This is a genomic window from Xenorhabdus vietnamensis (genome assembly GCF_002127535.1).
Taxonomy (GTDB): domain Bacteria; phylum Pseudomonadota; class Gammaproteobacteria; order Enterobacterales; family Enterobacteriaceae; genus Xenorhabdus; species Xenorhabdus vietnamensis.
In genome coordinates, this window is the sequence record NZ_MUBJ01000005.1 from 1 (window position 1) to 57,671 (window position 57,671).

General features: G+C 40.6%; 46 protein-coding genes, 1 tRNA gene, 1 rRNA gene and 3 pseudogenes (1 of these 51 running past the window's edge). 30 read left to right on the forward strand and 21 right to left on the reverse strand.

The annotated features are described in order from the left end of the window. Positions 1 to 110, forward strand: a 5S ribosomal RNA gene (rrf, locus tag Xvie_RS06215); the annotation flags it as partial. A gap of 56 nt (positions 111 to 166) precedes the next feature. Then, a tRNA-Asp gene (locus Xvie_RS06220) sits at positions 167 to 243 on the forward strand. Between the two features lie 167 nt (positions 244 to 410). On the opposite strand, the gene Xvie_RS06225 is transcribed toward Xvie_RS06220, so the two are convergent. From Xvie_RS06225 to Xvie_RS06235, 3 genes are read right to left on the reverse strand one after another with little or no spacing between them, the layout of a single operon-like run. Next, complete coding sequence (locus tag Xvie_RS06225; RefSeq protein ID WP_086108479.1) at positions 411 to 596, reverse strand: hypothetical protein; 186 nt, start codon at positions 594 to 596, stop codon at positions 411 to 413. A 42-nt stretch (positions 597 to 638) separates the two neighbouring features. Next, entirely contained in the window at positions 639 to 1,586 is a 948-nt protein-coding gene (locus tag Xvie_RS06230) for a hypothetical protein (RefSeq protein WP_086108480.1), read from the reverse strand. Positions 1,587 to 1,619: 33 nt separating this feature from the next. Continuing rightward, positions 1,620 to 2,519 (reverse strand): HEAT repeat domain-containing protein, encoded by a 900-nt coding sequence (locus Xvie_RS06235; protein WP_167376239.1) that lies wholly within the window; start codon positions 2,517 to 2,519, stop codon positions 1,620 to 1,622. Between the two features lie 347 nt (positions 2,520 to 2,866). Here Xvie_RS06235 and Xvie_RS06240 point away from each other — a divergent pair, with 347 nt between their 5' ends. Beyond that, the gene (locus Xvie_RS06240; RefSeq protein ID WP_244175503.1) at positions 2,867 to 3,667 is read left to right on the forward strand and encodes an endonuclease/exonuclease/phosphatase family protein; all 801 of its coding nucleotides are present in this window, start codon (positions 2,867 to 2,869) and stop codon (positions 3,665 to 3,667) included. A gap of 89 nt (positions 3,668 to 3,756) precedes the next feature. Here Xvie_RS06240 and Xvie_RS06245 read toward each other — a convergent pair whose 3' ends face one another. Continuing rightward, complete coding sequence (locus Xvie_RS06245; RefSeq protein WP_086108482.1) at positions 3,757 to 5,142, reverse strand: amino acid permease; 1,386 nt, start codon at positions 5,140 to 5,142, stop codon at positions 3,757 to 3,759. 169 nt (positions 5,143 to 5,311) lie between these two features. Here Xvie_RS06245 and queE point away from each other — a divergent pair, with 169 nt between their 5' ends. Then, complete coding sequence (gene queE, locus Xvie_RS06250; RefSeq protein WP_086108483.1) at positions 5,312 to 5,983, forward strand: 7-carboxy-7-deazaguanine synthase QueE; 672 nt, start codon at positions 5,312 to 5,314, stop codon at positions 5,981 to 5,983. A gap of 34 nt (positions 5,984 to 6,017) precedes the next feature. Here the strand turns inward: queE and queD are convergent, their stop codons facing one another. After that, the gene (gene queD, locus Xvie_RS06255) at positions 6,018 to 6,380 is read right to left on the reverse strand and encodes a 6-carboxytetrahydropterin synthase QueD (protein WP_086108644.1); all 363 of its coding nucleotides are present in this window, start codon (positions 6,378 to 6,380) and stop codon (positions 6,018 to 6,020) included. Between the two features lie 276 nt (positions 6,381 to 6,656). Between queD and cysJ the strand changes: the two genes are divergently transcribed. From cysJ to rpoS, 16 genes are all read left to right on the forward strand, one after another. Further along, positions 6,657 to 8,468, forward strand: coding sequence for an NADPH-dependent assimilatory sulfite reductase flavoprotein subunit (gene cysJ / locus Xvie_RS06260; RefSeq protein WP_086108484.1), 1,812 nt, complete (start codon positions 6,657 to 6,659; stop codon positions 8,466 to 8,468). A gap of 14 nt (positions 8,469 to 8,482) precedes the next feature. Then, complete coding sequence (gene cysI, locus Xvie_RS06265) at positions 8,483 to 10,222, forward strand: assimilatory sulfite reductase (NADPH) hemoprotein subunit (protein WP_086108485.1); 1,740 nt, start codon at positions 8,483 to 8,485, stop codon at positions 10,220 to 10,222. Further along, positions 10,219 to 10,953 carry a phosphoadenylyl-sulfate reductase gene (locus Xvie_RS06270; RefSeq protein WP_086108486.1) on the forward strand — a complete coding sequence of 245 codons (735 nt, stop codon included), beginning with the start codon at positions 10,219 to 10,221 and terminating at the stop codon, positions 10,951 to 10,953. The genes cysI and Xvie_RS06270 overlap by 4 nt, the downstream gene beginning before the upstream one ends. Before the next feature lie 323 nt (positions 10,954 to 11,276). Continuing rightward, positions 11,277 to 12,731 carry a siroheme synthase CysG gene (cysG, locus tag Xvie_RS06275; protein WP_086108487.1) on the forward strand — a complete coding sequence of 485 codons (1,455 nt, stop codon included), beginning with the start codon at positions 11,277 to 11,279 and terminating at the stop codon, positions 12,729 to 12,731. A 10-nt stretch (positions 12,732 to 12,741) separates the two neighbouring features. Further along, a complete protein-coding gene (gene cysD, locus Xvie_RS06280) occupies positions 12,742 to 13,650 on the forward strand; it encodes a sulfate adenylyltransferase subunit CysD (protein ID WP_086108488.1) in 909 nt (302 codons plus the stop codon). 11 nt (positions 13,651 to 13,661) lie between these two features. Next, positions 13,662 to 15,104 carry a sulfate adenylyltransferase subunit CysN gene (gene cysN, locus Xvie_RS06285; protein WP_086108489.1) on the forward strand — a complete coding sequence of 481 codons (1,443 nt, stop codon included), beginning with the start codon at positions 13,662 to 13,664 and terminating at the stop codon, positions 15,102 to 15,104. Then, positions 15,105 to 15,701 (forward strand): adenylyl-sulfate kinase, encoded by a 597-nt coding sequence (cysC, locus tag Xvie_RS06290; RefSeq protein WP_086108490.1) that lies wholly within the window; start codon positions 15,105 to 15,107, stop codon positions 15,699 to 15,701. A gap of 256 nt (positions 15,702 to 15,957) precedes the next feature. Further along, positions 15,958 to 16,275 (forward strand): cell division protein FtsB, encoded by a 318-nt coding sequence (gene ftsB, locus Xvie_RS06295; RefSeq protein ID WP_086108491.1) that lies wholly within the window; start codon positions 15,958 to 15,960, stop codon positions 16,273 to 16,275. Between the two features lie 49 nt (positions 16,276 to 16,324). Next, on the forward strand, positions 16,325 to 17,182 hold the full coding sequence (gene ispD, locus Xvie_RS06300; protein WP_086108492.1) for a 2-C-methyl-D-erythritol 4-phosphate cytidylyltransferase: 858 nt from the start codon (positions 16,325 to 16,327) through the stop codon (positions 17,180 to 17,182). Further along, on the forward strand, positions 17,179 to 17,652 hold the full coding sequence (gene ispF, locus Xvie_RS06305; protein WP_086108493.1) for a 2-C-methyl-D-erythritol 2,4-cyclodiphosphate synthase: 474 nt from the start codon (positions 17,179 to 17,181) through the stop codon (positions 17,650 to 17,652). The genes ispD and ispF overlap by 4 nt, the downstream gene beginning before the upstream one ends. A gap of 2 nt (positions 17,653 to 17,654) precedes the next feature. Then, on the forward strand, positions 17,655 to 18,704 hold the full coding sequence (truD, locus tag Xvie_RS06310) for a tRNA pseudouridine(13) synthase TruD (RefSeq protein ID WP_086108494.1): 1,050 nt from the start codon (positions 17,655 to 17,657) through the stop codon (positions 18,702 to 18,704). A 1,230-nt stretch (positions 18,705 to 19,934) separates the two neighbouring features. Beyond that, a complete protein-coding gene (locus tag Xvie_RS06320; RefSeq protein WP_086108496.1) occupies positions 19,935 to 21,182 on the forward strand; it encodes an amino acid permease in 1,248 nt (415 codons plus the stop codon). Between the two features lie 477 nt (positions 21,183 to 21,659). Beyond that, complete coding sequence (gene surE, locus Xvie_RS06325) at positions 21,660 to 22,424, forward strand: 5'/3'-nucleotidase SurE (RefSeq protein WP_086108497.1); 765 nt, start codon at positions 21,660 to 21,662, stop codon at positions 22,422 to 22,424. Beyond that, positions 22,418 to 23,044: a protein-L-isoaspartate(D-aspartate) O-methyltransferase gene (locus Xvie_RS06330; RefSeq protein WP_086108498.1), complete on the forward strand. Its 627-nt coding sequence runs from the start codon at positions 22,418 to 22,420 to the stop codon at positions 23,042 to 23,044. Before surE ends, Xvie_RS06330 begins: the two co-directional genes overlap by 7 nt. A gap of 151 nt (positions 23,045 to 23,195) precedes the next feature. Continuing rightward, positions 23,196 to 24,266: a murein hydrolase activator NlpD gene (nlpD, locus tag Xvie_RS06335; RefSeq protein WP_086108499.1), complete on the forward strand. Its 1,071-nt coding sequence runs from the start codon at positions 23,196 to 23,198 to the stop codon at positions 24,264 to 24,266. A gap of 53 nt (positions 24,267 to 24,319) precedes the next feature. Beyond that, a complete protein-coding gene (gene rpoS, locus Xvie_RS06340) occupies positions 24,320 to 25,315 on the forward strand; it encodes an RNA polymerase sigma factor RpoS (RefSeq protein ID WP_086108500.1) in 996 nt (331 codons plus the stop codon). Between the two features lie 214 nt (positions 25,316 to 25,529). Here the strand turns inward: rpoS and miaE are convergent, their stop codons facing one another. The 3 genes from miaE to Xvie_RS06355 form a co-directional block, all read right to left on the reverse strand. Further along, on the reverse strand, positions 25,530 to 26,294 hold the full coding sequence (gene miaE / locus Xvie_RS06345) for a tRNA isopentenyl-2-thiomethyl-A-37 hydroxylase MiaE (protein ID WP_086108645.1): 765 nt from the start codon (positions 26,292 to 26,294) through the stop codon (positions 25,530 to 25,532). Positions 26,295 to 26,356: 62 nt separating this feature from the next. After that, positions 26,357 to 28,918, reverse strand: coding sequence for a DNA mismatch repair protein MutS (gene mutS, locus Xvie_RS06350; protein ID WP_086108646.1), 2,562 nt, complete (start codon positions 28,916 to 28,918; stop codon positions 26,357 to 26,359). Between the two features lie 473 nt (positions 28,919 to 29,391). After that, positions 29,392 to 29,997 (reverse strand): plasmid pRiA4b ORF-3 family protein, encoded by a 606-nt coding sequence (locus tag Xvie_RS06355; RefSeq protein WP_086108501.1) that lies wholly within the window; start codon positions 29,995 to 29,997, stop codon positions 29,392 to 29,394. Between the two features lie 197 nt (positions 29,998 to 30,194). Here Xvie_RS06355 and map point away from each other — a divergent pair, with 197 nt between their 5' ends. The 5 genes from map to yjiA all read left to right on the forward strand — a co-directional run bounded on the left by map (position 30,195) and on the right by yjiA (position 36,840). Continuing rightward, a complete protein-coding gene (map, locus tag Xvie_RS06360) occupies positions 30,195 to 31,004 on the forward strand; it encodes a type I methionyl aminopeptidase (RefSeq protein WP_086108502.1) in 810 nt (269 codons plus the stop codon). Positions 31,005 to 31,336: 332 nt separating this feature from the next. Beyond that, the gene (locus Xvie_RS06365) at positions 31,337 to 32,950 is read left to right on the forward strand and encodes a phosphoethanolamine transferase (protein ID WP_086108503.1); all 1,614 of its coding nucleotides are present in this window, start codon (positions 31,337 to 31,339) and stop codon (positions 32,948 to 32,950) included. 337 nt (positions 32,951 to 33,287) lie between these two features. Then, entirely contained in the window at positions 33,288 to 35,441 is a 2,154-nt protein-coding gene (locus Xvie_RS06370) for a carbon starvation CstA family protein (protein WP_086108504.1), read from the forward strand. A gap of 166 nt (positions 35,442 to 35,607) precedes the next feature. Beyond that, entirely contained in the window at positions 35,608 to 35,811 is a 204-nt protein-coding gene (locus tag Xvie_RS06375; RefSeq protein WP_047962587.1) for a YbdD/YjiX family protein, read from the forward strand. A gap of 57 nt (positions 35,812 to 35,868) precedes the next feature. Continuing rightward, positions 35,869 to 36,840 (forward strand): GTPase, encoded by a 972-nt coding sequence (yjiA, locus tag Xvie_RS06380; RefSeq protein ID WP_086108505.1) that lies wholly within the window; start codon positions 35,869 to 35,871, stop codon positions 36,838 to 36,840. Between the two features lie 344 nt (positions 36,841 to 37,184). Here the strand turns inward: yjiA and Xvie_RS06385 are convergent. The 3 genes and pseudogenes from Xvie_RS06385 to Xvie_RS06395 all read right to left on the reverse strand — a co-directional run. Then, positions 37,185 to 37,754, reverse strand: a pseudogene (locus Xvie_RS06385) (tyrosine-type DNA invertase); the annotation flags it as partial. A gap of 828 nt (positions 37,755 to 38,582) precedes the next feature. Then, the gene (locus Xvie_RS06390; RefSeq protein WP_086108507.1) at positions 38,583 to 39,911 is read right to left on the reverse strand and encodes an L-cysteine desulfidase family protein; all 1,329 of its coding nucleotides are present in this window, start codon (positions 39,909 to 39,911) and stop codon (positions 38,583 to 38,585) included. Between the two features lie 167 nt (positions 39,912 to 40,078). Then, a complete protein-coding gene (locus Xvie_RS06395) occupies positions 40,079 to 41,428 on the reverse strand; it encodes an SLC5/6 family protein (RefSeq protein ID WP_086108508.1) in 1,350 nt (449 codons plus the stop codon). A 912-nt stretch (positions 41,429 to 42,340) separates the two neighbouring features. Between Xvie_RS06395 and Xvie_RS06405 the strand changes: the two genes are divergently transcribed. The 3 genes from Xvie_RS06405 to Xvie_RS06415 are packed head-to-tail and all read left to right on the forward strand — an operon-like array spanning position 42,341 to position 44,077. Next, positions 42,341 to 43,012: a CsgG/HfaB family protein gene (locus tag Xvie_RS06405; protein WP_086108510.1), complete on the forward strand. Its 672-nt coding sequence runs from the start codon at positions 42,341 to 42,343 to the stop codon at positions 43,010 to 43,012. A 49-nt stretch (positions 43,013 to 43,061) separates the two neighbouring features. Further along, entirely contained in the window at positions 43,062 to 43,418 is a 357-nt protein-coding gene (locus tag Xvie_RS06410; protein ID WP_086108511.1) for a DUF4810 domain-containing protein, read from the forward strand. Further along, positions 43,418 to 44,077 (forward strand): DUF799 domain-containing protein, encoded by a 660-nt coding sequence (locus Xvie_RS06415; protein ID WP_086108512.1) that lies wholly within the window; start codon positions 43,418 to 43,420, stop codon positions 44,075 to 44,077. Before Xvie_RS06410 ends, Xvie_RS06415 begins: the two co-directional genes overlap by 1 nt. Before the next feature lie 87 nt (positions 44,078 to 44,164). Here the strand turns inward: Xvie_RS06415 and Xvie_RS06420 are convergent, their stop codons facing one another. The 7 genes from Xvie_RS06420 to Xvie_RS06455 form a co-directional block, all read right to left on the reverse strand. Further along, positions 44,165 to 45,505: an MATE family efflux transporter gene (locus tag Xvie_RS06420; protein WP_086108513.1), complete on the reverse strand. Its 1,341-nt coding sequence runs from the start codon at positions 45,503 to 45,505 to the stop codon at positions 44,165 to 44,167. A 255-nt stretch (positions 45,506 to 45,760) separates the two neighbouring features. Next, positions 45,761 to 46,816 (reverse strand): ferric ABC transporter ATP-binding protein, encoded by a 1,056-nt coding sequence (fbpC, locus tag Xvie_RS06425; RefSeq protein ID WP_086108514.1) that lies wholly within the window; start codon positions 46,814 to 46,816, stop codon positions 45,761 to 45,763. A gap of 18 nt (positions 46,817 to 46,834) precedes the next feature. Next, complete coding sequence (locus Xvie_RS06430; RefSeq protein ID WP_086108515.1) at positions 46,835 to 48,919, reverse strand: ABC transporter permease; 2,085 nt, start codon at positions 48,917 to 48,919, stop codon at positions 46,835 to 46,837. A 109-nt stretch (positions 48,920 to 49,028) separates the two neighbouring features. Further along, positions 49,029 to 50,060 (reverse strand): ABC transporter substrate-binding protein, encoded by a 1,032-nt coding sequence (locus tag Xvie_RS06435; protein WP_086108516.1) that lies wholly within the window; start codon positions 50,058 to 50,060, stop codon positions 49,029 to 49,031. Positions 50,061 to 51,031: 971 nt separating this feature from the next. After that, positions 51,032 to 52,327, reverse strand: coding sequence for an MFS transporter (locus Xvie_RS06445; RefSeq protein WP_086108518.1), 1,296 nt, complete (start codon positions 52,325 to 52,327; stop codon positions 51,032 to 51,034). Between the two features lie 45 nt (positions 52,328 to 52,372). After that, positions 52,373 to 53,953 carry an MASE1 domain-containing sensor histidine kinase gene (locus Xvie_RS06450; RefSeq protein WP_086108519.1) on the reverse strand — a complete coding sequence of 527 codons (1,581 nt, stop codon included), beginning with the start codon at positions 53,951 to 53,953 and terminating at the stop codon, positions 52,373 to 52,375. Between the two features lie 3 nt (positions 53,954 to 53,956). Beyond that, positions 53,957 to 54,583 carry a response regulator transcription factor gene (locus Xvie_RS06455; protein WP_086108647.1) on the reverse strand — a complete coding sequence of 209 codons (627 nt, stop codon included), beginning with the start codon at positions 54,581 to 54,583 and terminating at the stop codon, positions 53,957 to 53,959. 638 nt (positions 54,584 to 55,221) lie between these two features. Here Xvie_RS06455 and Xvie_RS06460 point away from each other — a divergent pair. Beyond that, a complete protein-coding gene (locus Xvie_RS06460) occupies positions 55,222 to 55,770 on the forward strand; it encodes a cysteine hydrolase family protein (RefSeq protein WP_086108520.1) in 549 nt (182 codons plus the stop codon). Between the two features lie 81 nt (positions 55,771 to 55,851). Here the strand turns inward: Xvie_RS06460 and Xvie_RS22680 are convergent. The 3 genes and pseudogenes from Xvie_RS22680 to Xvie_RS06475 form a co-directional block, all read right to left on the reverse strand. After that, positions 55,852 to 56,217, reverse strand: a pseudogene (locus Xvie_RS22680) (adenosylmethionine decarboxylase); the annotation flags it as partial. After that, positions 56,186 to 56,486 (reverse strand): annotated as a pseudogene (locus Xvie_RS06470) (spermine/spermidine synthase domain-containing protein); the annotation flags it as partial. The pseudogenes Xvie_RS22680 and Xvie_RS06470, both read right to left, overlap by 32 nt. 133 nt (positions 56,487 to 56,619) lie before the next feature. Next, complete coding sequence (locus tag Xvie_RS06475) at positions 56,620 to 56,967, reverse strand: YacC family pilotin-like protein (protein ID WP_086108522.1); 348 nt, start codon at positions 56,965 to 56,967, stop codon at positions 56,620 to 56,622. Positions 56,968 to 57,241: 274 nt separating this feature from the next. On the opposite strand from Xvie_RS06475, the gene hpt reads away from it, so the two are divergent. After that, a protein-coding gene (hpt, locus tag Xvie_RS06480; protein WP_086108523.1) for a hypoxanthine phosphoribosyltransferase crosses the window boundary here: on the forward strand, positions 57,242 to 57,671 show its 5' portion. Its footprint extends 110 nt past the window's final position; the window shows 430 of its 540 coding nt (coding positions 1–430); its start codon is at positions 57,242 to 57,244; the stop codon falls past the right edge of the window.

Consider the following 57,671-nt stretch of genomic DNA (forward strand, 5'->3'; position numbering starts at 1 on the left):
GGCAATAGCGCGGTGGTCCCACCTGACCCCATGCCGAACTCAGCAGTGAAACGCCGTAGCGCCGATGGTAGTGTGGGGTCTCCCCATGTGAGAGTAGGGCACTGCCAGACATTCAATTCAGCAGTTGTGGCCGGCACAAAAGGTCACGAAGATAAAGAAATTCGGTGGTGCGGTAGTTCAGTTGGTTAGAATACCGGCCTGTCACGCCGGGGGTCGCGGGTTCGAGTCCCGTCCGCACCGCCACCTTATTTCGAGAAAAACCCTGAGAGAGATCTCAGGGTTTTTTCTTATCTACAATAAAAATAAAGTTGCTTTGATTGTTAAACGTTTTCAATGGTTATATCTATATTCTGATAAATCTTATGTATGAATTACTGGACTGGTTTCACTAACCTGAATCAGCAACCTCATTATTGTTTTTCTGGATATAAATAGCCTCGTTCAGACCCGCCAGCGTCTATTTCGCGGCCAGCTTTGTTGCCGGATAGAGTGTGAGGTACTGCACCGGCCAGTAAGATTTCAGTACCGAAAGAAGTAAGAGAAATTTCTGCAATTACTCCTGATTTTTTGTTTTTAATTTGTTCAATATGATTCATTTTATTTCCCCTTTGATCAATAGGATCGTAAAGACTTCTCTTTTATTTGGATAAGATAGTCTTGATTTTTTCTTTTACTCTTGCTTTGACATAACTACTTTTATCATTATTTACTAAGCCAATAAGATCACTAATGTCGTCCTTGTTATATGAATGTTCAGCAGCGTCTAATATAGCCTCAAAGGCAATAGCACGTATTTCATCTCTACTGTGATTACGGGCTACTTGTAAAACGAGCTGACGACTTTTCTCGTTACCTAATTTTAATAATCCGTGGAATAGTGACTCTTGGGCGTGATAGTTTTCTTTCCTCCCTTTTTTTATAAGTGCAGTAACTTGTTGGTTTTCTGTTGGTTTTTTTTCACTATCTAAAATTAGTTTATTTTGGCTCATTTTTGTTTCTGGTTGCACTATCAAATTTAACGATACGCAAAAATCTTTTGGTGGGTATTGGATGTGTACGTCTTTGTTTCGTCTATAAAACATGACATTGCCTGCAGAAGATAACATTCGATCACCGGAAAAATTCAATGTCACTGATTCACCCTCTATGCCGTTTATGTCATTGTCGTTGTAGTCATATAGGCTAGTTTTATAGCCATTACCAAAGAAATTAACAGTCCAGAAATCAAAATCATGATCATGTGCTTTTCCATAAGGAAGTGGTACAAAATCGAACTGATTTCTCAACGGTAGCCAAACAACCATCCTGATAGAGATTCTTTTATCTTTGTAAATCAAGTAAGTAGGTGCTTGCATATCATTTTCTTTCTGAAACTGTGTTGGATCTCTAAGATCTGAACAAATAAAAGAAATGATTTCCTCTTTATTGGCGGCATAAGAATGCAACCATTCAGCTACTTGATTAATTTCCTCTTCTATATAAATCCTTTTATTTATATGAGAAATGACATCTGAACTTTTTAACAATGTAAGAAATTCTTTAAGATCCAGTACATTTTTGACTGTTGGGGTGCTATCTATCGTCATAATCTATTTCTCCTGAACCAGCAATGACATTTTTTAACAATTTTTTGCCATTGTCATTTCTAGGCTATGCATAGCAGCTTGTTTAAGTATTGGATCTTGGTCATTTTCCGCTAGTATTTTAAGAATTTTTAGGCAATTGGCTGGCGCTATTTTGGAAAGACTCTGCACTGCTTCCCAGCGTACAAAGTTTGCGTAATTGGATGTTGCTAAATTTTCAATACATTGAATAGATTGGGATGCCTTCATCTCTCCTAATAGCCTGACATATAATAGAACTCTGGATGCCTGTAAATTTGTACAGATACTTTGTATTGGCTCTAATGTCTCTCTGTTATAAATCCATGTAATCCATCCTTTCGGATCAGAATGTACAATCAATACGAAATTATTGGGAGAAGATTCAAGATCAAAATCTAAGATATATTTATAAGCTTCAAAGTAATAAACTTTATTTGGTTTAAAATGACAATCCTCAACTCTTTTGATGGGTTTTGGTTTTTGGAATATATTTTGTTCTGAACAAAATTCATAGCAGGGGACTATTATTTCCGTATTTGTCGGATTGATGACAAAAATATCAAATTCATTTGTGTAAAGTGTATTTTGCTCACTATCACCAATAAACCTGATTAATAAATTAAAATTATTTTGTCTATGTAGATAAATATGATCTTCAGATACCCCTTCATAGTTTGAGGTAATTTCTCTTTTTTCCAGAATATCATTTAATATTTCTACAATATCTTCCTTTTTTAGTGATGATAGTATAGAAGCTACATTTAAAAAATCTGGATTATCTCCATTCATAACCTCATCGACGGCTTTTTGTAAGTCTGTTAATGCTTTAATTGAAGGTGGCATTGATGAAGTGAATTGGGAATGATATGCATCAATATTATTTAACTCATCTTGTTCGAAAATATTTTTTTGCATATTCAGTTCCTTCATACTTTGATTTCGATATATACCAGTGAGTTTTTGGTTGTATGATAGCCACTAAATGAAACAGTATTCTTGAGTTATTATTTTGTCAAGTATAATTATGTTATTGAATGCTTAGTTTTATATTTATTAGATCTTAATATTAATTCTTTATAAGAAACTGCAATAACTCATATTGTTAATCTATTCTCTCATCATTGAGCCATTTTTTGTGCATAGGAGATTGAAATCAATAAAGTGTATGTCATATTAAGTAGCGAATGGGGGAGTGTATGGCGGAGGTAAGCTTGGAAAGTAAAAGCTACGCGAGAAGGCTGTATGAAAGAAAGCTTGTAAATATGAAGATGAGGTATGCGAAAAAAAATTATGCTATGCGATATGTCGCGGGTCAGCCTGTAGAACAAGTTTTTCCTACTTCTAAACAACTATTAGAAGAAGCCGCGTTGCCACGTGGGGAACCAATTCTTACCAGCAATAACGAACTTTCTATCGCTATTTGGAATATCTATAAGCAGCAACGCCCATTATGGAAAAATGTTCTGACCTCTTTAGCCGAGAAGAGCGACCTTATCTTACTGCAAGAAGCGCAAACGACCCCGGATTTATTGAAATTCATTACAGCCAGTGGCTTGGTTGCAGATCAAGTTCCTGCATTTGTCATACCTCAGCATCCATCGGGTGTGATGACATTGGCATCTTCTCCACCTGTTTATTGCTGTCCACTTCGCGAAAAAGAACCGATACTTAGGCTGTCTAAATCATCATTAATCACGATTTACCCGTTGCCAGATAAACGTCAGTTGATGGTGATCAACGTACATGCCATTAACTTCAGTCTTGGTATAGATGTTTATAGCCGACAATTAAATAACATTGGTATCCACATAAGCTTACATAATGGCCCCGTAATTTTTGCTGGGGATTTTAATGCATGGAGTCGGCAGAGATTAAAAATACTGGAACGTTTCGCACGCCGTATGAGATTGAAAGAAGTACATTTTAATGATGATTATAGAACGATTGTTTTTGGTAAGCCGTTGGATTTTATTTTTTATCGTGAATTAAAAGTTTTGAGTGCAGCAGTTGTAATGACAGGCGCTTCTGATCATAACCCCTTGATGGTGAACTTCTCTTTGTGATGATAACTGACAAAAAGACTTGTTGCTTTGGCGGAAAAAGATAAAAAAGCGTCGGTAATTTCCGACGCTTTTTGGAACAAGATTGATTATCACTTATCAGAGGAGCGCGTTGTTGATAGTTTCTTCTTCACACCAAAGAAATAGGCTAAAGTCAGAATGAATACCCAACCTATACCAACATATAGCGCGTTTCTTGTTTGCTCAAAATAGCCCAGCAATAAAATAATGCTGACCATAAAGACGATTGTAATTGCAGGGGCAATTGGCCACATCGGGATTGGGAATTTCAGCGTTTTGATTTCTTCTGCACTCATCTGGCGACGCATGGCAACGTGTGAGACTAAAATCATCAGCCATACCCAGACGGTTGCAAATGTAGCGACAGAAGCGATCAGAATGAAGATTTCTTTAGGGATCAGATAATTTAGAACCACGCCAAATAACAAAACCGCAATCATGACAAGAACAGTCATCCATGGAACACCATTGCGAGTCAGTTTCTTGAATGACTTGGGAGCTTGTCTTTCCTGCGCCATACCATACATCATCCTGCCTGCACCAAAAATATCACTATTGATAGCGGAAATAGCAGCAGTAATCACGACCGCGTTTAGAATATTCGCGGCTGAACTAATTCCCAAATTGGAAAAAATCTGTACGAATGGGCTGGTATTCGGAGTAATTTGATTCCATGGATAGATGCTCATCAGGATACACAGGGTCAAAACATAGAAGATCAAGATACGGAATGGAACAGCGTTGATTGCTTTAGGGATCGTTTTTTCTGGATTTTTTGCTTCACTGGCAGTGATGCCAATGACTTCTATGCCACCAAAAGCAAACATAACAATAGCGAATGAAGCTATCACCCCACTGATGCCATTTGGCATAAAGCCGCCATGCTCCCATAAATTGGACAGGCCGGTTACATGCTCAGTTTCTTGTCCGAATCCGTAAAACATAATGGCAAGACCACCGACAATCATGGCAATAATAGCAGTGACTTTAATGATCGAAAGCCAGAACTCCATTTCACCAAAGATCTTTACGTGACACAGATTCAAGGCACCAATAAAACATACAATTCCAAGCACCCAAATCCACTGATCGACATGCGGGAACCAAAGTCCCATATATGCGCCGAATGCGGTAATGTCAGCCAGACAAACAAACAGCATTTCGAGGACATAGATCCAGCCAGTTAAAAAACCAGCCAAAGGCCCCAGATAATGGCTGGCATATTGTGAAAAAGAACCAGAAACGGGATGGTGAACGGCCATTTCGCCTAGTGCTCTCATCACGATAAATACGGCAGCACCGCCGACTAAATAGGCCAGCAACACAGCGGGACCAGCTTGCTGTATTGCTGTTGCTGAGCCATAAAACAGCCCCGTGCCTATTGCAGAGCCTAAAGCCATGAAGCGGATATGCCGCACGCTCAGACCCTGTTTAAGCTGATTTTCATTATTTTGCATTCGTTATTCCCATCTATCCTTTCATGCCTGAGAGTATTTTAGGCATACGATGCTCTGTCTGGCTTTAGGTACCAGTAAAAGCAACCTAGTACGATACCATAAAGATGGATGTTCGCGGGATAGATATCTGTAATAATAACGGGCAGTTTATTAAAACCAGAGTTTTTTTATGATCTACCCAATAAATGAAATCTTCCAAACTTTACAGGGAGAAGGAGTGTTTACCGGTGTGCCTTCGGTTTTCATTCGATTACAAGGATGTCCGGTAGGGTGCAGTTGGTGCGATACCAAATATACGTGGGAAAAAGTGGCTGATAAACAGCAGCCGATTGAAAATATCTTACTGAAATCGCAGGACAGTGATTTGTGGGGCGTTGCTACCGCAAGACAGTTGCTGAGTATATTCACTCGTCAAGGCTACAGTGCAAAACATATTGTCATTACTGGGGGAGAACCGTGCTTATATGACTTGCGCCCTTTGACTGAAACACTAGAAAGCGAAGGCTATCAATGCCAGATAGAAACAAGTGGTACACATGTGATTCAGTGCACTGACAAAACTTGGGTGACAGTTTCTCCGAAAGTGAAAATGCGCGGAGGATATAAGGTTTTGCCTGAGGCGATGAAGCGTGCTGATGAAATCAAGCATCCTGTCGGGCGGCAGCGCGATATTGAAGCATTGGATGAATTATTGACTATGCTTGATGGAAATCCTATTCCGGTTATTGCCTTACAGCCGATTAGTCAGAAAGAAGACGCAACCCGCCTATGCATCGAAACGTGTATTTCCCGTAATTGGCGCTTTTCGATGCAAACCCATAAGTACTTGAATATCGCCTAAATCTCATTCAGCACCAGGTTCTGGTGCTGAATTCTTATTCGCCTCGATAGATACAACCTGCGCTACAGGTCTCTTTGACCATGACAGCACTGAGTTGAGGCAATGTTGGTTTTAACTTCTCCCAGATCCACATAGCCAAGACTTCGCTGGTTGGATTTTCAAGCCCGGGAATTTCATTGAGATAGTGGTGATCGAGCTGCTCCCAGATAGGTTTAAAGGCTGCTTTTACATCGGAAAAATCCATTAACCAGCCACTGAGAGGATCTATTTCTCCAGTGATTTCCAGTCGTACCATAAATGAATGTCCGTGCAGGCGCCCACATTTGTGTCCTTCAGGCACATTTGGAAGGTGGTGTGCTGCTTCGAATTGAAAATCTTTAAAGATGGTTGTACTCATACTCATTATTCTTTCCCCTGATTTCAAAAAGGCCGGCTATTCTACCTGAACTTTACAAGCTTAACGTGATTTTTCTGGAGATAAAAAGCACAACCTTTAACGACTTTATCGATATATTAAATCTGTAAATAAAGTTAGGCGTTTTGGTTATGAGATATTGCGATCCTTTCTTTAAATACCTCTCCTGTTTTGGGATAACCTGATAATTAATCCATGTTTATGATTTCGATATCCTTTACAGCATGGATATTGGCTATAGCAAAGGGCACTGGGACAATGACCACAAAACCACCTTCAATTGCATTATTACCTGTTTCTCCAGAACAATTATCACGCTTGCAATCTGCAATTAATGATTTTTCACCACATCAATTAGCTTGGTTGTCTGGCTATTTTTGGGGAATGGTAAATCACCAACCACAAGCTGAGACGGAGACATCTGAAGTTTCCGTACAGGAAACAGTGACTTTGCTTTCTGCATCGCAAACAGGCAACGCCCGTCGTTTAGCTGAACAACTGAGAGATTCACTATCAACTGAAAATCTCAAAGTAAATTTGATTAATGTGGGTGACTATAAATTTAAACAAATTTCCCAAGAGCGTGTATTGATTATTATTGCTTCGACACAAGGTGAAGGTGAACCTGCTGAGGAAGCTGTAGCACTGCATAAATATCTCTATTCCAAAAAGGCTCCATCAATGAAAGAGACGGAGTATGCCGTATTTGGTCTTGGGGATACGTCGTATGAACATTTCTGTCAGGCAGGGAAAGATTTCGACAGTCGTTTGCATGAGCTTGGGGCACAGCGTTTACTGGATCGTGTTGACGCTGATGTGGAATACCAAGACCAAGCTGATCAATGGCGTCAGCAAATTACAGGTATTTTGAAACAGCGTTTTTCAGTGCAGGTAAAACCTGCTACTTCATCAACCACTTTTTCATCGACTATTCCAGTACCTACCAAAGAAGCCACTACGTACACCAAAGAAACACCTTTGACAGCTTCTTTGTTGGCTAACCAGAAAATAACAGGACGTGGATCTGACAAAGATGTTCGCCATATTGAAATTGACTTGGGGGATTCCGGATTGAGTTATCAGCCAGGGGATGCCCTTGGGGTCTGGTTTGAAAATGATCCGGCTTTAGTGGATGAATTAATCACATTGCTTTGGCTGGAAGGTTCAGAACAAGTCAATGTGTATGGAAAGTCACTTCCACTGCGTGAGGCTCTGATCAGCCATGTAGAACTAACTCAAAATACCGGCGTGATTGTTGAGAAATATGCAGCATTGGCGAAAGATGAAAAACTGTTGACGTTAGTTGCGAACAAACAAGCATTGCAACAATACGCCCAGACAACACCGATTGTAGATATGGTCAGGGCAGTAGCTTCACACCCAGAAGCCCAACAATTTATTGATTTATTGCGTCCACTGACACCGCGGCTCTATTCCATTTCCTCTGCACAATCTGAAGTGGAAAACGAAGTCCACATTACCGTTGGGGTAGTTCGTTATGACATTGAAGAGCGTGCCCGTACTGGTGGAGCTTCAGGTTATTTGGCAGATCGTTTGCAGGAAGATGACAACATCCGGGTTTTCATCGAACAGAACAAAAATTTCCGTTTACCGACCGATTCTAATACACCAGTCATCATGATTGGGCCGGGAACGGGGGTTGCTCCGTTCAGGGCATTTTTGCAACATCGCAGCAGTCAGGGGGATGAAGGTAAAAACTGGTTGTTTTTTGGTAATCCGCATTTTGTTGAAGATTTTCTTTATCAGGTTGAATTCCAGCGTTACGTGAAAGATGGCTTATTGACTCGCATTGATCTGGCATGGTCAAGGGATCAGCAGCATAAAGTATACGTGCAAGACAAACTGCATGAGCAGGGAGAGGAAATCTGGCGCTGGATTCAGGATGGCGCTCATTTGTATGTTTGTGGCGATGCTAATCGCATGGCAAAAGACGTAGAACAAGCCTTATTGGACATCATTTCACAATATGGTGGCATGGATGCTGAACAGGCTGATGAATTCTTGAGTGAGTTGCGCCTTGAGCGCCGTTATCAGAGAGATGTTTACTAACGTGAGCAATTAACATGAGCAATGAGAGCAAAGAAAAACAAGGGCCTTTGATCGTTGAAGGCAAACTTGCAGACAGTGAACGCATGAAATTGGACAGCAATTACCTGCGAGGAACGATCAGCGAAGACTTAAAAAATGGGCTGACAGGTGGTTTTGAGGGAGATAATTTTCTCCTTATCCGCTTTCATGGAATGTATCAGCAAGATGACCGTGATATCCGGGCTGAACGCGCAGAACAAAAACTCGAATCGCGCCATGCCATGATGCTGCGTTGTCGTTTGCCGGGGGGGATAATTACCCCTAACCAGTGGTTGGGCATTGATCGGTTTGCGACAGAAAATACACTGTATGGCAGCGTTAGATTGACCAACCGACAAACATTCCAGTTTCATGGGATCTTAAAAAATAACCTGAAGCCAGCACATCAATTATTGGCACAGATAGGGTTGGATTCACTGGCTACAGCCAACGACGTCAACCGTAACGTGCTGTGCACATCCAACCCCGTGCAATCAGTTTTACATCAACAGGCTTACGAGTGGGCGAAAAAAATATCGGAACACCTATTACCTCGTACCAACGCGTATGCTGAAATCTGGTTGGATAAAGAAAAAGTCGCAACGACTGATGAAGAACCTATCCTTGGTGCCACTTATCTGCCACGTAAATTCAAAACAACCGTGGTTATTCCTCCACAAAATGATGTGGATTTGCATGCCAACGATATGAACTTTGTCGCTATTGCAGAAAATGATCAATTAATCGGCTTTAACGTGTTGGTAGGTGGGGGGTTAGCCATGACCCACGGCGACAAAAAAACCTTCCCGCGATTGGCGAGTGAATTTGGTTTCATTGCATTGGAACATACATTAGCAATTGCAGAGGCGATAGTTACAACACAGCGTGATTGGGGTAACCGAACCGAACGTAAAAATGCGAAAACCAAATATACCCTTGAACGCGTGGGTATCGAAGCCTTTAAACAAGAAGTTGAAAAACGGGCTGATGTGAAATTTGAAGCAATTCGTCCGTATGAATTTACTGGTCGGGGCGATCAGATAGGTTGGTTAAAAGGTATTGATGATCAATGGCATCTAACCTTATTTATTGAAAATGGCCGTTTGCTGGATTATCCCAATAAACCGTTAAAAACAGGGATAGCAGAAATTGCAAAAATCCACAAAGGAGACTTTCGTCTGACAGCCAATCAAAACCTGATTGTGGCAGGAATACCTGAGAGTGAAAAATCGCGGATCGAAGAAATTGCCCGTATTCATGGCTTAATTGATGATAGTGTGACAACTCTGCGCCATCACTCTATGGCCTGTGTTTCATTTCCCACTTGTCCTTTGGCGATGGCAGAAGCAGAACGTCTCCTGCCGACTTTTGTCGACTATATTGATGCAATGATGGAGAAGCATGGTGTTGGCGGTGAAGAGATCATACTTCGTGTCACAGGCTGCCCCAATGGATGTGGCAGGGCGATGCTGGCAGAAGTTGGGCTGGTGGGTAAAGCGCCTGATCGTTACAACCTGCATCTTGGTGGGAACCGTATTGGTGACCGAATTCCCCGTATGTACAGGGAAAATATCACCTCAGCAGAGATCCTTGAGATATTGGATGAGTTAATAGGTCGTTGGGCATCAGAACGCCATCTTCATGAATGCTTTGGTGATTTTCTGATCCGCGCTGATATTATCAAGCCAGTATTGAATTCAGCCGTCGATTTTTACGACTGGCAGGAGGCAATATGAGCCCGCTGAATTTATCGGAACTGGTGGTATTGACACCAGAGCAGCAAAACACATCATTGTCGGAGATCAATCAACAACTGGAATTGCTGGATGCTCATGAGCGCGTGAGATGGGCATTGGAAAATTTACCCGGCGAATTTGTGCTTTCCTCTAGTTTTGGTATTCAGGCGGCAGTTTGCCTGCATCTTGTGACACAGGAGTATCCTGATATTCCTGTGATTCTCACTGATACGGGATACTTATTCCCTGAAACCTACCAATTTATCGATAATCTGACTGAAAGACTCAATTTGAATTTGAATGTTTTCCGTGCAGATCACTCCCCGGCTTGGCAAGAAACACGCTATGGCAAATTATGGGAACAGGGAATCGAGGGGATTGAACGTTATAACCAAATCAACAAAGTTGAGCCTATGAGCCGGGCATTGAAAAAGCTACAAGCACAAAGTTGGTTTGCAGGTTTACGTCGCCAGCAATCAGAAAGTCGTACTCATTTACCTGTGCTGGCAATTCAACGGGGGATTTTCAAAATCCTGCCCATTATTGATTGGGATAACCGTCAAGTACATCAATACCTGACAAAACATGGTCTGGAATACCATCCATTATGGGAGCAGGGTTATCTTTCTGTAGGGGATATCCATACCACCCAAAAATGGGAGCCGGGAATGAGTGAAGAACAAACCCGTTTTTTTGGTTTGAAACGTGAATGCGGTTTACACGAAAGTTAATTTAACATTGTAGATCACAGCGATTTTATTGGGCAGCGACTCTTGTAAAAGAAGCGCTGCTTTCGTTCGTGCTGAATATTTTGCTTAATTGATTTTGTAACATTTGGTGTTTAACACAATAAAAATCAGCTTATGCGATTCAGGAACAAATAATTACTTTTTGTCATTTCATAACTTGATCACGGCCTCATATATTCATCCTTTAGTAATCATAATAATTAAGAGCTCATACCCTTTATTTTTTCAGGTTGCTGCTTGGTTATCTGCATAACTTGAAACCCTCTGGGTATATCATGAAATAGGCTCTAACACGGGATGATATCGTGGACTATTTACCTTTATTTATTGAGCTCAAAGCCCGAGCTGTACTGCTGGTGGGGGGCGGAGAAATCGCTTACCGCAAAGCAGACTTATTGCTTCGTACCGGAGCAGAGTTAACGATTGTTGCCCCTGAACTGCATGTAGAACTGCAACAGCGTCATCAAAAAGGAGAATTTAAGTGGTTACAGGAAACGTTTAAAACAGAATATCTTGATGGCGTATTTTTAGTCATTGCCGCGACGGACGATCACAATCTAAACCAACATATTTTTTCAGAAGCAGATAAGCGCGCCATATTGACCAATGTTGTGGATAATCAGCCACTTTGTTCAGCAATTTTCCCTTCAATTATTGATCGTTCGCCGATTATGGTGGCGATCTCATCGGCTGGAAAATCCCCGGTATTAACTAAATTATTGCGGGAAAAGTTGGAATCCTTGCTCCCATTTAGTCTCGGTACGATGGCAAATATTGCGGGGCGCTGGCGGGAACGAGTGAAACAACGATTTAGCTCCATACACCAGCGACGTCATTTTTGGGAAAAGGCATTTAATGGACGTTTTGCCACATTGATTGCCAATGGGCAATTACAGCAAGCAGAAGATCAACTTGAACAGAAATTAGCCAAATATGATTCTCATACCCAAGGTGAACTGGCGCTGGTAGGTGCAGGGCCGGGCGATCCGGGGCTATTGACATTAAAAGGTTTGCAGGTGATCCAGCAGGCTGACGTTGTTCTTTATGACCATTTGGTTAGTGCAGAAATTCTGGAGTTAGTTCGCCGTGATGCAGACAAAATCTGTGTTGGGAAAAGGGCAGGCAATCACTCAGTGGCCCAGGAAGAAACCAATTCTCTCATCGTCAAATTAGCAAATCAGGGGAAAAAAGTGGTTCGTCTAAAAGGTGGTGATCCATTTATTTTTGGCCGTGGTGGAGAAGAATTACAAATTGCAGCAGCAGAGGGGATTCCCTTCCAAGTTGTGCCTGGTATTACGGCGGCGGTGGGAGCTTCTGCTTACGCAGGTATCCCATTAACTCATAGAGAACACGCGCAAAGCGTCACCTTTATTACAGGACACTGCCGTGAAAATGGCAGTGAATTAGATTGGCCTGCGTTAGCGCGAGGCAATCAAACATTGGCAATTTATATGGGAACCGTGAAAGCAGCCTTGATCAGCCAGAAACTGATTTCTCATGGTAGAGATAGCAATACCCCTGTTGCTGTAATTGGTTGTGGTACTCGTCCAGAACAGCAGGTACTGACCGGAACCTTATCCGAATTGGAACGATTGTCTCAAAAGGCACCATCACCCGCCTTGCTGGTAGTCGGAGAGGTGGCTCAACTCCACCATCAGATAGCATGGTTTGAACAGCAGTCCGTTGATCAGACGCAATTCATTGAACCAGGAAATGCTGTCACTCAAGTACATCGCCCCGCTGTGATTGATTTAGTATAAGGAATGCTTAATGGACGAAAGAAGACTGACACACTTACAACAACTTGAAGCTGAAAGCATCCATATCATCCGGGAAGTGGCTGCTGAATTTGCTAATCCCGTTATGCTCTATTCGATTGGCAAAGATTCCTCTGTAATGCTGCACCTTGCACGTAAAGCGTTTTATCCGGGAAAACTGCCTTTCCCTTTATTGCACGTAGATACAGGCTGGAAATTTCAGGATATGTATGATTTCCGTGATCGCACAGCAGAAAGATATGGCTTTGAATTGCTGGTTTACCGCAATCCACAAGGAGAGGCTTTGGGAATTAATCCGTTTATTCATGGCAGTGCAAAACATACAGACATCATGAAAACAGAAGGATTGAAGCAGGCTCTGGATAAATATGGTTTTGATGCAGCATTTGGCGGGGCGCGGCGTGATGAAGAAAAATCGCGGGCCAAAGAACGCATCTACTCATTCCGAGATCGTTCCCATCGTTGGGATCCCAAGAATCAGCGTCCTGAACTTTGGCGCAACTATAACGGCCAGATAAACAAAGGGGAAAGTATCCGTGTTTTCCCGTTATCCAATTGGACAGAGCTGGATATCTGGCAATACATCTATCTGGAACAGATTGATATCGTTCCCCTTTATTTTGCTAAATCCCGTCCGGTTGTTCAGCGTGATAAGACATTTATTATGGTTGATGATGATCGAATTGACCTGAAAACCGGGGAAGTGATTAGCCAGCGCAAAGTGCGTTTCAGAACACTGGGATGCTGGCCGTTGACAGGAGCTGTGGAATCAGAAGCAGAAACGTTGCCGGAAATCATAGAAGAAATGTTGATATCAACCACTAGCGAACGGCAAGGGCGACTGATTGATAGTGATCAGTCAGGTTCTATGGAACTGAAAAAGCGTCAGGGTTATTTTTAAGGAGTCCAGATATGCCAGCACTTGCACATAATGAAACTATTGCTAGCCAGATTAAACAACAAGGTGGAGTTGAGGCCTATCTTCGGGCACAGCAGGAAAAAGGCTTACTGCGCTTTTTGACCTGCGGCAGCGTGGATGATGGTAAAAGTACCCTAATAGGCCGCTTGCTGCACGACACCCGCCAAATTTATGAGGATCAACTTGCAACCTTACAAAGCGATAGCAAGCGAATAGGGACTCAGGGCGAAAAACTCGATCTGGCTTTATTAGTTGATGGATTGGCTGCTGAGCGAGAACAAGGCATCACCATTGACGTGGCATACCGCTATTTTTCTACGGAAAAGCGTAAATTCATCATTGCGGACACTCCGGGACATGAACAATATACCCGCAATATGGCTACAGGTGCCTCAACCAGCGATCTCTCCATTTTATTGATAGATGCAAGAAAAGGTGTTCAGGAACAAACGCGTCGCCACAGTTTTATCAGTACCTTGCTGGGTATTCGTCACTTGGTAGTGGCGGTAAATAAAATGGATTTAATTGAATATCAACAAGATCCGTTTGAACAGATCAAGCAAGACTATTTAAATTTTGCAGCACAATTACCTGCTGACCTAAATATCTATTTCGTTCCAATCTCGGCATTGGAAGGGGATAACATTGTTACCCACAGCGAAAAAATGGTATGGCATACGGGGAAAACTCTACTGGAAGTTCTGGAGTCCGTGGATGTAAAAACGAAAGCGGCGGAGCAGGCTCTGCGTTTTCCGGTACAGTATGTGAATCGTCCGGATCTTGATTTTCGTGGATACAGCGGCACATTGTCGTCGGGAATTTTACGACAAGGCCAGCAAATTAAAGTTATGCCATCTGGTACTGTTTCTACGGTGGAAAGAATTGTTACTTTTAACGGTGATCTCACATTTGCAGTACCCGGAGAAGCTGTCACCATTGTATTAAAAGATGAAATAGATATCAGCCGTGGTGACTTGTTGGTTGCGGTTGAAGATCAAATGAAAGTGGCTCGTCATGCTTTAGTTAACGTTGTCTGGATGTCAGAAAAGCCTCTGATTCAAGGGCAAAGTCTGGATATCAAAGTTGCAGGCAAAAAAAGTCGGGGCAAAATTGATAACATCCAATATCAGGTAGATATTAACAACTTGACTCAGAAAGTTGCGGTTGAATTACCCCTTAATGCAATAGGGCTGGTGGAGTTTTCATTTGATGAGCCATTACTGCTCGATAGCTATGCACAAAACAAGGATACCGGCGGCATTATTCTGATTGATCGCCTAACTAATGTGACTGTAGGAGCGGGGTTGGTGCGTGAAATCCAAGTGGATGTCTACGAAGAGCCTCAAGAATACAGTGAGTTTGAACTGGAATTTAACCAATTAGTTCGCCGTCATTTTCCTCATTGGGGAGTACGTGATCTATTGGGAGGAAAATAAGTGACTCAGAATATCGTCTGGCACTCACATACTTTGGATAGGGCACAACGAGAAAGTGCAAATGGACATTCTGCACTGGTGATCTGGTTCACAGGGCTATCTGGCTCGGGAAAATCCACCCTTGCCGGGGCATTGGAGCAGGTACTGTTTTCACAGGGGATCAAAACTTACTTACTGGATGGTGATAATGTTCGTCATGGCCTGTGCAGTGATTTGGGTTTTTCTGAAATAGATCGGCAGGAAAATATCCGGCGGATCGGAGAAGTCTCAAAATTGATGATTGATGCTGGGTTGGTTGTATTGACGGCATTTATTTCTCCCCATAGAGAAGAACGGCAAAAAATACGCGAATTAATGGAAGAAGGCCAATTTATTGAAGTGTATGTTGATACGCCACTGGAAGTGTGTGAATCTCGTGATCCCAAAGGACTGTATAAAAAAGCGCGAGCGGGAGAGCTACACAATTTCACCGGAATCGATGCTGCTTATGAAGCCACTGAACGGCCTGATGTTCATTTGGATGGCTCACAGTCTGTAGAATCTTTGATTGAAAAATTACTTTTTGCACTGAAAGACCACGGTATCCTGCCTGCTTAACTACCACATCAGCCAAACGATCATGAAACACATTATTATTGTTAGTGGAATAATGTGTTTCTACACTCATTTAATTCAATGCATTTTTATTATGCCGTGAAATCATATTTTGAAATTATTTTTTGACTGGTTTTGTGGATGGCTTTGTGAGTGGTTTTATAAATGGCCTTATAAATGACCTTATAAATTGTTTTGTCAGAGTAAGTGGCGTCATGCTTTCAGTTGTGGGATGATTAGCGGGTTTTCAGGGGGGGAGATGGGCAAGTTAACGCTACTATTACTGGTTCTACTGGGTTGGTTGCAGTATGCACTGTGGTTCGGCAAAAATGGCATTCACGACTATATGCAGCTTAAGGCCGAAGTTAGTAAACAAGAGACGAATTACTCCAAGCTTAAGGCACGTAACAATCGGCTATTTACTGAAGTTGAGGATCTTAAGAATCTTGAAGGGAATCTGGAAGCGATTGAAGAACGTGCCCGGGATGAATTGGGCATGATTAAGCCGGGAGAATCTTTTTATCGTATGATGCTTGAGGTCTCAAAAAGTAATACTTCAAAAAATAATGAGCAATAGCTTGTGAGATGAAATAGCTTTTAAATTAAGACATTAAATAATAATTGAAATGAATAATTCACGACTTCATTCTACTGCTGATATTTTTCTTTCCGGCAATGCCTTTACTGAAGATTATGATACTGCTGAGATTATCGCCTTGATTCCAGCTGCGGGTATCGGCAGTCGGATGAAATCAGATTGCCCAAAACAGTACCTCGAAATTGCCGGAAAAACTATTCTTGAACATACTGTAACGGTGCTTCTTGAACATCCCCGCATACAACGCATTATTATTGCGCTGAATCCCGCTGATACGCAATTTGCACGACTGCCTATTGCTTCTGATCCAAGAATTACGACGGTCATTGGTGGTGAGGAGCGGGCTGATTCGGTACTGGCTGGACTGGATTATTTGGTTGGTTTGCCTACAGACAAGGCTATTTGGGTCTTGGTACACGATGCAGCCCGCCCCTGTCTTCATAGAAATGATCTCGATAGCCTGTTGCAGCTTATTGATCACCGTATAGAATCACCTGATGTATGTGGTGGCCTTTTGGCATCTCCGGTGAAGGATACGATGAAACGTATGGTATCGTTATCAGCGGAAAAACCATTGCTGAAAAAGCCATCAAAGAAAGAATCACCTACGATTCACTACACATTGATTGATCATACCGTTGACCGCAACGGACTTTGGCATGCCTTGACCCCACAGTTATTCCCTTTGCAGCTATTGCGTGATTGCTTGATCAAAGCGCTTGCAGAACAAGCCTGTATCACCGATGAATCTTCAGCGCTGGAGTATTGTGGTTATCGTCCTGTACTAATCAACGGACGGTCGGACAATATAAAAGTGACTCAACCCGAAGACTTGGCACTGGCTGAATTTTACCTATCCCGAAAATCTAAGGAATCTAGCGTATGAGAATTGGACACGGTTTTGATGTGCATAAATTTGGTGGAGAAGGGCCATTGATCATTGGTGGTGTCCGCATTCCTTATGAGCAAGGATTAATTGCCCATTCAGACGGCGATGTCGCTTTACATGCTGCCACAGATGCCTTATTGGGAGCCGCTGCACTGGGAGATATTGGCAAATTATTTCCTGATACCGATCCTGCCTTTAAAGGTGCAGATAGTCGTGAACTACTGAAAGAGGCTTATCGTCGCATCCGAGCAAAGGGCTACCGGATAGGCAATCTGGATATTACTATCATTGCACAGGCACCGAAAATGTTGCCGCATATCCCCCAGATGCGGGTTAATCTGGCGGAGGATCTTGAGTGCCATATGGATGATGTTAACGTTAAAGCGACAACAACAGAAAAACTGGGTTTTGTTGGTCGTAAAGAAGGTATTGCCTGCGAAGCAGTCGCTTTGTTGGTAAAGGAATAAGCATGACATTGAGTGAATTACATTGGCTTTATGGCCGACCGGAAGCGAGCGGTGTTGTTAAATCCACACCAGAAGATTTTATTGTACGCGAAGATTTGGGATTTTCTCCTGATGGAGAAGGCGAACATTTAATGGTACATATCCGTAAAACGGGATGTAATACCCAATTTGTGGCGGATAATCTTGCCCGTTTTGCCAAAATACCGGCTCGTTCTGTCAGTTATGCGGGTTTGAAAGATCGCAACGCAGTTACGGAACAGTGGTTCTGCCTACACTTGCCGGGAAAACAGGATCCGGATTTAACGGCATTTCAACTTGAAGGCTGTGAAGTCTTGGCAACCTCCCGTCAGAAACGCAAACTACGGATTGGTACATTAAAAGGTAATGATTTTACTCTAGTATTAAGAGAAATCTCTGATAGGCAATCTGTAGAAAAACGCTTGCAGCAGATAGCACAAACTGGCGTGCCGAATTATTTTGGTGAGCAACGTTTCGGACGAGATGGACAAAATTTGGTTCAGGCTCAGCGTTGGGCCGCTAATGAAATCCATGTTAAAGAGCGTAACCGCCGCAGTTTTTATCTTTCAGCCTGCCGTAGTGCTATGTTTAATACTATTGCCAGCATACGCATTGCACAGGATGAACATCAGCAGGTAAAAAATGGTGATGTATTACAATTGACAGGACGCGGTAGTTGGTTTGTGGCTGATGAAACGGAACTATCAGTATTGCAGCAACGGGTCATGGATGGGGAATTACAGATAACCGCACCGTTACCGGGTGACAAAGCATTGGGAACGCAGCACCAAGCTTTAGCTTTTGAACAACAATGCTTATTAGACTATGAGTCTTTTTGGGCATTGGTCAAACGTGAGCGAGTGGAAAGCAGCCGTCGGGCAATGTTAGTGAAACCACTTAATTTGCATTGGGAATGGCAAGATGACCAAACCGTCACCCTCCATTTTTCTCTGCCATCGGGTAGCTTTGCGACCAGTGTTGTCAGGGAACTGATCAATCAGGATCAAAATAACACTGCGGATATTGCGGAATAATGGTTCCAGCTAATCCGACAATATTTTCATAACAATATCTTCATAATAATGCCTTCATAATAGTCTTATACCAAGATACACAAGAGATAGGTGATTTAATCTATTTTACTGGGTATCTTGGTGCGTTCTATTACTTAAGTCACGTAGTTCCAATCAGATAGTTATAACTGTCTGGGAATCTATTGAATATATCTCATTGCAAGATATTTTTCTGAAGTCTGATATTGTGCTTGGTAAGCACTGAGTACATGCCATAATTTAAGTCATAAAGTAGATTGATACTTACTTAAAATCCGACCTATTAAGTCATAAAAATTGCACTAATCGATCGTCAAGATCAACTAAGACATGAACAGCTATTTTTCCCCACTATAAGTCTGATAATTTAACAAAACTTCCAGTATTGCTGATAATGAGTTATCCTTCCGAAAAGTGCAATAATGCAGAAGGCGCGCTTAGTGGGGTTTGAAGCCTTAATCTATTCACGTTTCCACCTTCGCAGACGGCGGGGAGCAGCCATACTGTCACCTGATGTTTTCTGTCCGCATCAATGATGCTATTCGCAGTGACTCTGAACAGTATTTCCGACTTTATAACCCCAAAAAGCCCGAACACAGGGGCTGTCAGAAAGCCTATTCTGGGCTGGTCATTGAAACCTGTAAAGCACGTCTGATGCAGCTTCGTGAGAACTGGCAGAATACCTGCAACCAGCACTTGAACGTGCACAGCGCCCGGAATGCATCGCGGAAGAAATCCAGAAAGCGACAAAAGCACTGATCGTCATCGGCAGTCAGAATTGCGATGAAGAGCTACGGCAACTCAGAGAAAGCACTCAACGATTGAATGACGCGGCAACGCAATACTTTCATGCACTGGAGAATGACAGCCGGACAGACTTGCTGCATAAACAGTCTCGGGAGATGGTGGCAGCATTGTAGAGCCTGAAAATAACCCTTTCAGACTCTCGCCATGCAGAGCAGCCTTGATAAGCTCAATGAAATGTTTGGCAAAAAATGACCACAATGGCAGGAGATAGTAGAAGCATCTTTTGATGCACTGGATAAAAGACTCAAGGCAGCTTGTGACAGACTGGAAAAGTTAACAACTGATTGTAGCATGGCTTGCAGTTGGTGTGGTGGCGGTGGTTGTCACACTGTTTTTCCTAAAAAGATTTATCTTTATCCTGGTTTAGGAAAACATGAAAAACTATAAACTTAGTAGGAGACGTACTTGAAGACGGAACAAAAATGGGTTCATGAATACAATATTTGGTTTTATGCACTATTCGGAACGGCAGTAGGCGCAGGAACCCTATTTCTCCCTATACAATTAGGACTATCCGGACCACTTGCTATGTTGGTTATGCTATTGATAGCATTCCCATTTACCTATTACCCTCACTTAGGTCTTGCACGTTATATCATTACCAGCGATTCCCATTCCCCCACATTACTCAGTGCAACCAAACAATATTATGGGGTCAGGATAGCTCGTATCATCAACTTTTTTTACGCACTAACTTTCCTGCTTATTATTTTTGTTTATGCAATATCTATCACCAATTCCGTTAACATTTTGTTGCAGCAATTTTGGCAGATTCAGCTTCCACGAACACTGATAGCGTTTATGGTAGTTCTAGGGTTACACCTAATTTTCTTATTGGGTAAAAAAATCACACTGAAATTCATGGGCGTGTTAATTCTTCCACTCATTCTTTACTTGCTGACATTATCTGTGACGCTTGTATTTCAATGGGATAGTGGAAACATTAAACATCTAATCAGCAATGTTCATATTGATCTGGATTCAGTGAGAGCACTTTGGTTACTAATGCCAGTTATGGTATTCTCTTTCAGCCACACCCCAATCATGTCTACTTTTTCTAACCACTGTAAGCAAACCTATACAACAGATGCGGAACACCACATTAAACAGATTGTGAAACCCACTTATGCGCTAATTTGCATAGTCATTTTGTTCTTTGTATTTAGTTGTGTTTTAACGTTATCACCTCAGGAAATACAGGCAGCCAAAGACAACAATATTACCATTCTCAGCGCGATCGCGCAGAAAGAAGGCTTGTATTGGATAGCAATAACAGCAACCCCTGTTGCTATCATTGCTATGACAAAATCATTCTTAGGAACTTATTTTGGGGCATTGGAGGGAGTCAAAGGATTAGTCGGAGCATTGGAGAGTAAAATTTTCCATCATAAAGAAAATAAAGTACGCGATAAGTTGATCGGCATGGCTATCGTTTTTTTCCTTACTTTAATGATTACTATTTGGAATCCGAATACTCTGAACGTTATCGCAGGCATCACTGGACCTATGATTGCGCTTATTTTGTTTATTTTACCGTCTCTATCAACTTACTTGGTTGAGCCACTACGACCCTATCGTTCTTTTTCTAATTTGATGGTTCTACTAGTCGGTCTTGGTAGTTTTGGCATTGCTGTTTTTAGCCTTTTTAGCTGACAGTCATTCTCAATGGGGTTTCTGAAAATAATCGAATCCCCATGCTTTCATTATGACCCCCCCTGAGAACTGAAAAATCTGGGATTCTGGTGCATACACTCTATAGAACGTATTCAGCTTCTCCCGGATGCTGAAATTTCAGACATCTATGATAATGCAATGATTAAAAGCAAGTGAACTTTTCGAGGGAATGGTTTTTATCTTATACCCGCATATCCCGCATATCGTATAGATATATTAAATAACATAGTTTATTTATTGAGCCTCTTGAAAAAAAGTGGAGTTGCTTGCTGGCATTTATATGACCTGAATGCAAAGCACTCTACAAAACTGTCAACGTCATGCTAAGATCAAACAATTTTCTAATAGCCTGAATATTGTCCAATCATAGGTTACACCAAACAAGATAGGGCAATATGCAGCGTAGGTTACAGTATAAATTCATGTTATTTTTAATTAAATCAATGAGATATATTAATGTTGCGGATATTGCTGAGTAACGATGATGGTGTCACTGCGCCGGGTATCCAAACCTTAGCGGCTACATTGCGAAAACACTATCATGTTCAGGTGGTTGCACCTGACCGTAACCGTAGTGGTGCGTCGAATGCCTTAACGTTAGATCGTCCTTTGCGTATCAACACATTAAAAAATGGTGATATTTCCGTTCAGGAAGGTACACCGACGGATTGTGTCTATTTGGGTGTGAATAATCTGGTTCGTCCTCTTCCTGACATTGTGGTTTCCGGTATCAACTGTGGCCCTAACCTTGGTGATGACATTATTTACTCTGGTACGGTCGCAGCTGCTATGGAAGGGCGCCATTTAGGGTTACCCGCACTGGCGATATCACTTAATGGCGATATACATTATGAGACGGCGGCAGAAGTGACTGTGCGCTTATTGACTTTGTTGCAAAAATCTCCATTGAGAGCGGGCAATATTCTGAATATTAATGTACCTGATATCCCCATTGAACAAATCAAGGGGTTTCGGGTAACGCGATGCGGTAGCCGCAGTGCGGCTGAACAAGTTTATGCCTTGGAAGATCCCAAAGGCAATATGCTTTACTGGATAGGCCCTCCGGGAGAAAAGAGTGATTTTGGGCCTGAAACAGATTTTGCTGCGGTAGAAGAAGGATTTGTTTCCATTACTCCCTTGCAAATAGATTTAACGGCCTATAAAGCCCAGGACCTGATAAGTGATTGGTTGGCAAAAGTCGGGGATATTGGGGAATGTTAAACCGAACAATGAAAAATCTGCTGGCGCAATTGCGTCAGCAAGGAATTCACAATGAGAACTTGTTGGAGGTTATTGCCAAAGTACCTCGGGAATGTTTTGTCGATGAAGCCCTTGCTCATAAGGCATATGAAAATACCGCATTACCCATTGGTCATGGTCAAACCATATCCCAACCTTATATTGTTGCCCGCATGACAGAGTTACTGAATCTAACCCCTGAATCTGATGTATTGGAAATTGGCACAGGATCAGGTTATCAAACAGCGATACTTGCCCATTTAGCCAGACATGTTTTCTCCGTGGAGCGGATTAAAGGATTGCAGTGGCAGGCTAAGCGCAGATTAAAGCAACTCGATCTCCACAATATCTCAACCCGCCATGGTGATGGCTGGGATGGATGGCCATCAAAAGGGCCGTTTGATGCCATAATTGTTACGGCCGCACCACCAGAAATTCCACAGGCGCTGCTCAACCAACTTGCCGATGGAGGAGTGATGGTTTTGCCTGTCGGTGAATGTACTCAGTTATTAAAAGTGGTACATCGTTATGGGAATGATTTTCATGGCGACGTTATCGAACCCGTCCGTTTTGTACCCCTAATTCAAGGCGAGCTAGCATAGTCAGCTGATTTATTTGATATATAGTTTCAAATTAGCTGTTATTTTTTCTGAATTTAAGCAAAATGTCTCGCTTTAAATCTTTTGTAATTCTAAATTTCTTTATAAATCATAATCATTTACGCTTATATTTGCCTTTATAGGGGAATAAGGTATGAATCTAGAGAGCCCAGTGAAAAAAATAAAGTGGATAATAGCCAGCACCGTTATGGGAGTCGTACTGGCAGGTTGTAGCAATACGCCAAATCGCCCAGCCCCGATAGTGAATATCGATAATAAGGAGAAAGACGGAGGATTATTCTCCAAACCGTCATCAGTTTCGACGCCAGTGCCATCTTATCCTCCTTTAATCTCAACGAATCGCATATCAGATAATCATGCTGTCAAAAACCGCCAGCCAGTGAATAATTCTACTAATAGTAGTTCTTCTCAAGGGAGAATTATCTATAACCGTAACTACGGGAATATCCCCAAAGGAAGCTATAACGGGAGTACTTATACTGTTAAACATGGGGATACCTTGTTTTATATAGCTTGGATTACAGGTGATGATTTTCGTGATATAGCGCACAAGAATAATATTTTAGAGCCTTATAGCTTAAATGTTGGTCAAGTCCTGAGAATGGGTAATGCAACCTCCAAAAATGGTGTATTAATAGCATCAAATAGTACCCAATCTAAAATTAAGCAGGTTGATTTTCAAAAAATTAATGCGTATCCTGCAAATATTGATAGACCAAGGTCAGAAAAAATGTTGCCAAGAGCAACTGTTTCTGTTAGCGACGATGCATCACCGAAAGTATCTACAGCAACAGATACGGGAATAAATAGCGCTATTAATGGTATTGATACGGTTAATAGTTGGAGATGGCCGGCAGAAGGAAAAGTTCTTGAAGGTTTCTCTGATTCTCAAGGAGGGAATAAAGGCATTGATATTGCGGGGAGTCGTGGTCAACCCGTATTTGCAACAGCCGGTGGGAAAGTGGTTTATGTCGGAAATGCATTACGTGGATATGGAAATCTATTAATTATAAAACATAACGATGACTACCTAAGTGCCTATGCGCACAACGACACAATGTTGGTTCGTGAGCAGCAGGATGTCCAAGCGGGGCAAAAGATTGCCACTATGGGTAGTACCGGAACAAATTCAGTAAGATTGCATTTTGAAATTCGCTATAAGGGAAAATCCGTAAATCCGCTGCGTTATCTTCAGCAGCGATAAACCGGGGCAGGATCTGAAATTCCTGCCCGCATTATCACGGGTAGGAGCAGCTGATGAGCCAAAGTACGCTTAAAGTTAATGAGTTGTATGATGATGCGGACTTAGACAAAAATAGCATGGAAGCTGATGACTTTGATGAAGCGTTGCTGAGAGATGAGGATGATGTAACTGGTCTTGATGAAGATCTGGGATTATTGCAAGGGATAAACCAACGTGTTCTTGATGCGACACAACTTTATCTAGGAGAGATTGGTTTCTCACCTTTGCTAACAGCAGAGGAAGAGGTTCTTTTCGCCAGACGTGCATTGCGGGGAGATATTGCTGCACGCCAACGCATGATTGAAAGTAATTTGCGGTTAGTTGTAAAAATATCCCGCCGATACAGCAATCGTGGATTGGCACTGCTAGATCTGATTGAAGAAGGTAACCTTGGGCTTATTCGTGCGGTGGAAAAATTTGATCCTGAAAGAGGTTTTCGTTTTTCTACTTATGCAACATGGTGGATTCGTCAAACAATTGAACGAGCCATCATGAATCAAACTCGCACAATTCGTCTGCCTATTCACATAGTCAAAGAGTTGAATGTCTATTTACGTACTGCAAGAGAGCTGGCACACAAATTGGATCATGAACCTAGTATCGAAGAAATTGCGGAAAAACTGGATAAACCCATTGAAGACGTGAGCCGTATGATGCGGCTTAACGAACGCATTACTTCTGTTGATACACCAATTAGTGGTGATTCAGATAAAGCATTATTGGATGTTTTATCTGATGAAAATGACTCAGGGCCAGAAACAACCATTCAAGATGATGATATGAAACAAAGCATTGTGAAATGGTTGTTTGAACTAAATGCAAAACAGCGCGAAGTATTGGCCCGTCGTTTCGGTTTACTTGGATACGAAGCTGAAACATTAGAAGATGTTGGGCGAGAAATTGGATTAACAAGGGAGAGAGTTCGCCAGATTCAGGTTGAGGGATTGCGTCGTCTTAGAGACATATTGCATACCCAAGGCTTGAATATAGAATCATTATTTCATACTTAATTCTTCATACCTGAGAAATTAAAATTGCAACATAGTGGAAAATAAACGAATTTCCAGAACATCACTGGATGTATGGGATGAGTGAAAATAATTCACGAAGTAGCAATTAAAAAGATAAAGTATATTATCTCGTACCCTAAGGTGGGCTTATTTAGCCCACCTTTTATTCACTTATTTATATTTTCATTACTACTGAGTATTTTATTAATCAATTTCAGGTAATGGGAATGCCGCTATGAAATTTGAAATCATAATCGGGTGCTTGAATAAGTTCCGCTTCAATCTGACCAAAATAATTCACCCTTGCAGTAATATCTTCTTTGGATATCGATTGAGCCAGTGTCAAATAATCTTGATAATGGCGAGCTTCTGAGCGGAGAAGAGAAATATAAAACTTACCTAAATCCTCATCCAGATGGGGAGCCAGTTTTGCGAAACGTTCACATGAACGCGCTTCAATATAGGCACCAATAATCAACTTATCGACTAATGTATAAGGCTCATGATTGGTAATATGCTGAAATAGAGATTTAGCATAGCGGCTGGCGCTGATACTATCGTAGCTTATTTCTCTGGCATCCATAATTTCCAATACTTGATAAAAATGATGCAACTCTTCTTTAATCAATAACACCATTTTATCAATGAGATCCTGACTATAAAGTGATTTTGCCCTAGCAATAATTTGCTTGGTGACCTGGTTTTTTCCTTTCAACGAATGGATGTCGCCAATTTTTTTATAGGCAAAATCTTCGTAGGGCTGAAACCAAGCCAGCAGCGTATCCGCACTCTCAGGATCAACCGCATATTTACGAATTAAGAACATGGCACTTTGTGCCGCTTTCAATTCACATAGCAGATGATCACGCAACAAAATCGGCAAACTTTCGGGTTGCCGAGCTTTTTCTACCCATTGGTCAGGAGTTACACACTGTAAAAATTGATAAATGGGTGCTAGCAGATTGCTATCAAACTTCATTGCTGCACCGTTCATCGTAGTTTCATCTGTTGCGATTCCATTCGTTGATATTTCATTCATTGTTAAACCATGTCTTTCAGACGATAAATCCATTCCAATGCCTGACGTGGTGTCAAGGTATCTGGATTAAGGTTTTCCAATGCTTCAACTGCCGGAGATGTTTCTTCTGTCAGCAAGGTTAATTGCGGTGTATCGACATGGCTTGCTGCCGCATTATTGGAGTGTGATTCTAACTCCTTCAACTTTTGACGGGCACGTTTAATCACTTCGCGCGGGACACCAGCCAACGAGGCGACAGCCAGCCCATAACTCTTGCTTGCTGCTCCTTCCTGCACATTGTGCATGAAAGCAATGGTATCGCCATGCTCGACAGCATCAAGGTGAATATTGACAACGCCTTCCAGTTTTTCTGGCAGTGTTGTCAGTTCGAAATAGTGAGTGGCGAACAATGTCATTGCTTTTATGCGGTTGGCTAAATTTTCCGCACAAGCCCACGCAAGTGATAAACCATCATAAGTTGATGTACCACGGCCGATCTCATCCATCAAAACCAGACTATATTCGGTCGCGTTATGCAAAATATTGGCAGTTTCCGTCATTTCCACCATAAAGGTAGAACGCCCTGATGCCAGATCATCAGATGCCCCGACACGAGTAAAGATGCGATCGACAGGACCAATAACTGCTTTTTCGGCAGGAACAAAGCTTCCAATATATGCCAGCAATGTAATCAAGGCTGCCTGACGCATATAGGTGCTTTTCCCCCCCATATTCGGCCCTGTGACAATCAGCAAACGGCGTTGTGATGAGAGTGTCAATGGGTTAGAAATAAACGGTTCACTCAATACTTGTTCGACAACCGGATGCCGACCGCCAGTGATCTGAATACCGACTTTATCCATCAGTGTCGGACAAGTGTAATTCAGGGTTTCAGCACGTTCAGCAAGGTTTGCCAGTACATCCAGTTCTGACAGCGCTTCGGCACAAGTCTGCAAATCGGCCAGATGAGGCAACAACAAATCGAACAGCTCTTCGTACAAGGCTTTTTCGATGGCAAGAGCCTTGCCTTTGGAGGTCAGTACCTTGTCTTCATATTCTTTTAATTCAGGAATGATATAGCGTTCTGCATTTTTCAGCGTTTGACGGCGAACATAATGGATTGGTACTAAATGGCTTTGTCCACGACTGACCTGAATATAGTAACCATGCACCGCATTGAACCCTACTTTCAGGGTATCAATACCGAGTTTTTCACGTTCGCGGATCTCCAGTTTATCCAGATAATCGCTGGCTCCATCGGCCAACGCTCGCCACTCATCCAGTTCGGCATTATAACCCGTGGCAATTACACCACCGTCACGCACCAAAACAGGAGGTGTTTCGACAACCGCATTCTCCAAGAGTGTCTGCAATTCCTCAAAATGTCCCACACGCTGCTGTAGCGCCAGAATATAAGGGGAATCAGAGGATGTCATGATCTGGTGAATATCGGGTAATTGCTGGAAAGCATGGCGCATTCTGGCCAGATCACGGGGACGGGCAGAACGGAGAGCTAGACGGCCAAGCACACGCTCTAAATCACCGACCTGACGCAAAAACGGCTGCAATTCATAACCAATTTCCTGTAACGCGGAAATGGCTTGCTGACGGTTTTCCAACACATCTTTATTGCGGATTGGCGTATGTAGCCAGCGTTTCAGCATACGACTGCCCATTGGTGTCACACACTGATCGAGAACTGAAGCCAATGTATTCTCAATACCGCCGGATAAGTTTTGCGTCAATTCCAGATTACGGCGGGTGGCGGCATCCATAATGACGGTTTCCTGCTGACGTTCCATCGTAAGGCTGCGGATATGGGGCAGGGCAGTGCGTTGAGTATCTTTGACATATTGCAGCAAACAGCCAGCTGCACGAAGGGCGAGCATCGCCTTTTCCACACCGAAGCCAATTAGGTCACGTGTGCCAAATTGCAAATTAAGTTGCTGTCTTGCCGTGTCCAGCTCAAATTCCCACATTGGGCGCCGACGCAGGCCATGACAACGTTCAATCAATGCCATATGGTCAAATGTTTCAGGATAGAGCAGTTCCGCAGGACGAGTTCGTTGCAATTCTGCGGCAATGGTATCTTCATCGGCCATTTCGGAAACGCGGAAACGACCAGAAGTGATATCCAATGTGGCGTAACCAAAACCCTGGATATCATGCCAGATAGCAGCCAGCAGATTATCCTGACGCTCCTGTAGCAAAGCCTCATCTGTCACTGTACCGGGGGTTACAATACGTACAACTTTGCGTTCAACAGGGCCTTTACTGGTTGCAGGGTCGCCAACTTGTTCGCAGATCGCCGCAGATTCACCGAGTTGTACCAGTTTTGCCAGATAGTTTTCGATTGCGTGATAAGGAACGCCCGCCATGGGAATAGGTTGACCAGCCGATTGTCCGCGTTTGGTTAGTGAAATATCCAGTAACTTTGAGGCTTTTTTGGCATCGTCAAAGAACAACTCATAAAAGTCTCCCATCCGATAAAGCAGCAGGATATCCGGGTGCTGCGCTTTCAATCGCAGATACTGCTGCATCATGGGAGTATGGTTATCTAAATCCTTTGCTGGAGATTCTTTCATATTGACTTGATTCAATTCTATTATTCCTGTTGTCTCAGTTGGGCTATCGACGCTCAGTCAACCCATCTAAAATGACAAAACCTAAATATAATCAGCTAAGGATGGAACGCTAACAAACCTCATCCTGGGCGAAAACGCTATCTTATCACTGATAATCTGTGTGATTCACCTGTGGATTTGATTAGGAAGATTTTGTCGCTAGGTTAGCAGGAATACTCGCAGGAATGTATCAGATTTTTGTATAATTCAGCAGGATTGCGAAGCGGCTCGATTAAATCCCTACCATCATGACATTATGCTTTAATGAAAGATGATATACGTTCCATGAGTAAAATTGCTTATGAATAAATACGCTCACTGGCTGCATTGAGCAAAGAAAAGAGGCTATTGGTGGGTTGAATAATCAAAAGAATGGGCCATGTATTTTATAATTACTTGTTTTCAAATTATTAAATACATGACCAACAGAATAGTCATTCGAATAGTGGTAAATAACGATCCCTTGACCAACGATAATATAAAGCCAGTCTATTATTCACTTCTTCCATATTGAATTTTTCAGGGGAAAAAATTTTATCGGGGGAAACATCAGATTTGCCACTAATCCATTTAAATGTTTCGAGATAATCTTCATGGCTTGGATCGTTGATAATATTGATCAGATCAATATAGCCATATGCACCACCAGAATCTTCTGGAGGACAGGCTTGCTGACCATCAAGACAGAAAATAGGCATAGGAAGTTCGTCACGGGAATAGTTACTGTTTTCAAGAACAATTTCATGTTCCCAGCAGTCACCGAAATCGTAAATGTAAACGAATTTATTGCCTTTCCTTTTGATTAATGAATTAAGCCTAACTTTTCCTTCTTCTTTACCATCTTCAGGTTCTTCTGGCGTTTCAGTAAAGCATTTAACACCAAAAATAAACTCATGTAAGTGGCAATCATGCCAGCCCATCACTGTTTGTATCACATCGTGTAATCGATCCAATGAAATACTGGATGGAACAACAAAACGACGCCATATACTAGGTTCAGCTTCGATAAGTGTAATTTTCAGCAAATAGAACTTTTCCATTTATCATCCTTTTGAATTGATGAGTTGCAAGAAAAATAGAACGTTTTTTGTTCGCTAAATTATTAGTATGAAGGTGTTTACATTGGAATACGAACTTTTTTAGACAAATTTGAGATAAACATTGGCTTGAGTTGTTAACGAATGTAAGTGCATTATTAAAAAGGAACCTACATAAATAGAATTAAGAGAAAAACAATATGACAAGAAACAAAGGCATACTGATAAAAGATATAGATGAAATAAAGAAGATGGAAATAGCTGGTCGCTTGACTGGCCAAGTGCTTGAGGCTGTTCGTCAGATTATCGTGCCAGGTATTTCGACCCTTGAAATTGATTCATTTTGCCATGATTACGTTATCAATATCCTTGATGCGATACCGGGCAGTTTAGGGCAATATGGTTTTCCTTATACGGTCAATACATCAGTAAATCACGTTGTTTGTCATGGTTGGCCTTCAGAAAAGAGGCTGAAAAACGGAGATATCGTTAATGTGGATGTCACCGTCAAAAAAGAGGGATATTACGGCGACAGCAGTATTACATTTTGTGTCGGTGATGTGTCATCTCATGCCAAGCGTTTGGTCAATGTGACTCAAGAATGTCTATATAAAGCGATTAAGATCGTCAAGCCGGGGATTACTTTGGGGGATATTGGTCATACGATACAGCAGCATGCTGAAGCAAATAATTACACTGTAGTGCGTGAATATTGTGGCCATGGTATTGGTCGCAACATGCATGAGGAACCGCAAGTTTTGCATTACGGTAAGGCGGGAGAAGGTATTATCTTGGAGGAGGGGATGACTTTCACGATTGAGCCTATGATCAACCAAGGCAAAAAGGACGTTAAGCTGCATAAAGATGGCTGGACAGTAACGACTAAAGATCGTCGGTTATCGGCTCAGTTTGAGCATACTATTCTGGTAACCCGTGATGGTTTTCATGTACTGACTTTACGGGATGAAGAACGTGAGGATTTTGAACGCTACTTGTCAACCAGTCAATAATTCACTATTTATTGCATGATAAAGTTGTGTGATAACTAAACCTGATGCTGTGGTATTGGGTTTTGTTATTAAGTAGATTTTTTATCGTACAAAATCGGGAATAGTGAACAAAATGTTTTGCAAAAAGAAAAAATTTTCTTTGTGAAATCAATCGGCTTATTAATTTATGAAATCAGGTAGACTTAGGTTTTTCCTCAAGTTTAGATAAAATAGTATGTCGGATTTTTGAACAAAATCTGTAGGTAGAGTTTTGTCCAAACACTATGGATTTAACACAATGGATTTACTTAAACAGAAATTTAGCTACGGCTATTTGAAATGACAGGGTGATTATGTCTTTTTTTTATAAAAACAAGAAATTATCTTGTTTTGCTGTTCTTTTTTTTCTTATTTTTATGGTACATAAATGTTTGGGATATCAATTAAAACTGATATATGTCTTCAGTGCTTTTGCATTCTTTTTGTTTTTAGCTGCAACAAGTAAGCGAGTATATATCTTCTCAATCACTTTTTTTTCTTTAGTTGGAATACTCTATACCCCAATAGGACTCAATTACGGTTATCCGGATGTCAATGCGGTAGGATCATTAATCTATACAAATAGAAATGAAACGGTTGAATATATTAGCGGGCTTTCTATCTCAACTTATTTAACAGCCATAGCTATTTTTGTTCTGATGATATTTGCATTTAAGCTAAATGTTACTATATCAGGTAAAAGTAAAAAATGGTTATTTACCCTGTTCTTCATCTCGACTTTTTGGTCTCCGGCCAAAGGATATATAAAATCGGGTTTTGAAGATTATTCGGAACTTTTGAATATCAGTTTACCTGAGGTTCGCTTCTTCACTGATGCTTATCGAAGCTACAAGAAAGTCATGTCGGAAAATAATCGGTTTGCCAGGATTATTCAATACAGGGATGTCTGGCAGCCAGTGGTGAAAGATGAAAAATATGACACGTATATAATGGTGATTGGTGAAAGTGTCCGAAAAGATTTTATGGATGCCTATGGGTTTCCTGATAAAAATACCCCTTGGTTGGACAACACGAATGCTACAGTGTTAACCAACTATATTTCTGCGGCACCATCAACCCAGTTATCTCTGACTAACTCTCTGGCGGTTCGTGAAGCAAATGAAATTCAACTGAATAACAGTATTGTTTCACTGGCGAAAAAAGCGGGATTTAAAACTTATTGGTTGTCCAATCAGGGAATGAAAGGTGGTTTCGATTCTCCCGTAGCGCTGATTGGACAGCAGGCCAATCATTATACTTTTCTAAAAGAAGGCAATTCAGATGATCGCAGTTATATGCCGGATGATAATTTATTGCCTTATATTCGTAAGGCGTTAGTTAAGGATGAACAGAAGAAGTTGATTATTATTCATTTAATGGGTTCACATCCACAACCTTGCGCCAGAACTGATGAGAAGTACAACACCTATTTTCATTCCAAGAATATTTCATGTTATCTCCAGAGTATCCATAATACGGATAGTCTGCTGGCTGATATTGAAAATATTGCCAATAAAAATCAATTGCACTGGACAATGCTCTATTTTGCGGATCATGGTTTGTCATTTGTGAATAAGAGTACAGATAATGAGAATCTGACCCACAACGATGATAATCAGCAAAACTATCAAGTTCCTTTTATTATTACCGGTTACGACTATTTTACAAAAAACGCTTCTACAAAAGATTCTTCCATCAAAAATACAGACACGAAAAAAGCAGGCAAAAATATAATAGATGCTCCCCGCAGTGGTTTGAATCTATTACCTATGCTATCCACATGGCTTGGAATTGAGGAGCCTCGCTTGGTATCCAAATGTGATTGGTTTTCTAACCAAAGATGTCAGAACCAGCATACAGTGATTTCATTTACTAACGAATATAAAGACTTTAATCAACTGAAGGATGATGCCATTAACTTCAACTGATAAATATACCTTTGTATTTCCAGTTGTAGCTTTGTGGATGGTATTGCAATTGTGAAACACTCTTGGATAAGTGATTGATATCACAAAAATTGATTCATGATTTATGTGTGTAGACCATTGATTGGGGGATTTTGACCGCTTAATGTAGTATTCAACCGCTGACCTAGATCTTCTCAGTCTGATCAGAAAGAGTTGTATATCATAGTGCAGTGTGGCGAGGAGTACATACTTTTATATGGAGATCACTTCTTTCCGGCCATAGATGGTCGGTTTATGGAGAAGAGAGTAAAAATTAAATAATAGCTTGCTGTTCGTCTTACTGTGAAAAGGAAGTTTTATGAACAATAATAAATTTTTAAAGCATATCCCTTGGATGATAGTGGGGATAATTGGCGCATTCTGCCTTGGAGTTGTTGCGCTTCGTCGGGGAGAACACGTTAGCGCTTTGTGGATCATCGTCGCTTCCGTAGCGGTTTATTTGGTTGCTTATCGGTATTACAGCCTTTATATCGCCACTAAGGTGATGAAGCTGGACGCCACGCGAGCAACGCCAGCGGTCGTCAATAATGATGGCCTGAATTATGTTCCTACCAACAAAAATGTCCTGTTTGGTCACCATTTTGCGGCTATTGCTGGAGCAGGCCCGTTGGTAGGGCCTGTGTTGGCAGCACAGGTTGGTTATCTGCCGGGAACATTGTGGTTATTGGCTGGGGTTGTGCTTGCCGGGGCGGTGCAAGACTTTATGGTGCTATTTATCTCTTCGCGCCGCAATGGAGCATCATTGGGTGAGATCGTCAAAGAAGAAATGGGGCGCGTGCCAGGTACGATAGCCCTGTTTGGTTGCTTCTTAATCATGATCATCATTCTGGCGGTATTAGCCTTAATCGTCGTGAAAGCATTGGCGGAAAGCCCGTGGGGCGTATTTACTGTTTGCTCAACGGTGCCCATTGCGCTTTTCATGGGGATCTATATGCGATATATCCGTCCGGGTCGTGTGGGTGAAGTTTCCGTGATTGGTATTCTCATGCTGATTGCTGCCATTTGGTTTGGTGGTGTTGTCGCAGCAGACCCTTACTGGGGACCAGCGTTGACTTTCAAAGATACCACCATCACTTATGCGCTGATCGGTTATGCCTTTATCTCTGCATTATTGCCAGTCTGGCTTATTTTGGCTCCGCGTGACTATCTGGCAACTTTCCTGAAAATTGGGGTAATTGTTGGTCTTGCGATTGGGATTGTCATCCTGAACCCTGAGCTGAAAATGCCAGCCGTCACACAGTATATTGATGGCACAGGGCCGGTTTGGAAAGGAACGTTGTTCCCATTTTTGTTCATTACTATTGCTTGTGGTGCGGTATCTGGTTTCCATGCCCTGATTTCTTCAGGAACGACGCCTAAACTGCTGGCGAATGAAAAAGATGCGCGTTTCATTGGTTATGGTGCGATGTTGATGGAATCGTTTGTTGCAATCATGGCACTGGTTGCTGCATCCATCATTGAGCCGGGCTTGTATTTTGCTATGAATACCCCTCCGGCAGCGTTGGGCATTACTATGCCTGACTTACATAATTTGGGTACTGCCGAAGCGCCGATGATTATGGCTTCTTTGCAAGAAGTGACGACCCATGCGGCAGCAACAGTAAGCTCTTGGGGTTTTGTTATTTCGCCGGATCAAATTCTGCAAACAGCAAAAGATATTGGTGAACCATCCGTCTTAAATCGTGCAGGGGGAGCACCAACTTTAGCGGTGGGTATTGCCCACGTATTCCATCAGATCATACCCGCGGCAGATATGGGCTTCTGGTATCACTTCGGCATTTTGTTTGAAGCTCTGTTCATCTTGACTGCGCTGGACGCAGGTACACGCTCTGGCCGTTTCATGTTGCAGGATCTTTTGGGTAATTTTGTTCCATTCCTGAAAAAAACAGACTCCCTGATTGCGGGCATTATTGGTACAGCAGGTTGTGTAGGCTTATGGGGTTATTTGCTGTATCAAGGCGTGGTTGATCCACTGGGCGGCGTCAAGAGCCTGTGGCCGCTGTTTGGTATCTCTAACCAGATGCTGGCCGCTGTTGCGTTGGTATTAGGTACGGTTGTACTAATCAAAATGAAACGCACTCAATATATTTGGGTAACGGTTATTCCTGCGGTTTGGTTGTTGATTTGTACTACATGGGCGCTGGGGCTTAAATTATTCAGTGACAACCCACGGCTTGAAGGCTTTTTTTTCCTTGCGAAAGAGTATAAGCAGCGGATTGCAGAAGGTGGTGCAGAATTGACTGCTGAGCAAATCAGCAATATGAACCATATTGTTGTGAATAACTACACCAATGCAGGTTTAAGTATTCTGTTCCTAGTGGTGGTGTATAGCATCATTATCTATGGCATCAAAACGGCGATAAAAGCAAGCAAAAATCCGGAGCGTACCGATAATGAAACGCCTTATGTTCCGGTTCCAGAAGGTGGGGTGAAAGTATCTTCTACGCACTGATTTGATACTTAAACTGATACTATCTAAATCAGTCTGTATCAGTAATAACTATACTCAATGAGTTTATGATGCAGCTAACTAACAAAGTTGCTACCAGGAAAACAATGGGTATATACCCCACATAATACAAAGTCGATTATGTGGGGTATTTTTTGGAGAACAATTTATGTTTGGTAATCTTGGTCGGGCTGGAAAATATCTGGGGCAGGCTGCCCGTATGTTGGTGGGAGTTCCTGACTATGACACATATGTACAGCACATGAAGGAAAACCACCCAGATAAACCTTATATGACTTATGAAGAATTTTTTCGCGAACGCCAGAATGCTCGTTATGGTGGCGATGGAAAAGGCGGTATGCGCTGTTGTTAGAAAAGCGGCTAAATCAGTAGAAATTTTTTAGTAATCAATGAGCATTGGGAAATGAAAATGCAACCAATATCAGTCACTATCCTGACCGGTTTTTTGGGATCAGGTAAAACGACGCTGCTGCGTCATATCCTTAATGCCGATCACGGTTACAAAATAGCTGTTATCGAAAATGAATTTGGTGAAGTCCCCATTGATAATAAATTGATTGGTGATCGAGCAACTCAGATTAAAACATTAAGCAATGGATGTATCTGCTGTAGTCGTTCTAATGATCTGGAAGATGCATTATTGGACTTGCTGGATAGCATGGATAAAGGGAAGATCTACTTTGACCGGCTGATTATTGAGTGTACAGGTATGGCTGATCCCGGCCCGATTACACAGACTTTCTTTTCCCATGAGATTTTGTGCCAGCGTTTTTTACTTGATGGCATTATCACGCTGGTGGATGCTGTTCATGCAGAACAACAGTTAGATCGCTTTTCCATTGCACAGGCACAAGTGGGATATGCAGACAGAGTTATTTTAACAAAAACAGATGTTGCTCCAGTTAATGATGCCTTAGTTGAACGTTTGCAACGAATTAATGCCAGAGCACCTATTCATAAAGTCATTCAAGGCAAAGCAGATTTGGGCTTACTGTTCGATATCGAAGGTTTCATATTGAATGGCAAACTGACGGTTTCGACTCCTGTATTTCGATTTGCGCCAAAACAACAAAATACAATCCAGTCTATTGTCGTCAACTTATCGTGTTCTGTTGAACTATCAGAAGTTTCGAACCTAATGGAAGAACTATTGCTGAGTTTCGCGGATAACCTTCTGCGCTACAAAGGAATTCTTGCTATTAAAGAAGAACCACGGCGGTTGCTGTTTCAGGGAGTTCAGCGTCTGTACAGTGCGGACTGGGACAGGGAATGGCTTGATGATGAAGCACGTGAAAGTGTGCTGGTTTTTATTGGTATAGAGCTGCCAGAACAAAGAATTCGTGAAAAATTCGCTGAATTGCTCGAAGAAAGATGGCCTTAAGAATGATGATCTAAGTAATCATATTCTGTGGGATTTAATTGTTTGTTTTTTATTCTTTACTGAGCAGTGAAATTATTTATATAAATTCGCTGCTCATTATCATTAGAAATTTACTTTATCTATTTACTTATTATACTTAAGCTTTGATAAAGTATCCTCGGCGTGTTAACAAATATAAAACAAAATCCATTTACAAATTGAGTTAATCACACATATAAAATGGTAATTTATTTTATATGATGATGGAATTGTTTATCTTACCTACTGGTAATCTCCCTGATTAATTTATGGAGATTATTGTGACAACAGGCCATGTTAGTGAAAATAGCAGAAAAATAACACGGTTATTTAGAGGGAGACTCCCAAATATTGGAGAAGCGTTTCACATTACTGGCAGTATAAATTACGGTATGTGAAATATTACGGTGTCCGAGATAATCTTGAATCAAACGAGTATCACGGCCAAGATCGGCTAATGCATAACCACAGGCGTGTCTTAACATGTGTGGATGTGGAGAAACACTGACCGATGCCTGCTTCCCATAATATTTCAATAATCCGTAAACTTGTTGCCGTGAAACAGGGCCGGATTTTTGGGAAAGGAATACCCACGGCGCCTCGTCAGCTTCTTTCCAGTTTTCACGGATTTCCAGCCATTGTTTCAATGCTACAATTTCCTCTGGAACTAAAGGATGTATGGTTGAAAGTCCGCCCTTTAACCGTCTGATGTGAATGATCGATGAATGTAAATCGAGATCAGATAGACGTAGATTACATAGTTCACTTACCCTAAATCCGTGAATAAAACACATTAATAGCATGCAGTAATTCCGTTCTGCGTGGCGTCCTTGTTTTGTTGCTGCCAAAATTGCGTCTATTTCGTATCGGGTTAAAAATTTACGTTGCTTCATGAAATTATCATTCCTATGGAATCAGAGAGATTAATTGTGAATCGCAAGTTATTTAAGCCAATCGAATACAATAAACCGTTAGTATTTTTTGGATGCGATTGGAAAAATATCAAATTTATTTAATTGGAATGCTGCAAATAGGAAAAACTTTCTTCTTTTATTCGTCTTATTTTTAATGGAAATACTAATTGAAAACTTATAGATATGTGCTATGTGGCTCTGATACATAGAATGAGGCAATCATAAATAGAACTCCATATATAAAAACAGCTTTATTGAACTTTGCAACTAATCGTGCGGCTTGGTTTGTTTTCTGGTTTTTTATTCTTTAAAAAATCCTTTTAGTTGTTTTTACTATCTATATTTACTGCATTTAGTGAAAAAAGTAAATGATTTGTCTAAGCTGTTTGCATAATATCTTGCGCATTAAGGCGTATGATCCTGATTGGCATACTTATGAAGTAACACTTAAAATAACGGAGTTTAATTTTTTAAATAGTAATTTTTCTGGTTAAATAAATTTATTTTGTATTTTTATTTAATGTATTTGGAGTAAAATTCTAATTTGGTGAGTTGATTTAGTTCTATGAAGGGGAGTGAATTTAGTTCACTGGGTTATAATTTCAGATGTTTTTTTCTTGATGTTTGAATTTAAGAAATTAATCGTTTTTTAATCAGTTTGTGTAATTTAATTAAATAAATATTTCCTATGATTAATTAAATATCTTTCCATCATTAAAATGATTATTTAATGAGTGAATTATTATGGAATATGATTTCATTAAGGCCAAAAAAAACTACAAAAGAAATATTTTGGCCTTATCTACTTATTTAGGCAAATTTGGCTTTGTGCGCCATAATCTCAATGATTTGTATATCAGTTTGCTGCATGGCGTGGCGAGCAAGTGAACACAGATTGGCTATGGACTGATCTACATCACTTGAAACGATGCCATCACTGCCGCTGACACAGCTGTTGTCCAGCGCCATTAATACTGCTTTATACGCTGCGCTGGCACTGGTGGATACTTTCATGGCACAACTATTGGAAGCACCGTCACAAATCATGCCACTGATATCACCTATCATGCTGCAAATTGCCATAGCAACGGGTTGATATTGTTGTTCAATCAGCCATGCAATACCGGCAGCCGCCCCCATTGACGCAGTTGTTGCAGCACAAAGAGCAGAAAGTGTTGGCAATTTATTGTGAATATAAATCGCCATCAGATGTGACAGCATTAACGCCCGTGCCAATTGTTCTTCATTACATCCCAAGTGTTCTGCCACGACAACGACGGGCATCGTTGCTGCGATCCCTTGATTACCTGAACCTGAATTACTCATGGCAGGTAAAACAGCGCCCCCCATGCGGGCATCTGACGCAGCAGTAGTCCGGATCATAATATCGGAAAGTAAGTCCCGCGCCAGTAACCCCCGGTCACGCTGACGTTGTAGGGTCATACCGATGTGCAATCCATATTGAGTCGATAAACCTGCTTGGGACAGGGCGTCATTTAAGCGCGCGGCTTCCAATATAAAATGGATATCGTCATAAGGAACTTTCGTCGCAAATTCATAAACCTGAAAGGCTGTAGCGTGCTCAAGGCAATATTCAGCTTCATCATTGGCATGACAAATTTCTGTATCGTTGGATTGAGCCTGTTTATCGAATATGGCCTGACCGTTATACATAATCTTCACAATTTGGGTGTGATTGCCAGCGATAATGACTGTTGCTGATTCCTCTTGATAAAATACCGTGGCTTCAGAATACAAAACATCATCACATGGTTGTTGGATACTGACAGTGACAGCGCCTTGCTGTAATAAGGCCTTACTTTGGGCTATATCTGTGGATGTCACCCGTTGCAGAACTTCCAAACCCGCACTGGGATCTCCACCTAATGCGCCAAGTGCAGCAGCAATCGGCAATCCAACCATTCCCGTACCTGGTACAGTGACACCCATACCATTTTTCATCAAATTCGGTGAAACTCGCGCACTGATGCGTTGAACAGGGCCGGATAGATAAGATGCCGCAGTGGCGGCAGCTAAAGCCAGTGAAATTGGCTCAGTACATCCTATGGCTGGTTTAACTTCCTTTTTGACTACACGGATAAACGTATCCCACAACCTTGTGTTTTGTTTCTGACTCATATAAGCAAACCTTAATAACAAAACTGATCGTAATTAACCTTCTCAGGCATTGAACTTCTTAAACATAGATCTTAATAATTATTAATATTATTAATTATTTTATTTTGTAACTGTTCCCATCTTCTTAAATACAGACCTATTTAACCTTGGGCTTCAGATACACATCTTTAGGATACACTGATAATTCCTGTGTCGGAGAAGGCAAGGAAAGGGGAAATGCATAATAAGATCCCGGTAAAAATGATCAAAATGAACGATATTCCTTTGTAATGATGCAGACTGGGAACTTTGTAGACCAGATAGGCAGGAATGAGGCAGCCAACGATGCCAAATATTGGGCTACAGATAGATGTAAAGCTCAATACTGGCGCATTTAGGATAATGGCACTCCATGCCAATAAAATGGCGAAAACCATGATGCCTTTTTGCACCCACTTTTCATTGATTTTTTCGATAGGTATCAACCGGCCAAGAACATTCATGACAATTCCTTGGCTGGCTTCACGAAATCCGAGGTAAACACCAAAAAAAGCAGTCAACACGGCAAAAATATTGAGCATGATGCTGACGGTAATCACCCAACCACCGGGAAATAACTGTGCAACAATTGCCAGTGCTGAAATATTTTGTTTATGGGCTTCGACTGCTGCAGTGTGTTTCATTGCCAGTGTAAAAGAGATGACATAGAAAAATACCGTAAAAAACAGGACGCCAAAGGCAATATTCATGGTTCTCAGTGCCTTATGGCGAGCAACTTCACGATTTTGCTCCCGATTGCGGTAAGAAATCACCATTGGGCTGAGTGTTTGGATAAACAGAATAGACGTGAGCGTAAAAGGTAATGTGACAATAGCTTTTTCGATCAAAAAACCGAAGGGAGGAAATGCCCCGATATTGTAAATATGCCACATACCGATCATGGAAATTCCCAAGGCCGCGACAACAAATAACTTTGTCATGACCATCAGGCTGGATACTTTGAACAGCAGCTGTTCACCACGGGAAGAAATAGCGACCAGTATACAAATTAGCACCAACCCATAAAGTGGGTTTTTTGACATTAATTCATCGGTGATTTTAAATGTTTGCAGGTAAGAAGCGCTGTCATTGGTTATGGCGGTGGAATAAACAAACATCCAGATCACCAGCATAATGAAATAGAGTATGCCTAACAGGATGCCCCAGTTTTTACCAAGATAGCCACTGATGACACTGGGATAATCCTTGCATTCTGGTGATTCTGCCAGAGTGTTGATGAAGAGTCGCTGGAAAAGATACATGGCGGGGTAGCCAATAATGGAAGATAGCAGGAAAACCCACAATCCCGTCAATCCAACCTGAACGGGCAAGAAAACAATCCCGGCTCCGATTGCCATGCCTATACTCATAATGACCCAGCCAGTATCGGTATGGTTGAATTTTATTGCTTTTTTCCATTCTGCTTCTGTCATGTTGGCACGTTTGGCTGATGGAGATAAGTATGGTGTGACGTCATTGTTTTTTGTTGCTGTTTTCATAATAGCTCTTGCTTACATCTTTAGTGCTGTAATATCAAATAACCATTCTTTTAGTAAGAAAATTATCGTGTGTTGATAGTAAATGATTTCAAGGAGAAAAAATTTCCCTAAATATTCCATCTATTACAGTTTTTGAGAGAACAATTTCTTCATGAAAGAAAAAATTGCTATTTATTGTTTTCAATGGGAAATCACAAAGGAAACTGTGCAAAAAAGAAAATTGATGTCTTTTATCTTGTTGATGGATAAAGATATTTTTCCTCCATGCAAAGGTGTTGTGAGTATTCAGTATTAAATCCTTTTTAGTGTTAATATTATGATGTAGTTAAGAATATTAATCTAGATTTTTTTGCTGGTGAGATAGTGCGATGTATATCTTTATCTCGGCTTTTCGGTTGGAAATGAAGATAAATCAATAAATGCTGAATAGGCCCTCTTTTTACTATGGTTTTTGTTGTTAGCAGTTAGTCTTAACTCTTAAGAGCCTAGAATGAGTATTTATATATTTTGTTTTATTTTAATATCTATGGATTATGTTTTGGTTGAAATGAATTTTCTCAGGAAATTATTGCCAATAAATCAGATTGATTTTATTTTTATTAATATGATCTACACTCTTATCGAATCTATTTTATTTATAGATGATAAAGAAGAAATTTCACAATATTTTCTCCTTTTATTTTTAATTAGTGTAAGAGATTGAAATTAAACTATTAGTTAATCACTCAATAAACTAATTTTTAACTTATTAAAAATCAGACCATTGCTTTGTTTTTATCAGGGTTTACTTGTTAATTAAATGGACTTTTACTATAATAATATTTATTATTCTCTTTCTTTTTATGTTAGTAGTATTCGCTGTATAAAAAATCGAACAGATTTATTTGAACATTCATTAAGGAAGACATAATAATGAAAAGCAAACTCACATTAACCGCACTTTGCTTAGGTTCTCTTATGCTGGCTGGTTGCGCAACGGAATCTTCATCAACACTTCCAGTGCAAAAAGTCACTTCTTATAAGACAACTTATGCCGGTATCCGTAGCCCGATTGCAGTGGGCAAATTCGAAAACCGCTCAAGCTACCAGAATGGTATTTTCTCTGATGGCATTGACCGTTTAGGAAACCAATCAAAAACTATTCTTGTCACTCATTTACAACAAACCGGTCGTTTTAACGTATTGGAACGTACTAATTTGGCCGAGTTGAAAGCGGAAGCGGGTTTACAGGGCAAAGCGCAGAAATTGAAAGGGGCTAACTACATTATTACGGGTTCTGTAACTGAGTTTGGTCGCAAAGAAGTGGGTGATCACCAATTATGGGGCATTTTGGGACGCGGTAAATCACAAGTTGCTTATGCAAAAGTGATGCTGAATGTTGTGAATGTTGAAACCTCTGAAGTTATTTTCTCTTCAGCAGGAGCAGGGGAATATAAACTTTCCAGCCGTGAAGTCATTGGATTTGGTGGCACTTCCAGCTACGACTCGACTCTGAATGGAAAAGTATTGGATTTGGCGATCCGAGAAGCAATTAATGATCTGGTAGCCGGTGTTGATAATGGTGCATGGAAGCTGGTTAATTAATCATTTTTTTAAAAATTAATTGGTGAGATATTTTAGGGAAAATTTTTGTATGTTTTTGATGAAAAAGACGGGGATGCTGTTGGGGGTTCTATTATTGGCTGGATGTGTAAAAGCCCCTAAGACCATATACGAGTGGGGTGATTATCAATCAACTCTGTACCAATATTACCAGCAGGATAAAACGGGACCACAGGAACAGCTTCAAGCATTGCAAAAAGTTATCGAGCTAGCCAAGGCCAAAGATAAACCTGTTCCACCCGGTTTGCATGCGCAAATAGGATTGCTTTATAGCAAAATTGGCAATATTGAGGATGCCTTCCAGCAGTTTGAGATAGAAAAAAAACTATTTCCTGAGTCTGCGCCTTACATGGATTTTCTATTAAGCAAGAATAAGGGAGTGAAATAATGAACCGTTTTCTGGCGGCGATTGGTATTTTATTTTTGCTGGTACTGACAGGGTGTGCCAACCATAAACCGTATGATTATTCAGCACTGAGAGAAAGTAAACCTAAATCCATTTTGGTTTTGCCTGCCGTAAATAAATCAGTGGAGGTGCAGGCTTCTGGCAGTTTGTTGTCTCAAGTGACTTATCCGTTGGCAGAATCTGGCTATTATGTTTATCCCATTGCGGCGGTTGAAGAAACATTCCGCCAAAATGGAGTAACAGAAGCGCAGGATATCCACAATATCAGCTACAAAAAATTGCATGATATCTTTGGCGCAGATTCCGCTCTTTACCTGAATATCACGCAATACGGTACACAATACCAAATTATTAACAGTGATACCCGCGTCAGCGCGACAGCCCGTTTGGTGGATTTGCGCACGGGTAAACAATTGTGGAGTGGTTTCGCAACGGCGTCTTCCACAGAAAATGATAATTACTCCAGTGGTGGTTTGATCGGCATGCTAGTATCAGCAGCCATCTCCCAGATCGCAAATACGGTTACGGACAGAGGCCATGATATTGCAGGCATTACCAGTAATCGTTTGTTAAATGCGGGTGGATATGGTCGCTTGCTGTATGGTCCTCGTTCAGAGTTCTATGGCAAAGAAAAGTTATAAGAAAAAATTATAAGATATAATTGAAATAAAAATGCCGCAGGGTGATCCGCGGCATTTTTCACATGTATTTTTACTGTTATTGCTGAATTAGATATCCAATCGCTTAGTTTGCCATCTTTTCGACTTCCAACGCCAGGCGTTTACTAACCCACGTATCCACTCATCGCAGAAAAATCCTATCCAAATCCCCAGAATTCCCATGCCCATAGTGATTCCCAGAAAATAACCGAGAGGAATGGAAATACCCCACATGCAAATCAGTGCGGTATATAATGGGAAACGGGCATCACCGGAGGCACGCAGGGCATTGACCACCACAATGTTAAAGGTACGACCCGGCTCTAAAAAGACAGAGAGCAGGAACAATGGCAGAAGAAGTTCAATAATCTTTTTATCTTCCGTCATGACATTGAGAAGTGGTTCTCTGAAAATCCAAAATGGTAATACGACGCCTACCGTGACAATAACACCAACCCGCAGGCTTTTTATTCCTCGGATATAGGCATCCTCAAAGCGTTTTGCCCCAACAAGATGACCTACCATAATTTCATTGCCAATACTGATAGAGATCCCAAACAGCATAATGAACAGGGATAGCTGGAAATACAGCGTTTGGGCAGCCAAAGATGTTTCACCCATCAGGCCGATAAACGCCTGTGCGGTCATATATTGCAGGATCCACACCAAGTTTTCACCAGCGGCTGGCAAGCCAACATGCAGGATTTTGCTCAACATGTTCTTAGACCAGTGCATGAGCAATTTAAACTCGAATTTGATCTTCAAACCACAGAACAATAATCCACAGAGCAAAATAACAGCAACAATACGACCAAATACCGTAGACCACGCCACGCCTTCCAGCCCATATTGCGGTAGCCCAAAGAATCCATACAGCACGATCATATTGCCGACAATGGTGAGCAAGTTGGCAATCAGCGTGACATACATGGCTGATTTCGATTTTCCATAAACCCGCAGGCAGGCTGCCAGAATAATCGAAATCGCTTCGGGTATCAGACAGATACCAAGAACATGCAGATAAGCGAACCCATCATCCATCAGATTTTCGGGCAGGTTCATGATATGCAGGATCTTATAACCGAAGAACACCGTAATCAGTGCACAACTGAGACCCAGCACAAAATTAAAGGCAATGGAAATATGAATCGCCTGACCGGCTTTATCGCGTTTTCCTGAGCCTAAATATTGTGCGATGACAACACTGCAACCTACGCTAATAAAATTGAAAATTGTAATAAAGAGATCAAAAACATGATTACCCACACCCATCGCGGCGAGATAAGCAGAAGAAATATGGCTGATCATGTACGTATTGATTAATAACGTCGCCATATGCAGAAAGATATCAATGAAAATCGGCCAGCTTAATGAAAAAAGCGAACGATCAACAACATCAGACTGATGCATTGTAAAACCTATTTATTAGAAGTGAATTGAATGATTTTTTTGCGGTGTGACATACTCAGAAAGCATAGGTGATTTTACAGGGTTTATTGATGAGTTGATAGGCAGAATAGGCGATTTATGCCGTTGGAGTGCTGAAAGGTTAATTGGGTAAAAATTCCTGCATCAAACATCAGCGGCTTTTCTGGCATTATTTGCTTCTTATAATACTTGCCGGTTATGCCCTGACACAAAAGCCAGGGCATGATTTTAGCCGCTCTAATTTTTCATCTCTTCGTTCAGAATAAACATCCCGATCGGGTGAATTTCCAGATAATAATTCTCATCCACTTTGGGTTGCAGTTGAGTGGCATTGACTTGCAGCAATAGCGTTTGTCCATGCCAATCAACCGTTACTTCATATTGTGCTCCCATATACGCGACATGATTTACCTTACAGCGCTGGTTTTCATTGCCTTGCTGGTTCAGGGTTATGGCCTCAGGGCGAACGCCAACGGTAATTGATACCTGCGTTGTGGCGAAATTCTCTGGGCGGGGTAGGCGATATTGGAAGAGTTCTACATAATCTGCCCCCAGCGTAGCAGGAAAAATATTGGCGTCTCCCATAAAATTCGCCATAAATTTCGAGGCAGGCTGACGATACAAAGTTTGTGGTGCACCCATCTGCATAATCTTACCTTTATTCATAACTAAAACCGCATCAGAAACTGCAAAGGCTTCACTTTGATCATGTGTGACATAGAGTGAGGTGATATTAAATTGTTGTTGTAATTCACGGATTTTATCACGCATATTGCGGCGCAAGTTGGCATCAAGATTACTCAATGGTTCATCAAATAGTAGTACTTTGGGTTTGAGGATAAGAGCACGTGCCAAAGCAACACGCTGTTGTTGACCACCGGATATTTGGTCAACATAGCGATCTTCAAAACCATCCAAATCGACCAATTCTAATGCTTCCCTGACGCGTTCGCGGATCTCTGTTTTTGGTCTTCCCAGCATTTTCAGCCCATAGCCGATGTTTTCCCCTAATGACATATGAGGAAAAAGGGCATAAGACTGAAATACCATGCAAATATCCCGTTGTTGAATAGAACGGTCGGTAACATCTTCGCCAGCAATGAAAATCTTGCCTTCTGTTGGTTTTTCCAGCCCTGCCACCAGCCTTAGCACCGTCGTTTTACCGCATCCAGATGGCCCCAGCAAAGTAACCATGTGCCCTTGTGGAATGGTTAAATTCAGCGAGTCGATCACGGCATTATTACCGAATCGTTTGGTTACATTTTTTAATTCGACAAAATGTTGCTGTGTCATATCGTCACTCCGTAATTACTAGGTATTTTGGGATTTTGAGCGGGAAATACGCGCTTCACCAACTAAATAGTCAAATAAGAAAATAACCGCTAGCATGACCACAATCAGAATGGAGCCATACGCGATAGCTAAACCATACTCACCATCTTCAACACGATTCAGGATATAGGCTGTTGCCACACGAGTGTCAGGTGTCACCAAAAAGACGATGGCACTGACGGTGGTTATGGCGCGGACAAAACTGTAAACCAGCGCGGATAAGAGAGCGGGACGTAAAAGCGGTAACAAAATATGCAAAATTGTTCTCATTGAACCTGCCCGCAGGCTGAGAGAGGCTTCATCCAGAGATTTATCAATTTGTCCAAGTCCGGCAATACCGGCACGAATTCCAACAGGTACATTTCGCATCGTCATGGAGATGATGATAATGAATGCTGTACCCGTGATATAGAATGGCGCGTTATTGAAAGCCAGAAGATAAGATATTCCTGCGACTGTACCAGGGACGGCAAAACAGAGCATGGTAGTAAACTCAATAACTTTTTTGCCGCGGAACTGCTGACGTACCACGATATAGGCAATCAATAGACCGAAAATGGCGGTAATAGGAGCAGCGATGCCTGCATACAGCAATGTATCCAACAGCGAAGGCCATGCACCATCACTCATTCCTTGACCAAACAGTTTGATGAAATTATCCAGTGTCAGAGTGTAATCCACCCCCCAGTTGACAGTGAAACTACCATAGAAAATGCTGCCATACAGCAGGACATTGAATATCACCCAAATAAACAATAGAGTACAAACCCCCCATACTAGTGAAACGGGTAAAGGTTGTATGTCACCACGGTAAGATTTACCGGAAACCGTGACATAAGAACGTTTGCCAATCCAGAGATATTGAATACAGAAAACTAACAGCGAGAAGACCAGCAGTGATGCCCCTAGTGTGCTGGCAGCTTGATAATCGAGCTGTGAACCTGCGATATAGAAGTAAATTTGAGTAGCCAGAACGTCAAAACTGCCTCCTAAAACCAGTGGATTACTGAAGTCAGCTAGAGATTGAACAATCACAATCAAAAAGGCATTGGCGAGAGCGGGCTTCAGTAATGGTATAAAAACATGGAAAAAAGTTTGATAGCGATTAGCTCGCAGGGTGTAAGCTGCTTCTTCCAGAGAAGGATGAATTGTCTTTATGGCGCCATCCAAGATCATAAATGCCATTGGCGTAAAGGCTAGTACTTGGGCGATCCAGATCCCTGTAAAGCCATATAACCAGTTTGTGTTGGTTAAACCAAACCATATCGACAGAAATTCCGTAATGTAACCGGAACGCCCCATCATTAACGTTACACCTAACCCAACAACGAATGGTGGTGTTACAATTGGCAGAATCGAAAATACTCGCCCAATGATCGCTGAGCGTTTGGCAATTCTAGAGGTGTAAATTGCCAGTACCAAACCAAAGAACGTACAGCCGAGACCGACTGCAACGGAAAGTAACACTGAATTGGTAATGATTTTCAGTATATGAGGTTGTCCGAGTATTGATATAAACGAGAATGGTGTGAAATGATCGGATTCATCCCTAAACATCGGTATAAAAATGGCGATGCTGGGAAACAGAATAAATACACCAATTAATGCAAGGATCGAGATCAGAGAACCAATGACGAAACTGTCACCACCCAACCATTCCAGACGGGTTAGGGCGAGAGTAATGACCGCACCCAATGAGATAAATAGAATAACTGTGGAATAACCAAGTCCACGTTCAGCCAGTGTTGCGCTGGTGATAATGAACAGTACACATAGCAAGGCATATCCCGCATCGAAATAGTGGCACTGACGGGTGTTATGCTTGTTACGACCGTTGGAAGACCGTGAGCGTAATAGCAATGCTGATGGCAGCAGGAACCACAATATACTGATATTGACGCTGTTCCAACCATAAGCAGCCAGAACTTCTTCCAGTGTTGAATTAAAAAGGCCGTAATCCAGACTCCATGATGGCAGCAAGGCAAATGACAACCATGCCAGAACAATCCACCAGAAAACAGAATCCCGACCTTGCTTTTTCTGCAAGGCAAGGGTATGAGACATAATTCCCCCAATAAAATTGTATAACGAGAATGTATAAATAGTATTATCAAGTAGCGAACACATATTGATGGCTCGCTGCTTGAATGTATTTTATTGATGATTAAAAGACTTATTGCCCCATTTTAACTTCAGTGAGCCATTTATTGATCAATTCCTTACGTACCTCATTGGAGCCATATTTCTCCATGTTATAATTGATGAGGTTCAATTCAGCAGGTTTTAGGCTTATAGGAGATGCTTCTGCAGTGGAGTTGGTCAGGATTTGATAAGATTGGCCTTTCTTCCAACCCAGCTCTTGAGCTTCTTTAGATAGCACCCAATCGACAAATAATTTGGCGTTATCTACATTGCGGGCATTTTTGATGATGCTGACACCACCAATTTCATATCCAGTACCTTCGCAGGGAGCTATTAGCTTCATTGGTGCGCCATTTTCAACTTCTAGCGAGTAATCATGTAAAAAGCCAATTCCGATGGCGGTTTCACCACGTGCGGTATTGCGTGCAGGGGCAATACCTGATTTTGTGTATTGGGAAATGTTATTATTTAATTTTTGCAGGTAGCCGAAAGCCTCGTATTCTCCCCAAAGTTGGATAAACGTTGCTAATGCAGTGTAGGATGTACCAGAGCTTTGTGGGTCTGCAATTTGGATTTCACCTCTATATTGTGGTTTTGTCAGATCTTTCCAGCATGTTGGTATAGGCAGGTTTTTTTCTTTCAAACGTTCTGTATTCACACCAAAACCTAGAATTCCCATATAAACCGCAGAAGTGTAATTACCTTTGCGTTTTGCCGGATCGCGGAACTGAGGCATAATTTGGTCTAAATTTGGTGATTTATAAGGTTGTAGGAGATTCAATTCCCCTGCTTGGGAGTGGGGATCGAGAGTTCCTCCATACCATACATCTGCCTGTGGATTGCGTTTTTCCGCTTCAATTTTGGCTAATATACTACCTGTATTACTGCGGATAAATGTAGTTTTGACATTGTGTTTTTCGCTAAAGGCACGCGTTTGTGTTTCACAAAGGGCATTGGTACCACTGCAATAAACAGTAAGCCGACCTGCTGCGTTCGCATTGCTGACCAAGGTTGCAGTGGTTAATCCTATAGCAATGAGGGTAGAGAGATAATTGAGTTTCATTAATGATGTCCTTACTTTCAAAATTTCTCTTTAGGGTGGATTAATATGAATATTAATAAAAGAAACTCTTATTATTAATTTAAAAATAGAGTCCTACTAATTCATTCATGAGATATCATGATAAGGTTTATTTATTTATGCAAATTAATAGAGTAATTTTGCAAACCAGATAACAGTTTTAATCATTTTCAATGAATGATTTTTATTGGCTAGGGTATTAAATAATGTTAAATGAAAAGTTGAATCAACTAATTTATTTATTTTTCCATAAAGATAAATTTCAAAGGCATTGTTTTGTCTTTTCTGTATATAATTGATAAAAATCTATTTTAACTTTTATTTTTGAATATTGCTTTCTTGTTTATTAATTTTGTCAGGATTTTATAATGTTAAAAACAATCGCTATTTTAATCACTATATATTTGTCAGGATTATATAATTCATTATCTTGGTTGAGATTTTTTCATATTATTTACCTAATAGGTAGTATTGAATGGGAAAGAGTTACCAAATTTATATCTGGTGTAGAGGTTAATCATGAGATATTTAAGAGGGAATTTCTATTTTAATAGAATAGGGTATAACCTAAATTATTTAGTGTCATATTGTAGAAAATAGATAACAATATTCCAAATTAACGGTATTTTGTACGTCATTATATGAAACCGCACTACATAATTAAACTCCAAGCATGTTAATAACAACGCTTTGTTAGCATTATTGTAGTTTTTTGTTAGCACTTATCTTGCTGTGAGGACGATATGCTATTTCATTTATCCATGAAAATCTTTGGATATGAATAAAAGTTTCATCTGTGTAGTAGAAAACCTCGCCCGTTAGGGCGGGGGATAGCTACCGTATTTGCTGTAAAATGAGGACGTTTAAATTTTATGCAATAGACTAATGGGGTAGATTTAATGAATCTATCGTATGGTTACTGAATGTATATTATGTTTATCATGAATTACTTTTTAAAGTTTGTTATTGTGTTTGTTAATATCAGTTATCAATAGAGGCATGAGTAATAGCCCCATTAATGCGGCTGCCAAAGTAAGTAAAGCAAACATACCTGACCAGTCATAGTACTTGATTATCTGACTCAGTGGCCAGCCAGCAGTTGATGCACTCAGGTAAGCGTATAAACCCAAATATCCAGTGACAGTACCTGCCGCTTTCTTGTGGCAATATTCTGTTGCTGCCAGTCCAATTAACATTTGTGGGCCGAAAACAAAAAAACCGATACTAAAAATGCAAATAGACAATAAAGTATAATGTTGTATAGGTACTAGCCAAAGTGCTGTAACTGAAAAAAATAGACCAATAGAGAATAGTAAAATCATGGGCACTCGTTGGCTGCGAAAGAACAAATCTGAGCTCCATCCTGAGCAAAGAGCACCTAGTAAACCACCTAATTCAAACAGTGCAAGAATGAAATTTATACTAAATAGTTTTCCCCCATATTTTTCTGATATCCAGATATATCCCCAATCATGTATTGCAGTCCTGATGAAGTACACCAGAATATAGGAGCAACCAAGAAGCCAAATAGTACGATTGAACAAAATGGTTTCTTGTAGAATTTTTATCATTGGCATTGGCGGAGATGCTTGTTCTTGTTTCAGTTCCACTGCATCTTGCCGCCATGTCCCAATACTAGGTAATCCATGTTCTTGTGGTATTCCTAGTAACCTCTGGCATAGCCAGATCCCTAGAATGATGCTAACAGAGCCAGATAGCAGCAGTGCAGCTCGCCAACTATAGGATGTCATCAGCAGTGCAGATAATAGTGGTAGAAGAATTCCACTTATATTTATAGATATATTCCAGCATCCCCACCAAAATCCTCGTTCATTGCGGGAATACCAGTGAGTAAGTAATCGTGCACAAGGAGGCCATCCCCACCCTTGAAAGAAGCCATTCAGTGTCCAGACAATCAATAAGGCAGGTAGTGATGAACAAAACGTAAAGACTATATTGAGTATCCCAGTGGCTAATAATCCTACTCCCATCAACCAACGATAGCCTGTGTGATCATGAAAAATTCCTGATATAAATTTTGAGCAGCCATAAGCAAGGTAAAATAGGCTCGCTATCCAGCCAATATCGTCTTTAATTAATGTTAGCTCTTTTTGCATTTCAGGTATGACAACGGTCAAACTTTTACGTGTCAGTTGAAATGCAGCATAACCAACAATCATTGATATCAACAGGTGACTTCTCCAATAGCGATAATTTTGTGAAACTTGTTCATTGCTATTGGTTTGCATAATGAATCTCCATAAAAGTGAATAAATATCAATAACATTCTCAGACTATAGTTTTAGAACGTTAGAAATAATTTTTGATAATTTAATATATTCATCTGAATTGATGGGTAAATTAACAACTACGTGAGTTCCTTTTTGAGTATTTAAGCTCCAATTACCACCAAGTACACGAACTCGTTCTTCAATACCTTTTAGGCCAAATCCTGCATTTTTCTTTTTGTCTGTAATACCAATTCCATTATCATTAACTTGGAGTTCAATTACATTTTCTTTTTGTTTTAAACTGATCGTAATAATACTGGCGTTGGCATGTTTACTGATATTGTTCAGCAATTCTTGAATCAGTCGATAAAGAGTCAAAGTGATAGTACTATTCTTCGGCTCTTGTGAAAGTTGATAATCAAACTGGCAAATAATATTTTGCTCCCCGAACGCGAACTCATTTACCAGATGACGAATGGCTTGTTCAAATGACATTTCATCTAAGGCTGGTGGGCGTAGCTCACGCAGTAATTGACGAGTAGATTGATGAATTTGTTGAGATAGATATTTGATCTGCTCTGCTGATTTTATTACCAGTGGTGAGTGTGCTGTACGTTTTACCAAGGTAGACTGGATTTGAATTGCGGTGATATTTTGCCCAATTTCATCATGTAATTCTCTGGCAATATCTTTGCGAATATCCTCTTCAATATGTATTAGGTTTTGCATCAAGGTATAACGTGCAATTAATTCTTTTTCCAACCGTGCACGGTAGTGATTTAGATTGCTTGCTAGTTGTTGCTGTCGACTAATAGCTATACCGAGTCCGATTCCTAATAAAGCCTGAGTGGTTAAAAATATTTCCAATTCTTGAAGCTCGCTAAATGAGCCATTGGATTGACGGGTAAAAGTTACTATCAAACTTCCTAACAATGCTGAAAAAACACCTCCTTGCCAACCATAACGATAAGCCATAAAAACATTGGGAATAAAAACCAAAATTGATAAAAGCCCTTCAATTTTAGGTGATAAAAAGAAGTGTCCACTAATTCCTAATAAGCTAAATAGAAAACACCACATCAAAAAAGATGACCGCAGCTGTGGATAGATTGAGTCGTCCGTAATGTGATTATTTTTTAAACTTTGTTCATATAGGTAAATATAAATTAGATAAACAAACGGAGATAGCAGAACACCTCCAGTAATTGAGGCGAGAAAAAAAAGATTTGTCTTAGATGATAGTGAAAAACTCAGGCAAAGAGTTTGTAGAAGACTATTGATAATAACGCCAACAAGCAGGATAGAAAGTTGCTGCCAATAAAGAGAATAGCGTCTCCATATTTGTTGAATCATCAAGACAGTAATCAAACTGATTACTGGGGAAAGTAATATAATCGAGCTTGTGATTAGCTGTTCGTTATTTAACCATGCCAATATACTTGTTTCACTGATAATAAGGAGTGGTAAATAACGTCGCCACAACAGAATCATAAGCACTAGTCTCAATCCTTGTGGCAGAAAAAGTACTGCTTGTTGCCCATCCTCGTGTAAATAAAAACTGAGAGTCCAAAGTGAAATCCAGATAATTGAGTAGAAAATAAATATAAATAGAGATTGTAAACCGAAACGTGCTTTCCAATTCATTTACTAACCCGTAATGATTTGATGTTGTAAGGCATAATGAACAAGCTCAATAGTGGAGTCGCACCGTAATTTGCTAAGAATATTAGCACGATGAACGTGTACGGTTTTGGGGCTTAGCTCAAGTTGTTCAGCTATATCTTTCACGCTAATCCCATTGATTAACAGCTTAAAAACCTCTCTTTCTCGCGATGTTAGTATTTTTAGTGCGGTTACTTCTTGGGGCTTCTGACGTAGAGCTTTTAATGCGTCAGCGCAAAGGTAAATTTCACCTTTGTGGACAATACGTACGGCTTGGATTAATTCTTCTGGCCCACAGCATTTCGTCAAATAACCTCGAGCACCTGAATCTAGCGCACTTTGCACAAGTGCAGCCGTGTCATAAATACTCAACATAATCGTGCGAAAATTTGGACATGTAGGGCGAAGTCGTGTCAAAAGCTGTAGGCCACTTTCGTTGGGCATGGAGATATCCATGATAACGATATCAATCGTTTTTTTTAGTAAATCCGACCAGGCTTCACTGGCACTGCTGTATTGACCAACGACTATAATATCATCTTCGAGTGTCAATAATTGGGCAAAACCTGAACGGACAACTACATGGTCATCAATGAGGGCAACTTTTATCATCATATTTATTGCATATTATAGGGTGTTTTATTATAAATTTAGTTAGATATCATAATGTTCATAAAATAAAATTCATGCAAATAAATAAACTAAATTTGTTAGTTAGATAACAAATTTAATTGTAAAATAACTAAACTATATTGATTTTAATTGTTTTTCTTATTGTTTTTTTGTTTGTTGATTTTATACTATATAATAATAAACTCTATTTTATTAAAATTAAAAAGTTAACTATATAATATATAAAAATTAACTTCTGTCTTTAACTATTGGTTAAAAACATACGGATTTTTTCATGATCAAAGATACTTTGTTAATATATTATTAATTTAAGTGTTAATTGTTATTTATTGGTGTGGTATTTTTATTGCTATTTTTATAAAAATTTATTTATGACATTATGTTTTTTGAAAATCAATAAGATATTTTTGTGGATTTTATGAATTGAAGAATAACGCTAAGTGTTATATTATTTTTTAGCGCTTATACAATGTTATCTTTACTTTGTGAATTTTCCCTGTAAATAATTTTAAATATTTTCTCATGTGGGAAAGTATTGTTTTTCATGAAATACGTCTTATTTTTCTGTTGTTGCTTTTAGGAGAAATTGCGTATAAACAATAAAGAAGGTATTACAAATGAAAGCCCTTATCATAATTGATATGTTGAATGATTTTGTAACAGGTGTTCTCGCCAATGAAGAAAGGGCGATGAAAATTATTCCTGTGATTCAAAGAACGATCAACTATGCCAGAAATCGACACGATTGGTTGGTGGTGTATGCTAATGATGCCCATCAAATAACTGATCGAGAAATAGACGTCTGGGGAAAGCATGCTTTAGCAGGAGCGTGGGGGGCGGAGGTCGTTAAAGCACTGGCTCCCATTGGTTCAGAACGTGAAATTGTTTCTCCCAAACGTTTTTATAGCGCCTTTGATGGAACCGGGCTGGAAGGTGTTTTCAGACAATATGGTGTCACAGGTGTGGTTTTGACAGGGCAGCATACAAATTGCTGTATCCGGCATACAGCCTATAGCGCATTTATCTTGGGCTATGACATCACGGTTTTATCCGATGCTGTTTGCACATCTCCAGACTTTGATCAGAATGCTGCACTTGATTATTTAAAGACGATTTATAATGCTGAAATTATTACAAGTGTTGAATTAGGTGTACCGTCAAAATAAAGAACGCTATATTTGATAAAAAATGAATGACTGGCAGATTGATATTCTGCCAGTTAAATCGATCAGATCGAGTATGGATACCTATAGAGCGGGTAAATTTCGGCCGTAATAAATTTCTTGTATTTTTTTAAGTAAACGGATTATTTCTTTCTTTTCCGTTTCACATAATTCTTCGGCTGTGGTATTGAACAAATATTCATTCAGATCAAATTCTTTCGACATCATTTTGGTATGGAAGAGATTTTCCTGAAAAATATTTACATCAATCATATGGTACTGAGATTGAATTTCTTCTATCACATAATTTTGGATAGAGCTAATTTCATGGTCAATATAGTGTTTTACTCCATTAACATTCCGAGTAAAGCTGCACACATGATAAGCCCTCGTCACAATGTCAGATTCTAATTCATGAATCAGATAGTTCAGAGGCGCTATAGTTTGGCAAATATTGGCGGCAGATTTCGCGTAGCATCCCACCATTACCCCCACCAATGATCAATACTTTTTTGGTTTGGCCGTGGGCAAAGAGTGGTACGTGGACCATCATTCCATGATAGATAAATTCACCGCGATCTGTAGTTTGTACTACGTCATCAAGTGCCATGATGCAGCCTAGTTCTGTATTTTCGAAAATGATTAGATCTTGATACTCAGTTTTATCGTGATAGAGCGCGTTTTCAACTGCTTTCATACCAAATTTCTTTTCGTGGCATCTTCCGGAGCTCCTCCATTGTGAGATTCGTCGGCATTGAGTGCACACATATTGAGCGCGCATAGTAGCCAACTATTCACATAATTTTCACTTAGTTTAAACATGGAAGTAACCTATAGATGAATTAAAAGGTACTATTTTACATAGGAAAGTAAACCGAGGGCGTTCCGTGCAAGAAGGTGGCATTTAACCTCATGAGGAAGGTGTATTTCTTTTAAGTCTTTGTATCCTAATTCATTTAGTTCCTGCATTAACTGATTATCATAGTTACTGAGATCCCATTTTTGGCGTTGGGCAAAATAGGCAATTGCGTGTTGTATTTGAGAATTTGGGATTTGGCTATAGCCACAATCGCGCTTTAGATAAGTATAAACTGAGGACAGATCTGCAAGCTCTTCTGCTTCATTTTCGGATAGCGCTTTTGCTGTTTGAGCAAAAATCAACAGAGCTAGAATGTATGTGAATAAGATAATTTTTTGCATGATTCTATTATACTGGTTTTCTCCTGTTTTACATAAATTAACATATTAATATATTTGTTAGCCAAACTTTATTTTCTTAAATTTGATGTAATTACCGTTTTTTCTGCCAATTAAAAAATTTAGTTATACATTAACGAATGGGGTTTGTTCTGATGGCATAGAGTGTTATTTTATGCGCTTGGTGAGCTTATGGTATTGAGCGGTATATAAATAATCACATTCATTTTCGTATTCTATTAGCGATTATTTAAAACAAAATCAACTGGTTATATTGATGAAGAAACATATTGTAGAAGTGATGATCTCCGAACAGGAGGTTAAGCAACGTATTGCTGAGCTGGGGAAACAGATTACAGAACACTATCGTAATAGTGATCGTGAATTGGTGTTGGTTGGTCTGTTGAGAGGATCATTTATATTTATGGCAGATCTATGCCGTGAAATTCAGGTTCCTCATGAAGTGGATTTTATGACCGCATCCAGCTATGGCAATGAGATGAGTTCTACCCGCGATGTGAAAATCCTCAAGGATCTGGATGAAGATATTCGTGGTAAAGATGTGTTGATCGTTGAAGATATTATCGATTCAGGCAATACACTGAATAAAATCCGCGATATTCTGGGACTGCGTGAACCTAATTCACTGGCGATTTGTACTTTGCTGAACAAACCATCCCGACGTGAAGTCGATGTTCCGGTTGAGT

Excerpts from the sequence above, each read along its gene's own strand:
- Xvie_RS06365 (WP_086108503.1), top strand. The coding sequence starts at position 31,337 with ATGTCTTTTTTTTATAAAAACAAGAAATTATCTTGTTTTGCTGTTCTT.
- Xvie_RS06460 (WP_086108520.1), top strand. The coding sequence starts at position 55,222 with ATGAAAGCCCTTATCATAATTGATATGTTGAATGATTTTGTAACAGGT.
- Xvie_RS06455 (WP_086108647.1), bottom strand. The coding sequence starts at position 54,583 with ATGATAAAAGTTGCCCTCATTGATGACCATGTAGTTGTCCGTTCAGGT.
- fbpC (WP_086108514.1), bottom strand. The coding sequence starts at position 46,816 with ATGACACAGCAACATTTTGTCGAATTAAAAAATGTAACCAAACGATTC.
- Xvie_RS06370 (WP_086108504.1), top strand. The coding sequence starts at position 33,288 with ATGAACAATAATAAATTTTTAAAGCATATCCCTTGGATGATAGTGGGG.
- yjiA (WP_086108505.1), top strand. The coding sequence starts at position 35,869 with ATGCAACCAATATCAGTCACTATCCTGACCGGTTTTTTGGGATCAGGT.
- cysJ (WP_086108484.1), top strand. The coding sequence starts at position 6,657 with ATGACCACAAAACCACCTTCAATTGCATTATTACCTGTTTCTCCAGAA.
- cysN (WP_086108489.1), top strand. The coding sequence starts at position 13,662 with ATGCCAGCACTTGCACATAATGAAACTATTGCTAGCCAGATTAAACAA.
- miaE (WP_086108645.1), bottom strand. The coding sequence starts at position 26,294 with ATGAAGTTTGATAGCAATCTGCTAGCACCCATTTATCAATTTTTACAG.
- queD (WP_086108644.1), bottom strand. The coding sequence starts at position 6,380 with ATGAGTACAACCATCTTTAAAGATTTTCAATTCGAAGCAGCACACCAC.
- mutS (WP_086108646.1), bottom strand. The coding sequence starts at position 28,918 with ATGAAAGAATCTCCAGCAAAGGATTTAGATAACCATACTCCCATGATG.
- ftsB (WP_086108491.1), top strand. The coding sequence starts at position 15,958 with ATGGGCAAGTTAACGCTACTATTACTGGTTCTACTGGGTTGGTTGCAG.
- Xvie_RS06245 (WP_086108482.1), bottom strand. The coding sequence starts at position 5,142 with ATGCAAAATAATGAAAATCAGCTTAAACAGGGTCTGAGCGTGCGGCAT.
- rpoS (WP_086108500.1), top strand. The coding sequence starts at position 24,320 with ATGAGCCAAAGTACGCTTAAAGTTAATGAGTTGTATGATGATGCGGAC.
- Xvie_RS06435 (WP_086108516.1), bottom strand. The coding sequence starts at position 50,060 with ATGAAACTCAATTATCTCTCTACCCTCATTGCTATAGGATTAACCACT.
- surE (WP_086108497.1), top strand. The coding sequence starts at position 21,660 with ATGTTGCGGATATTGCTGAGTAACGATGATGGTGTCACTGCGCCGGGT.
- Xvie_RS06390 (WP_086108507.1), bottom strand. The coding sequence starts at position 39,911 with ATGAGTCAGAAACAAAACACAAGGTTGTGGGATACGTTTATCCGTGTA.
- Xvie_RS06405 (WP_086108510.1), top strand. The coding sequence starts at position 42,341 with ATGAAAAGCAAACTCACATTAACCGCACTTTGCTTAGGTTCTCTTATG.
- Xvie_RS06330 (WP_086108498.1), top strand. The coding sequence starts at position 22,418 with ATGTTAAACCGAACAATGAAAAATCTGCTGGCGCAATTGCGTCAGCAA.
- Xvie_RS06410 (WP_086108511.1), top strand. The coding sequence starts at position 43,062 with ATGTTTTTGATGAAAAAGACGGGGATGCTGTTGGGGGTTCTATTATTG.
- Xvie_RS06270 (WP_086108486.1), top strand. The coding sequence starts at position 10,219 with ATGAGCCCGCTGAATTTATCGGAACTGGTGGTATTGACACCAGAGCAG.
- Xvie_RS06225 (WP_086108479.1), bottom strand. The coding sequence starts at position 596 with ATGAATCATATTGAACAAATTAAAAACAAAAAATCAGGAGTAATTGCA.
- Xvie_RS06445 (WP_086108518.1), bottom strand. The coding sequence starts at position 52,327 with ATGCAAACCAATAGCAATGAACAAGTTTCACAAAATTATCGCTATTGG.
- Xvie_RS06420 (WP_086108513.1), bottom strand. The coding sequence starts at position 45,505 with ATGCATCAGTCTGATGTTGTTGATCGTTCGCTTTTTTCATTAAGCTGG.
- Xvie_RS06475 (WP_086108522.1), bottom strand. The coding sequence starts at position 56,967 with ATGCAAAAAATTATCTTATTCACATACATTCTAGCTCTGTTGATTTTT.
- Xvie_RS06240 (WP_244175503.1), top strand. The coding sequence starts at position 2,867 with ATGAAGATGAGGTATGCGAAAAAAAATTATGCTATGCGATATGTCGCG.
- Xvie_RS06230 (WP_086108480.1), bottom strand. The coding sequence starts at position 1,586 with ATGACGATAGATAGCACCCCAACAGTCAAAAATGTACTGGATCTTAAA.
- Xvie_RS06355 (WP_086108501.1), bottom strand. The coding sequence starts at position 29,997 with ATGGAAAAGTTCTATTTGCTGAAAATTACACTTATCGAAGCTGAACCT.
- Xvie_RS06395 (WP_086108508.1), bottom strand. The coding sequence starts at position 41,428 with ATGAAAACAGCAACAAAAAACAATGACGTCACACCATACTTATCTCCA.
- ispD (WP_086108492.1), top strand. The coding sequence starts at position 16,325 with ATGAATAATTCACGACTTCATTCTACTGCTGATATTTTTCTTTCCGGC.
- map (WP_086108502.1), top strand. The coding sequence starts at position 30,195 with ATGACAAGAAACAAAGGCATACTGATAAAAGATATAGATGAAATAAAG.
- Xvie_RS06235 (WP_167376239.1), bottom strand. The coding sequence starts at position 2,519 with ATGCAAAAAAATATTTTCGAACAAGATGAGTTAAATAATATTGATGCA.
- Xvie_RS06415 (WP_086108512.1), top strand. The coding sequence starts at position 43,418 with ATGAACCGTTTTCTGGCGGCGATTGGTATTTTATTTTTGCTGGTACTG.
- cysI (WP_086108485.1), top strand. The coding sequence starts at position 8,483 with ATGAGCAATGAGAGCAAAGAAAAACAAGGGCCTTTGATCGTTGAAGGC.
- cysD (WP_086108488.1), top strand. The coding sequence starts at position 12,742 with ATGGACGAAAGAAGACTGACACACTTACAACAACTTGAAGCTGAAAGC.
- queE (WP_086108483.1), top strand. The coding sequence starts at position 5,312 with ATGATCTACCCAATAAATGAAATCTTCCAAACTTTACAGGGAGAAGGA.
- Xvie_RS06450 (WP_086108519.1), bottom strand. The coding sequence starts at position 53,953 with ATGAATTGGAAAGCACGTTTCGGTTTACAATCTCTATTTATATTTATT.
- ispF (WP_086108493.1), top strand. The coding sequence starts at position 17,179 with ATGAGAATTGGACACGGTTTTGATGTGCATAAATTTGGTGGAGAAGGG.
- nlpD (WP_086108499.1), top strand. The coding sequence starts at position 23,196 with ATGAATCTAGAGAGCCCAGTGAAAAAAATAAAGTGGATAATAGCCAGC.
- Xvie_RS06375 (WP_047962587.1), top strand. The coding sequence starts at position 35,608 with ATGTTTGGTAATCTTGGTCGGGCTGGAAAATATCTGGGGCAGGCTGCC.
- Xvie_RS06430 (WP_086108515.1), bottom strand. The coding sequence starts at position 48,919 with ATGTCTCATACCCTTGCCTTGCAGAAAAAGCAAGGTCGGGATTCTGTT.
- truD (WP_086108494.1), top strand. The coding sequence starts at position 17,655 with ATGACATTGAGTGAATTACATTGGCTTTATGGCCGACCGGAAGCGAGC.